This window comes from Salinicola sp. V024 (assembly GCF_052645315.1).
This window is the reverse complement of sequence record NZ_JBQXYB010000013.1, coordinates 1-57,671: the sequence shown is the minus strand read 5'-3', so window position 1 is coordinate 57,671 and position 57,671 is coordinate 1. Positions and strand designations below refer to the sequence as shown.

Below are 57,671 nucleotides of genomic sequence, written 5' to 3'. Positions count from 1 at the left end.
CGACAATCACGCCCGGGGATACTCGCGTCGGGCTCAGGTTCCGCATGGTCGCTCTCGATGCGCCGGCGGTCGTGGCGGCGTGGGAGTCTAAACACGGCTGTTGAAAGATGATCCATAACGCCGTATTTTAATTGAACGCTCAATCAATAAAAAATTGCGCCATCGGTAGTTTCGTCGATACCGATTGGCGTCGACGCGATAGTGCGTCGAAACCGCTTGCCGAACCAGAGGCGTGTCGAGCGTGTGACGTCGATGATCATGGCGTCGGCAGCACGGGTTCGACCGGCATCAAATAGCGCTCGCTTTTGCGTAACAATGGACCATAGTTCAAGCGTTGGGCCGCTGCAGGTTTGGCCCGCAGCGGGTGTTCGAGGGGGCGGCAAGCTTAAGGCTCTCTTCTGAAATTGCTTGGCACGGCATCACGAGGTGTCGGAGAAGAGAGAAGGATCGAGGCTTCCGTTGAAGGCAAGACTGTATTCAACGGCCGAAGTCGATTTAACTCGATCAGAGGTCTCGCGACCTCGCGGCGGGAACACGGAAACGAGTGAAGAGCCATTATCGCTCAGCGACCCCTGGCGGCAGCATTGTCGATCAGGGCGCTCTGCTCACTCGTCAACGAAAACTATCTACGATTGATGGGAGCCGCATGAGTACAAGCCCCGATAATAATTCCAGTACCCAAGATAGACTGAATCCGGTCGTCTTCTATGGGTCGGTCATTGGCATCGTCGCCTTTTCGCTATGGGCGATGATCGCTACCGAGCAGGCAAACGGCATCATCAACGCGCTGCTGGGCTGGATCGCCAACACCTTCGGTTGGTACTACTTTCTGACCGTCGTCATCTATCTCGCATTCGTGCTGTTCGTGGGTTTTTCCCGCTTCGGCAAGATTCGCCTCGGACCCGAGCATTCGAGGCCTGATTTCAATATCTTTTCCTGGTCGGCGATGCTGTTTTCCGCCGGTATCGGGATCGGGGTCATCTTCTTCGCCCTGGCCGAACCGCTGACCCAGTTCTACAACGCGCCCAACGCGCCCGAGGATCAGGTCGCGGCCGCGCGTTATGCGATGCAGCTGACCTTCCTGCACTGGGGCCTGTCGGGTTGGGGGATCTATACCTTGGTCGGGATGTCGCTGGCCTTCTTCAGCTATCGCCACAACCTGCCGCTGACCATTAGTAGTGCGCTTTACCCGATTTTCGGCAAGAAGATCTACGGGCCCATCGGTCACGTCGTCGACATCGCCGCAGTGCTGGGCACGGTGTTCGGGATCGCGGCCAGCCTGGGTATCGGCGTCATCCAGCTCAACTACGGTCTGAACTTCATGTTCGGGATCGCGGAGAGTGCCTGGACCCAGACCATTCTGGTGCTGATGATCGTTCTCTTCGCCACGATTTCCGCAGTGACGGGCGTCGAGAAGGGCATCCGTCGCCTTTCCGAGTTCAACATTCTGCTGGCGATCGCGCTGCTGCTGTTCGTGCTGTTTGCCGGCAAGACGGTGTTCCTGCTCAACGCGCTGGTTATGAACATCGGGGATTATCTGTCCAGCTTCATCTCGATGTCGTTCAATACCTACGCCTTCGATCGCCCGACCGAGTGGCTGAACGGCTGGACTCTGTTCTTCTGGGCGTGGTGGATCGCCTGGGGCCCGTTCGTCGGTCTGTTCCTGGCGCGTATTTCCCGCGGTCGCACCATTCGTACTTTCGTTGCCGGCACGCTGACGCTGCCCATCGCCTTCATGATGATCTGGATGTCGATTCTGGGTAACAGTGCCCTCGACATGGCGATGAACGGTGCGACGGACTTCGGCCAGCAGGTCATGGATACGCCGCCGGCAGGGATCTACCTGTTCCTGCAGCAGTATCCGTTCCCGGTGTTCTCGACCATTGCCGTCAGCATCCTGGCGATCGTGTTCTTCGTCACCTCCGGTGACTCCGGCGCGCTGGTACTGTCGAACTTCACTTCCAAGCTCAAGGACGTCAACAGCGATGCGCCTATCTGGATGCGAATCCTGTGGTCGGCGGTCATCGGCATTCTGACTCTGTCGCTGCTGCTTGCTGGCGGCCTGTCGACGCTGCAGAGCGCCGTGGTGATCACCGGTCTGCCGTTCTCGGTCGTGCTGTTCTTCATGATTGCCGGGCTCTACAAGGCGCTGAAGGTCGAGGCGTTCAAGGAAGACAGCCATCGCCTGAGTCTTGCCGGTTCGCTTTCGGGTCGCATGTCCTCAGGTAATCGCGACAGCAATCATGATTGGAAGACACGTCTCAAGCGTGCCATGTCGTTCCCTAATCGTCAGCAGGCGCAGCAGTTCCTGGAGGATACGGGCCGACCGGCGATGGAAGCGGTGCGCGAGGAGCTGTTGAAGCAGGGTGTTCAGGTCGATATCAACGACGGCACACAGAACGACGACAACTATCTGTCGCTCTACGTCGACCTTGGCAGCGAGCAGAATTTCGCTTACCAGATATGGACCCACCCGTTCTCCACGCCGGCCTTCGCCATGCGCACGCCGCGTAGCAGCAGCCGCTACTATCGGCTGGAGGTGTATCTGCTGGAGGGGAGTCAGGGTTACGACCTGATGGGTTATACCCGTGAACAGGTCATCGACGACATTCTCGACCAGTACGAGCGTCATCTACAGTTCCTGCATCTCAATCGTGAGGAACCGGGCAGCATCAATATGCCCGATAGTCCGGAACAGCCGCCAGGCTGATCTGACGCCAGACTCATTTTACTTGCTCTACCTTGCCCCGGCCTCTGGCCGGGGTTTTTCGTTTTGGCACGCCAAAAGCTCGCTCAGAGGCATCCCGGGGACGACGTGCTACGCTCAATTTTGTCGATAACAAAAAAGAGAGGGCACGGATGTGGGAGCTTTCACGTGGTGGGACACCGCTGTTCTGATCGTCTACGTCGTGGGGATTGCCTGGGTGGGCGCCCGTTTCGGCAAGGATCAGGAGAACACGCAGGACTACTTTCTGGGCGGTCGCAAGATCCCTGGCTGGGCCATCGGTCTTTCGGTCATGGCGACCCAGGCCAGTGCGATCACCTTCATCGGCGCGCCCGGCTGGGGGTTCGAGGGCGGCCTGGAACGCCTGGCGACCTTTATCAACGTGCCGCTAGCGATGGCGGTGCTGATCGTGGTGCTGGTGCCGATCTTTCATCGCGCCGGTATCTACAGCATCTACGAGCTGCTCGAACGCCGCTTCGGCGCACTGACCCGATCGCTGGCGGCGCTGCTGTTCCTGGTTGCTCGCGGTCTTGCCACCGGGGTCGTGCTCTATGCGCCTGCACTGGTGCTGTCCGTGGTCACCGGCTGGGACGTCAACCTGACCATCGTGCTGATGGCGGTGATCGCGGTGAGTTATACCGTCCTCGGCGGCATCAGTGCGGTGATCTGGACCGATGTGATCCAGATGTTCGTGCTGTGGCTAGGCGCGATCCTGAGCATGGTGCTGATGGTCTCGAGCCTGCCCGGCGGCTGGGGCGACGTGTTCGCCTACGGCGCCGCCAACGGCATGTTCGATACCATCGATCTGTCGCTCGACCCGACCGTGACCTACTCGCTGTGGGCCGGGTTGATCGGCGGCATGGTGATGCATGTCGCCTACTTCGGTACCGATCAAAGCCAGATCCAGCGGGTGCTGACCAGCCCGTCGATCGCCGAGGGCCAGCGCTCGCTGCTGATCGGCGGCTATCTGCTGGTGCCACAGATGCTGCTGTTCCTGTTCATCGGCGTGATGCTGGCGGCCTACTATCAGCAGCACGGCCTGACCGCGCCGGAGAACCTCAACGAGCTGTTCCCGCGCTACGTGGTCAATGCGTTCCCGGTTGGCGTCACCGGGCTGGTGATCGCCGGGGTCTTCGCGGCCGCGATGTCGAGCCTGGATTCGGCGCTCAACTCGCTATCCGCGGTGACGGTACGCGATTTCTACGCCCGTTACGTCAAGCCCGAGGCCGACGAAAAGCACTACCTGAAGGCGTCGCGCTGGGCGACCATCTTCTGGGGTCTCTACGCCACGGCGTTCGCGTTTTTCGCGGGCAATCTCGGGCCGGTCATCGAGGCGGTCAATCGTATCGGCTCCTGGTTCTACGGCGCACTGCTGGGCACGTTCCTGCTGGCAGTTCTCAGCCACCGTAGCAACGGCCGCGGGGCCGTCGCCGGTATCGTGCTCGGCATGGCGGCGGTGTGGGCCGTGTCGCAGACCGATGTCTCCTGGCTCTATCAGAACTTCGTGGGGCTGGTGGTTTCGGTGGTCGTCGGCTACGTGGTGAGTCTGACGGCGCCTGCGCCAACCCCCGAGCAGCTGTCGGACGTGGTGATCGACGAGACGGCGCCCGACATGCAGGCGATCCTCAAGGGGCGCAGTGGCAATGCCACCGAGATCGGCCGCGATGCCCGGCTGACGCGGCGTCGCTGTCTCGGCCTGATCCTCTGGTTCTTTGTTTCGCTCGCCGCGCTGGCGCTGCTGCAAGGATGGGCTAATGGCTGAGCGACAGGAGAGGTGTGGGCCGGGAGCCGAGGTTACATCCGAGGATGACGCGCTGGCATCGATATCTTGGCTGCCGCGGCGGCTGGATGCTGACGCCGCCGAACCCAAGCTGCGTCGGTTCGGCGCCGAGCGCTTCGAACCGGCGTGGCTGTCGCTGTGGGCCATGGCGATCGGGCGTGACCCGGGAAGGCCGCTGGCCTGGCTGTTGGCTGCCGATCATCTGCCGCGGGCACTGCTGATAGCGGGGGCGCTGGATCCCCGACCGAGGCAGGATGATGACGCCCTCGTGCTCGACGGCGGACGTCAGCCAACGCAGGCGCAGTTCGAGCGCTGGTGGCTGTGGGAACGGCTGGCACGGCCCAAACGCTGGTCGCTACGCGTACAGCCAGCGACGTTGCGGGCCGTCGCACTGCCACTGTGGCTGGGATATTCGCGGGGACGCTCGGGCGCGGGTCAGGAGCGCAAGACACGGCTCATCGTACTCAGCGGGCTCTCTGGCGAGGCGCTGGGGGCGTTGAAACCGGCGGTGCTGACGGGATTTCGCGAGCGGACGAATGCGCAAACGGATGCCATTCGTTCAGGGGTACCCGAGGGAACCCCTGAACCGGGTTAGATCGCCTTGCCGTCGGGTTTAAATCGGGTCACCGCTGCGCTCCATGGCGACCAGCTGTTCCCGACTGGGCAGGCCTTCCATGTCGCCGATCACCTGGACCTGGCGGGCGCCGATCAGATTGCCGCGGTGCAGCGCCGCCGGCCAGTCCAGGCCGTCCAGATAGGCGCTGACGATGCCCACCGCGAAGCCGTCGCCGGCGCCCACGGTATCGATGACCTGCTTGACGGGCGAGCCATTGACGGTGCCTTCACGGTCGGCGGTGCGGAAGTAGCTGCCTTCCGGCCCGAGCTTGATCACCACGGCCCTGGCGCCGCGGTCGAGATAGTCACCGGCGATATCGTAGGCCGTTTCGCGACCGGTCAGCAGGCGGCCTTCGCTCAGACCGGGCATCACGATATCGGCCTCGGCGGCCAGCGCATTGAGGGTCTCGATCATCACCGCTTCGCTCGGCCACAGGCCGGGGCGCAGGTTAGGGTCGAACGAGATCGACAGACCGGCACCACGAGCTCCGCGCAGCAGGTGAAACGACAGCTCGCGCGCCGAGTCGGAAATGGCCGGCGGGATGCCGGTGGCGTGCAGGTGGCGAGCGGACTCCAGTTCGACATCTCCGGCATCGGCGACGCTCAGCTGGCTGGCGGCGCTGCCCCGGCGGACGTACTCGACGTGGGGGTCGGCACCGTCGACGGCACGCTCCTTGAATACCAGCCCGGTGGCGTGGGTGTCGTCGCGCTGCACGTGGCGGCAGTCGAGGCCCTCGGCTTCCAGCGCTCGCTGCAGGAAGTTGCCGTTATGATCCGCCCCCACGCGGCTCAGCCAGCGAACGTCGAAACCCAGTCGGGACAGCCCGATCGCCACGTTGGTATCGGCACCGGCGGTACGACGATGGAATCGCGCGACCTGATCCAGCGGGCCTTGATCGTCGGCGACGAACAGCGCCATCGCTTCGCCGAAGGTGAGAACATCGTAAGCGTAACGGGAGTCGGAACGGGGCATGGCGGGTCCTGGGGCGTGTGAAGTTGATGGGGTGATGACTGACATCGGGCGATCGTCGTCAGGAATCCGATGGCAACATCGGATGCCGGTGGGGCAACTCAGCGGATCGGCGGCTTGCTCTCCAGACGCTGATAGCGCGCGTTCAGCGTATCGACCAGGTGCTGGCGCTGGGTGTCATCGATGACCTCCTCCTGGGCACCACCCAGCTGCGTGGCAAGATCGATGCCGTCGACCACGCGGACATCGCGACTATCGCCGAGATGCGCGGTTTCGTCATCGATGACCCAGCCCGGCAGCACCAGAATGCCGCTCACCGGCACGCTCAGGTTGGCATGCCGGCTCAGCCAGTGGCGTAGCCATACCGTCGAGAGACGTACTTTGCGCAACACCGTCCGCTCGCTCCAGCCGCGAAAGCGCAGACGTTCGCTCTCTACCGATACGGTGTTGAGGGCGCGGCCTTCGAGATCGAGCGGGAATTCGCGCGCCACGGTCTGAATCACGAAAACGCCCTGCGGCGTCACCAGCACGTTGTCGATGCTATAGGAGTCGGCGGGAAAGTCATGGAAGACGAAATAGGGCTTGGCCAGCGGACGAATCAGATGATCCAGCGCCTGGCCCACCGCCAGCTCGCAGGCGAGACTGCGGGTCAGCCGGCGCACGCGCTGCACATCGCGCAGAATCAGAAAGCAGAACAGCATCGCCAGCAGGGTGCTGACGACGCCATACAGCGACCACTCCAGCCAGCTCTGCTCCTCGGCGAAGAGCATCCGGCCCATGCCGTAGACGATCGGCATCAGGGTCAGGGTCGGTGCCAGCGTGGCATCGAGAAAGAACACCATGCGCGCCTTTTCCAGGCGGTCGCGATGGGCCTGGGCGATCTCGCGGATCGGCTCGCCGTCATGCGGGGAGCGCAGCCCCACGGTCTGCACGTCACGCAGAGTGATCGCCACCATGGCAGCGGCACCCAGCGGGGCGAGAAAGATCAGCGGCAGCACATACTCCAACCAGGCCATGAGCGATTGTCCTTGCAGTGGCGTGGGCGGGAAGACGACCATTCTAGCCGAGGTGCGGCCTCGTCTGCGATGTCGATGCGTCGTGGATGCAGATTCGATTTCGCCCGGCGTGCTTTGCTGCATAAAGCGCCTGGTCCGCGCGCAGCAGCCATTGCTCGTGATTCATCATCAATGGATCTTTGGCGGCCAGACCGATACTGCAGGTGGGCATTCTGTAAAGAGGGAAGGGTGGCGCATGGTTCCGCAGCCGTTGCTGGAACTGATGGATCGCGACGGTCGCCTGGTCCAGCGTGGTCGATGGCATCAGTAGACCAAACTCTTCGCCGCCGTAACGCCCGAGCAAGACATCATCGCCAAATGACTGGCGAAGCAGTGAAGCCAGCTTGCGCAGGGTCTGGTCGCCGACACCGTGACCATGCTCATCGTTGATGCGCTTGAAATGATCGAGATCGAGCAGCGCGATCGTTGCCGAGGGACCGCTCAGAAGATTGGAAGCTACCTGAGCTTCCCAGAACCGTCTGTTGAACAGCCCGGTGAGCCCATCGGAACGGCTCAACTCCATCAATGTCTTCTTCTGGCGATTGAGTCGGCGAGCCTGAAGATACGTGATGTAGCCCACCGCCAGCGGGTAGACGACGATCATCGGTAAGCTGCCAAGCAGGACCGAGGCCGACGGCACTATGTCGGGCACGCCGGGAACGATCAGCCACATGCCGATCAGCGCTCCCGCGGCCAGCAGGCCCAGGCCGCGTAGTGCCATGGATTTCCCGCCCACCGCGATGTTGTCGAGGCTGATCATCGTCAATACCACGACGGTCGGGAGGACGTTGAAATGCATGGCCGCCATCCAGAAGCCGCCCAGCAGACTATCGGCGCCGAGATTCTGGCGTTCGGCATGGTAGGGTGAAACGTGATATCTCGCCCGCCAGTAGGCGAGATGGGACCAGAATAGAATCTGAACTGCCCATAGCGCCCAGACCCAGGTCGGGGTCGGCAACTCATGGAGCGCGCTCCCGATACATAACCCGCCGACCAGGAGTCCCAGTGTTCGAGGTACGTAGATGCGTCTGGCCAGACGAATGCCTCTCAGACGTTTTTCGACCACGGGATCCAGCGGCGTATCGGGCATGTCGGCAATCATCCGGCGTCGAGGCGTCCTGTTGTGTCAACGTACTGTATCTTTATTATCTAACATCGATCGGCGGAAAATAGTATGACCAGCGAGTCAATTCCGGACGTCGAGGCACTGGTCGATTTCGTCGTCCGTCATCCGCGCCTGTTCGTGCTGACCGGCGCATGCGTGAGTACCGACTGCGGCATTCCCGATTATCGAGATGCCCGCGGTGACTGGAAGCGCCCGCCGCCGGTCAGCCATCAGGCCTTCATGGGGAGTCATGGCGTGCGCCAGCGCTACTGGGCGCGCAGCCTGATCGGCTTCCGGGCGCTGGCGGCCGCCCATCCAGGCCAGGCGCACAAGGCGCTGGCGATACTCGAGCGGCAGTCGCGAATCACGTCACTGGTGACACAGAACGTCGACGGTCTGCATCAGCGAGCCGGCTCCCGGCGGGTCATCGACCTGCATGGCCAGGCCGATTTGGTGAAGTGTATGAGCTGTGGCGCGAGCCTGATGCGTCACGCGCTGCATGACGAGCTGGCGCGACGCAATCCCCGCTGGCTGTCATTGAGCGCCGAGGTGGGGCCGGACGGTGACGCCGATCTCGACGGTTACGACTTCTCGACGTTCGAAGTGCCGAACTGCCATCGCTGTCGCATCGGCATTCTCAAGCCGGACGTGGTGTTCTTCGGCGACAACGTGCCCAGGCCCCGCGTCGAACAGGCCTTTCAGGCGCTGGAGGAGGCCTCGGGGATGCTGGTGGTCGGCTCGTCGCTGATGGTCTATTCGGGGTTTCGCTTCGCCCGCCAGGCAGCCAAACGCGGCAAGCCGATTGCCTGCGTCAATCTCGGCAAGACGCGGGCGGACGAGCTGTTCGATCTCAAGATCAGCGCGCCGATCGGCCCGACCCTGACGGTACTGGTCGACGCGCTGGAACTGCCGCAACGCCAGGCACGCTGAGACGACAGAACCCGGCCGAGGCCGGGTTCCAGATTGGCGATGAATCACTTCACGGTCACTTGCGCGTCGGCGGTGCCATGAATTCGGGGCCGACCGGATCCTTGATGTGCCGGGACAGAATCGCATCGATATCGACCATGTCCTCGTCGCTCAGCTTCCAGCCGGTGATGTCGCCCAGCGGTTCGACCTGCTCGGGCTTGCGGGCGCCCCACAGCGCGACGATGTTGGGGGAGCGATCGAGAATCCAGCGCACGGCCAGCGCCAGCACGCTCTTGTCGTGACGGGTGCGGGCCAGCTCGGCCAGCGCGTCGACGGCGGCCAGATACTGGGCGAATCGCGGCGACTGGAACTTGGGATCGCTGTTGCGCAGATCGTCGCCATTGAAGGTATAGCCTTCGTGCATCTTGCCGGTAAGCAGGCCGCGGCACAGCGCGCCGTAGGTCAACAACGTCAGGTCGTTGTTCTCGGCGTAGGGCAGGATCTCGCTGTCGATGTCGCGCTCGAACAGGTTGTAGGGCGGCTGAAGGGTATGCAGCGGCGCCGTCTGGCGGAAGGTGTCGCACTGCTCGGGGGAGAAGTTGCTGACGCCGATCGCCCGGATCTTGCCGGCACGATGGAAGCGCGCCATCGCCTCGGCGGTCTCCTGGATGTCGACCAGCGGGTCCGGCCAGTGGATCTGGTAGAGATCGATATGGTCGGTGTTCAGCCGACGCAGCGAGTCGTCGAGCTCCTTCTCCAGCCGCTTCGCCGTGGCGTTGCGGGCCACGCTTGCGTCGTCGTACCACTCCAGACCCGCCTTGGTCGCCAGCACCAGCTTGTCACGCTGGCCGGCCTGGGCGACGGCCTTGCCGACGACCTCTTCCGAGTGGCCGAAGCCGTAGGCCGGAGCGGTATCGATCAGGTTGACGCCCTGGTCGATGGCGGCATGAATGGTGCGGATGGCGTTGGCGTCGTCGGTGCCGCCCCACTGGCGGCCACCCATGGCCCAGGTGCCGAGGCCGATGCGCGATGTGACGATATCCGTACCCGGTAATGTCAGTGTTTCCATCTTTCCCTCCTTGGTTAGGATCGAATCCTTACAGCGTGAAGCGCTAGTCTGACTTCGGCAAGCTGGTCCTTTGGAGTGTCGTGTCTTCAGTGACTCGTATCGGCGCCGGTAGTCGTTACCGGGATGTCCGGTTCGGTGGGGTCGCCATCGGCGAAGACCGATACCGGCTCCGGATTCAGGTAGAGGATGCGGTCGTCGTCGCGAATCTGAGCGCTGAGACGGTAGAGATCGTCGGGGTCGATCACCTCGGCGGCATACTGCAGCGTGATGGGAATCGGAAGTTGGCCCAGCCGTTCGTAGCGGCTGCTGGCCAGCACGTCGCCCGTGGAGATGTCCTTCAACTGGACCTCCAGCGTGGCGGAGTCGGGCAGCGTGATCGGCTTTTCGGAGACCACGCGGGCGGCCAGCGTGTCGAACTGGGGCCCGCCGGCGCAGCCCGCCAGCACGACGAGCGCGGACAGGATGGTGACGAGACGCAAAGGTCGCGGAACCCTGGGCAAAAGCATCGGAACCCCTCGAGGTGGAACGGTGGAACTTGGGAAAGTCTGGCATCGAAGCGTGCGGCACGACGACCGTGCGGCTATGACAAGCCAGCGCGTTGGAAATTCCCGCTGGCCGGAACAGCGACGAGTGTCGATCAGCCGCCGGCGAGCTTGACCTTGAAACCGCGCGACTCCAGCTCGCGCTTGAGCACGTCGCGATGATCGCCCTGGATCTCGATCACGCCATCCTTGACCGCGCCACCGGTGCCGCAGCGCTTCTTCAGCGTCTTGGCCAGGGTTTTCAGCTCGTCGCTGCCCAGCGGGACGCCCTGGATCGTCGTGACGCCCTTGCCCTTGCGGCCGCTGGTTTCTCGTCGAATGCGCACGATACCGTCGAGGGCGGCGATGCGTTCGGCTTCCTCGCGATCGCGACATTCGCACTGGGCCACGGGTTGGCGGCAGTCGGGGCAGGTCTCGCCGTGTTCGGTCGAGTAGACCAGGCCGCGCAGCTGATCCTGTAACGAAGGCATGGGAACTCCGAATCGAGACATGAAAGCCATATGATAACGCGGCGATCCGCCTGCGAACGACCACTCGAAGCGACCGAACCGATATCGACTGGGCCTAAACGACCGTGCCAAAAACGATCGCGGCCCGAGCGTTTGGCTCGGGCCGCGATCATCGTTCTGCCATTGGGACTGGTCGGCGTCGGTTCTGAACCGAGCCGATTAGAGATTGCTCACCGCCAGGGCGGGCATCAGCTTGTCGATCACGGCCGGCAGCTCGCGCATGTCGCGAATGCCGATAGCGCCTGCCGGGGTGGGTTCGAGATCGGCAAAGCGGTTGATATGGACGACCCGCATGCCGGCTGCCAGTGCGGCACGTACACCGACCTGGGCGTCATCGATCACGATGCATTCGCCCGGCTCGAAGCCCATGTCGCGGCCGGCGTGAAGGAAGAGTCCCGGCGCCGGCTTCCAGCTGCCTACGGTGTAGGCGCTGTAGATGTTGTCGCCGAAGAAGCCGCGCAATCCGGTGCTGTCCAGCGCGCGTCGGATCTTGGTCTCGGGGCCGTTGGAGGCGACGCAGCGCGGCAGCGAACCCAGTGCGTCGAGCGCTTCCCGCACCCCGGCGATTGGCTCGAGCTCGTTCGCCATGCGCTCGTGCATCTCCTGGCGCATCGCCGTCTCTATCCGCTGGCGAACGGCGTCGTCGAGACTCCCGTGCACCCGCTCCAGATGGGAAACGATGCTGGCGAATCGCGCGCCGCGAAAATCCGTCATGTAATCATGGGGCTGGAAGGGCAGGCCGGCCTGATTCAGATACTTCGCCATGACTTCGGCGAGAAGCGGTTCGCTGTCGACCAGGGTGCCGTCGCAATCGAAAAGCAAGCAGAGGGGATCGGGCATGATGGGTCGCCTCGAGGGCGCTGTCAGTGAATAAGGTACGCAGGTCGTCTATGAATCGGCCTGCCGATGACTGGCTCCAGTTCTGTCGTTTCCAGTTCCGTTGTTCCAGTTCTACCGTTATCGGCATTGCAATCCGGAAATGCAGGATTATGGAACACTGTTTTTAATCTATCTTGCAACTTTAGTCGCCCCGGCTGTCATTGACAAGCCGGAGCGAATGACTCCCCAGAAATTGCACACTTCGATGATGGACCGGTTCAGCCTGCATCCGGCCCGAAAGTCTGAGGCAAGTAGAGAATCAGGTCGGGGAAGGCGATCAGCAGGCCGATCACCACCAGCATCACCAGCAGGTAGATCATCGTCGTGCCCAGCGCCTTGAGCAGGGGGATGCCGCCGATCTTGGCCGAGATCATCAGGCAGAGCCCGTAAGGCGGCGTGATCAGCCCGAGGCCGAGTGCCATGACGCTGATGACGCCGAACTGCAGCGGGTCGACGCCGGCCTGGGCGGCCAGGGGCTGGAAGATTGGCGCCAGGATCGCCATCGCCGGCAGCGAATCCATGAAGGTGCCCACCAGCAGCATGACGATGGTCGCGATGATCAAAAGCGTGGTCGGATCGGTGATCTCGACACCCGCCATCAGCGACGGCGGAATGCGGTAAAAGCTGATCAGATAGCCGAAGATCGCCGCGCCGACCAGGCTGAACAGCGATAGCGAGCAGAGCCGCACGGTATCGGTGGAGGCATCCAGCACGCTCCTGAAGGTCAGTTCGCGATAGACCACGAAACCCAGAATCAGCGCGTAGAGCACGGCCATCACCGCAGCCTCGGTGGGCGTGACGATACCCAGCGTGATGCCGCCGATGATCAGTACCGGAATGCCGGCGGCGAGCAGGCCATCCTTGCCCGAACTTGCCAGTTGCCTGAGCGTGGCGCGCTTTCGTGTCGGCACGTCATAGCGGCGCACGTAGCCGAGGTTGAGCAGCAACTGCGCGGCGGCGATCAGAATCCCCGGCACGATGCCGCCGAGAAACAGCCCGGCGATCGAGGTGCTGGTGAGCGCGCCCCACACGATCATGTTGATCGACGGCGGAATGATGATCCCCATCACCGAAGAGGCGGCCGTCACCGCGACGCTGAAGTGGGTCGGGTAACCTTCCTTTTTCATGGCCGGGATCAATACCGTACCGATACCCGCACTGTCGGCCGTCGACGACCCCGAAACGCCGGCGAACAGCATGCTGACCAGCACGTTGACGTGGGCCAGTGCCCCTTTGACATGCCCGACCAGATTGAGGCACAGCGTGATCAGGCGGTCGGTGATGCGGGCGGCATTCATCAGATTGCCGGCGAGCAGGAACAGCGGCACCGCCAGCAGCACGAAGGAGTCCATGCCGTAGTACATGCGCTGGAACAGAATCCACGGCGTCAGGCGCGGATCGAGCACGATGATGCCAAACGAGGTGAGCACCAGCGACATCGCGATCGGCACGCCCAGCACGATGAGGACGCCGAGCAGCGCGAACAGCAGCCACGGCAGCAGGTAGAGCCAGTCGGCAGGCATCATCGCGGGGTCTCCTTCTCGTGTGACGAGGGCAAATCGAAGTCTTGCGTGGGCGGGGCGCTCGGATGGGCCGGATCGATGAGCTCGTCGATCTCGGAAGGCGTGTCGAGCTCGCTCTCCATGGCATCGACGCCCTGGCTGGCGGTCACCAGCAGGCGCTGCAGGCTGAACAGCACGATCAGCACGCCGCTGACGAGAAAGGTCGAGTAGGTCACGACCATCGGCAGCTGCGAGGCGCTGGCAATCCGGTTGAAGCCGGAAAGAGCGAAGGCCTGGCCGAAGACGACGAAGATCAGCCCGACGATCAGACAGGCGACATCGCGGATCACTCGGGTCACCCGGTCGGGGCGGGAACCGCGGGGGAAGGCCTCGAGCACGAAGTGATCGGCATGCAGCACGCCGATCGCGGTGCCCAGCATGATCATCCACTGGAAGGCGAAACGGCTCATCTCCTCGGTCCAGTAGAGCCTCGGCAGGAAGCCCAGATTGCGGCTGACGATCTGGTAGACGATCAGCACGATGAAACTGGCAAGCAAGAACAGCAACACCCCGTGAAGGAGGCGTTCCAGCTGGCGGTTGACGCGGCCCAGGGCCGTTGCGAATGCCATGACACGACTCCTTTACTGGGTGTTGATGATGAGTTCGTAGAGATCGCGCAGCCCCATGTCGTCGATCACCTGGCCCAGCGGGCCGGCGACGATCTGCTGCATGCGCTTGCGATCCATCGGGTAGAAGGTGGCACCTTCGGCCTCGAGCTTGTCGCGGGACTCCTTGTCGAGGCGGATCTGCAGGTTCCGCGCGTACTGCTCGCTCTCGTCGGCAGCGGCCTGTACCGCCTGCTGCTCGGGCGGCGTGAGCGACTCCCAGGTCGCGTCGGAAATGGTCAGCAAGCGCACGGTGATGTCGTGTTCGGAAAGCCCGATATGGGGCGCGACTTCATGGAAGCGCATGCGGTAGATCCACTCCGCCTCGTTGAGCAGGCCATCGATGGCGCCGAGCTGCAGCCCGGTGTAGATCTCCTTGTAGGCCATGACCGTGGGCTGGGTGCCCAGCGCTGCCCAGGCCGTGATCACCGGCCGGGTCGGATTGGTGCGCAGCTTCATGCCTTCGAGATCGTCGAGCGTTTCCAGCGGGCGGGTACTGACGATCTGGCGGGTGCTGCCGCCGTAGTAGGCGAGCACCTTGACGCCGGTTTCCGCCTCGATGCGCTGGGCGATCTCCTGGCCGGCCTCGCCATCCAGCACGTGCCGCCAATGATCGAGATCGCGATAGAGAAACGGGATCGAGAAGATGCTGGCGGTATGCGAGAACTCCGAGATCAAGCCGGGATTGATGATCGAGAAATCCAGCGCACCGGCGGTCTGCTGCTCGAACATCTCGGTTTCATGACCGAGCACCGAGTTGCTGTAGAGATTTACCGTCAGCTCGCCATCGGTTTTCTCTTCCAGCAACTGTTTGAAGCGCTCCCCGCTCAGATGGTAGGCGGTATCCTCCGTGGCGCCGTGGCCGAAGATCAGCTCGCGAGCTTCGACCGGCGTGGCGAGCGCGGCGAAAAGAAGGCCCGTGGCGATGATGAGCCGCCCGCCGGACAGATAGCGTGGAACCTCGTGAAATCTCATGGTGACTCCTGGGGGCGATCGAGCGAGGGTTGGGAGCTGGCGCGAACCATCAAGGGCGCCTCGAGGACGATGCGTTCGCGTTCGCCGTCGGGCGTCCGTATCCGCTTCAGGGCCAGTTCGGCGGCGCGGCGGCCGATCGACCGCGGGTGGGTCGCGATACTGCTCAATGCGGGGTCGGTGAGGGCGGCTTCATCGATGTCGTCGACGCCGACCACCGCGCAGTCCTGCCCCGCGCGCAGGCCAAGATGGGAAAGCGCCAGCAGCGCTCCCAGCGCGACCAGGTCGTTGTGGCAGATCAGGGCCGTGGGCGCGTCGTCGCCACGCATCAGCTCGAGGGTGATTTCGCGCCCTGCGCAACGGGTCAGCGGGCCGCGAACGATGCGCGACAGGTCATCGAGTCCGGCCTCGTGCATGGCCTGTCGGTAGCCCGCGAGACGTTCGCGGTCGGCGGAATGATCGGCGGTTCCCGCGAGCAGGGTGATACGACGATGCCTCAGGGCGACCAGATGACGAACGGCGTTGGCGACGCCGGCCCGAAGGTCCGCGCCGACATAGTCGCCGAGCGGTGACGGGCCGACGTGCCGCATGACCTCGATGCAGGGCATGCCCCAGTCGGCGATCGTTTCGATCAACGACGCAGGCGTCTCCTCTGCGGGGCACAACAGCAGCGCATCGACCCGATGTTCCCGCATGCGTGCCAGAAAACGCGCCTGGCGGGCGAGGCTGTCGCCGCTGCTGGCCAGAAAGGGAACGTAATCGGCGTCCTGCAGTGTCTCGTCGATGCCCGCCATCAGGGCACCGAAGAACGGGTTGGCGATATCGTGGACGACGACGCCGAGCGTTGCCGTGCGAGCGCTTCTCAAGGTCGCCGCGCCGCGATTGTAGACATAGCCCAGTTCCGTCATCGCCTCCCGAACCCGAGCGCGAGTCGATTCGGCAACCAGCTCGCTACCTTGCATCACCAGCGACACGGTCGAGCGGGAGACGCCGGCATGGGCCGCGATATCCCTCAGCGTGACGCGAGGGCGGGATGAGTTCCTGACGTTTTCGGGCATGCTGCATTCCGTTTTGGATCGATCCAAAAAGCTGTCAGCAGGTTAGTCGCGCCATAGGAATGCGCCTATTCGCCTTTAGTGGAAAACGATGTCGGTGAACTACAGAAGTGTCCGAGCGGGGATTTTCGTCACGAGAGACAGGCAAGTGCGCCATGGGCTTCACCTGTCACGCCATGTCTCGATGGCATGAGGGCGAGGCGTGGGCGGCGAGCTGTCGCCCACGCAATTTGCATGCTTGCTACTTCTTGCATGCTTGTTACTTCGTCTGACACTCCGCTTCGGCCTTGGCCGAATTGGCACAGTCATCCGTTTCTCCCCAATGGGAGATCAAGTAGATACAGCCAATCAAACTCAGCACCAAAACCACGATGGCTATTTTCATGGTGTCCCTTTGTCACTATCGGATGTGGCTATCGGAAAGACCCAATCATCGTAGTTGAAGTCCGATAGAAATCTCCGGCATCTTGCCCATTCGTAAGCGCGATTCCCGAGTCATGAAGGCCGCGTTTTACCTTGATCAATGGCCAAGTGCCGCTTTCCATAAAGGGAATGGTGTCTCAGTTCAGCCTGTCGCCCCAGGCTTCCTCATTGAACGGGCTGATCGGGCGTTTGCCGTCCAGCGCGAGCATGATGTTGTCGACCGCGCGCTGGGCCATGGCGGTGCGGGTTTCGTGAGTGGCGGAGCCGATGTGCGGCAGCGCGACCACGTTGGGCATCCTGGGCAGCGGAGAATCCGCCTGCAGCGGTTCCTGCTCGAACACGTCGAGGCCAGCGCCGCGGATCTGGCCGCTTTCGAGGGCCTGGATCATGGCCTGTTCGTCGACCACCTGCCCGCGGGAGATGTTGATGAAGATGGCGCTCTCCTTCATCAGCTCGAACTCGCGGGCACCGATCAACTGGCGGGTTTCCGGGGTCAGCGGCACGATGGCGCAGACGAAGTCGGACTGCTGCAGCAGCTCGTCCAGCTCGCAGCGGCGCGCGCCCAGCTCCGCTTCCAGATCCGGTTTGGGCGAGGCGTTGGAGTAGAGAATCTTCATGCCGAAACCGAGAGCGCCGCGGCGGGCCACCGCCTGGCCGATGCGTCCGAAGCCGACCATGCCCAGCGTCTTGCCATGGACGTCGCTGCCGAACTGTTCGGGGCCGATGCTGGACTTCCAGTCACCGCGCTTGACGTACTCGGCCAGTTCCACCACCCGGCGGGCACTCGCCATGATCAGCGAGAAGCCGGTATCGGCGGTGGTTTCGGTGAGCACGTCCGGCGTGTTGCAGAGCAGGATGCCGCGCCGGGTCAGTTCCTCGACCGGATAGTTGTCCACACCCACCGAGATACTGGCGATCGCTTCCAGATTGGGCGCGGCATCGAGCAGTTCCGGGGTCATGTTGACCCCCGCGCCGATCAGCCCGTGAGCTTGTCCCAGCGCCTCGCGGAATGCCGGATCGTCGGCCGATTCGAGCTTGCCGAAGTAGTCGACGTGAAAGCGTTCGCGTAGCTGGTCGAGTTGCTGGTCGTTGAGGCGACGGTACGCCAGGATGCGCTTGCTCATGAAAGACTCTCCGGCTGAAAAATCGAAATATCCGCAGGCGACGACATCGCCGCCTGCGAGGTGAGGGACGCACGAGCTTACCGACAAACCCGGCCCCCTGAGGCAGTGCTTCGACGAAAGTCTAGCGGGAAGGACGCGGTCGGAGACAAGTCCGAACGAAGGAATCTTGGTGTTTGTCACCGGTCACGCGCCCAGCAGGCGCTCGACGCGTTATACGGAGGCCCGCCCGGGCCGCTTGATCAATTGGCGGAATTTCGGCAGCTGCCGGGCGATGGGCGGAATGCGCAGAATCATCAACAGGGCGCCAACGGCGGCATAGAGGCTCCACTGCTCCAGGTCGGCACGGACCACCCAGAGAAAGTGCAGCAGCCCCAGACCCAGCACCAGGTAGACGATCTTGTGCAGCGTCTTCCAGCGCTTGCCCAGCTTGCGCATGGACCACTTGTTGGAGGTCACGCCCATCGCGATCAGCCCGACGAGAGCGAGCATGCCGACGATGATGTAGGGGCGTCGGACGATCTCGCTGCCGAGCCGGGAGAGATCCAGCCCCAGAATGAAAACGGCGTAGCAGAACAGGTGCAGCAGCGCATAGGTCAAGGTCCACAGGCCGAGCTGGCGGCGGATCAGGGTGAAGCCTTTCCAGCGGGTCAGCTTGGTCAGCGGGGTCAGGCTGAGAGTGGAAAACAGCATCCACAGTATGCCCTGGCCGATGTTGAGCAGCAGGTAGCGGCCGGGTTCCGGGCCGGCGGCGTTGATCGCGACCTGGGAGCTCCACCAGGCCAGCGGCACCAGCGCGGCGATGAACACCGCGATGCGCCAGAGCGTCAGCGTGTAGCGGGGCGTCGGCATCAGAAATGCTTCCTCAGATCCATGCCCTGATAGAGACTCGCGACCTCCTCGGCGTAGCCATTGAACATCCGCGTATCGATGATGTTGGGATTGAACAGGCTGTTGGGTAGCCGGCGCTCGGTGGCCTGGCTCCAGCGTGGGTGATCGACCTCGGGATTGACGTTGGCATAGAAGCCGTACTCGTCCGGGGCGATCGCCTGCCAGGAGTTGACCGGCTGTTCCTCGACCAGCGAGATCCGCACGATCGACTTGATGCTCTTGAAGCCGTACTTCCACGGCACGACCAGCCGGAAGGGCGCGCCGTTCTGGTTGGGCAGTTCGCGCCCGTACATGCCGAGCCCGAGAATCGCCAGCGGATGCATCGCCTCGTCCATGCGCAGGCCCTCGGTGTAGGGCCAGTCGATCAGCGCGAACGACGAGTCCTGGCCCGGCATCTGTTCCGGTGCGACCAGTGTCTCGAACTTGACGTACTTGGCCTTCGACGTGGGCTCGGCGCGTTTGATGACGTCACCCAGCGGAATCCCCAGCCACGGAATGACCATCGACCAGGCCTCGACGCAGCGCAGCCGGTAGATGCGCTCCTGCAGGCGGGAAGGCTTGGCCAGATCCTCGAGATCGAAGCGCCCGCCGTTATTGACCTCGCCGTCGATCACCACGCTCCAGGGCTGGGTCTTCAGCGCGTCGGCGTTGCGGGCGGGGTCGCCCTTGCCGGTGCCGAATTCGTAGAAGTTGTTGTAGTGGGTGGCGTCGTCGAAAGGCGTGAGTTTGTCCAACTGGCGATCGGCAGGCACCACGCTTTCCCATTCGGCGTTGGCCAGCTTGGGCTCGAGCCAGCCTGGCGGATTGCCGGCCGGTACGTCCTGATAGTCGGAGGCGGCCGCCAGAGCGCGTCCCGACAGTGCCAATCCTGCTCCTGCACTCAGGCCCAGGCCAGCCAGCCCGCCCATGAAGCGGCGACGCGAGAGGTAAACCGATTCCGGGGTGACGTCCGATTCGCGCAGGTCGCCGGGTTTGGCAATCTTGATCAACATGATGAGTCTCCAACCGCCGATGATGGCATAGGGTGGATACGCTGGCGGTGCGCGCCTGGATGCGTGTACCGAGACGCCGGCGTACGCCGTGACACCGCATGAGGCTCAGTTTAGGTGATCCATGCCCCGTCCTGCCGGAAAACGCCGGTCGCGTTCAGATCACGCCCAGCCAGCGCCACCAGATGAAATCGAGCGGCCACAACAGCAGGATCGTGACCACCGCCAGCGGCAGCGTGATGCGCATGGCCTGACGGATGCTCACGCCGGAAGTGAGCAGGCCGATGATCAGCGGCGGCGACTGATAGGGGAACACCACGGTCGAGAATCCGATCACCTGAGACATCACCACGGCCGACGGCGACCAGCCGGTGACATCGGCCAGTTGCGGCGCCAGCGGCGTCATCACCGCGGGAACACCGGGCAGCGTGACCAGCATGCCCAGGATCGTGGCGATCACCGAGAGCCAGGCGAAGTTGCCGGCAGTCGATTCCGGCGAGAGCGGCAACACGTCGAGAAGCTGGCCGGCGATCGCCTCGCCCAGCCCGCTGTCGTGCGCCAGAGCTCCCAGGCTGACGATCCCGGCGACGTAGATGAACGGTTCGAGGTTCATCTGCTGCAACGGTCTGGCCGGCAGCAGCCCGCTGCCCGGGAACAGGCAGACCAGCGCCACCAGCATGCCGATCCAGGCCGGCGAGATGCCGTGCCAGGCATCGGTCATCCACATCACCACGGCGAAGGCCAGCAGCACGCTCATCAGATTGCCGCTGCCTCCCAGCCTGGACGGCGGCTCGGCCGTAAAGGGCGACGGCGCCACGGCGCGGAACTGCCACAGGATCAACCCCATGATCAGCACCCATTTGAGCAACCCCAGCACGGGAAAGTGCAGCAGCAGATATTCGCCATAGCTGGGCGAGAAGCCGAGCACCGCTTCGCTGGCCCCCATCAACACATTGTTGGGCACGTTGGCCGGCAGAATCGTGAAGGTGGGCAGAAAGCTCGACATGATGCCGCTGAGCAGGACGCCGGTACGACCGGGGTTGCCGGGGTCATAGCCGAATCGGTCGGTCAGGGTCAGAAGGATCGGCACCAGCAGCACGATCCGGCCCATCGCCGACGGCATGAAGAAGGAGGCAATCAGCCCCAGCAGCCCCACGCCGACGACCGCCTGTGGATAACCTGAGGCGAGATGAGGTCCGATTCGGGCGGCGACGCGTTCGCCCAGGCCGGTGTGATTGATCGCGGCGCCGATCACCATGCCCGAGAACACCAGCCAGGTCGCGGCCGACTCGAAACCGGCGAACGCCGTCGAGGCCGGCGCGACCTCCGCCACGGTACAGAGGGTGAAGAAGATCAGCGCCGTCAGCCACTGCGGCAGCCAGCCGGTGGCCCACAGGCCGATGCACAGCACCACGACGATGCCGGCCTGCAGCACCGAGCCGTCGGCGCTGCCCAGCAACAGCCAGCCGAACGCGCCCAGCAGAGCCAGCAGTGATATTCCCTGACGCCAGGGCAGAACGGTAATCGAAGAGGACATCACGACAGATCCGAAGGCGAGCGAGGCGGCAGTATACCAGCGTGAAAAGCGACCATCGGTCGAATCGGGGGCTGGATCAGCGCTGCAGACTCAGCAGCGTAATGGTGACCAGAATGATCGCCATGCCGAAAAGTTGCAGCGGGGCGAGAGTCTGTCCCAGCACGACGAATCCGAACAGCGAGGCCGTGACCGGCTCCACCATGGCGATCATGGAGGCCGCCGAGGGGGACGTCCGTCTCAGCCCGGGCAGATAGAGATAGAAGGAGATGCCTGCGCCGAACAGGCCGAGCAGCAGAAACCCGTAGGCGTCGCCGGTGAATGGCACTTGCTGCATCTGCCCGATGTCGACGAATGCGAACAGCAGCAGCGTCAGGGTCAGGAAGGCGATCGTCAGGACCGCCTGCGCCGGCCCCTGGGCTCTGGCGTAGCGAAAGCCGAAGATGAACAGGGCGTAGGACAAGCCGGACAACAGGCCGCAAGCGATACCCCAGACCGAAACCTGGCCCGTGCCGCTGCGCAGGATGTCGGTCAGCAGCACGATACCCACCATCACCGCCGTGATCGACGCCCATTTGCCTAGCGTAGGCTTCTCCAGACCGCATGCGAACGACACCAGAAAGACGAACAGCGGCGCGGTGTACATCAGCGTGGCGGCGATCGCCACGTTGGCGTTCGAGATGCTCAGGAAATAGAAGGTGAAGTTGCCGGCCACACCAACGCCAGCCACGACCGACCAGGCGATGAGCCGCCAGTCGAACCGCAGGTTGCGCAACGGATGGAGGACGAACCAGGCCAGCATGCAGACCAGGCCGATCGCGCCGCGGTAGAACGAGATGACGTAAGGGGCCCAGCCCTCGTCCATCAGCAGGCTCGCAAGGCCGCCCGACAGACCCCAGAACATGGCTGCAAGCGTGATGTAGACGGTGCCCTTCACCGAACTCGACATGGTTTGATGCCCTCCTTGGCAGATGTTGTCTGTCGCCAACGCTCCAGGTTGTGCCTGCTCGGGCGCGCGCCCCCGCCGTCAGCGTAGATGACGAATCGGATTCGCGAACCTGTGGCGTCGAGACGGTTTCCTTCTAGGCTGAAGATCCAGACGAGCCAGATTGGTGGCTCCTGCCAGCCAGGAGAGAACGCGTGAAGCAGGTAACGACAACCGCGATGGCGACGCTCTGTCTGAGCGGAGAATTGACGAACAAGCTGGAGGCGATCGCGCGGGCCGGATTCGACGGCGTGGAGATTTTCGCCGATGACCTGCAGTCGAGCGGTCTGGCGCCGCGAACCGTGGGGGAGCGTTGTCGGGAACTTGGACTGACGGTCGTCGCGCTACAGCCGTTCCGCGATGCCGAGGCGCTGCCGCCGGCATTGCATCGTCAGATGCTGGAGGAGGCCAGGCGCCAACTCGATACGCTGGCCGATCTCGGCGGTGACTTCCTGCTTGCCTGCAGCAATACCCGCCAAGAAGCCGAGAACGACCGGGGCCGAGCCGCCGACACACTGCGTGACCTGGCCGAGCTGGCGGCCGAACGGGAGATGGGCGTGGGCTTCGAGGCGCTGGCCTGGGGGCGGCATGTCTTGGACTATCGCGAGGCGTGGCGGATCGTGGAGCGGGCGGATCATCCGGCGCTTTCCCTCGTGCTGGACAGCTACCACGTTCTGGCTCGCGAGCTCCAACTGGAAACCCTCGCCTCGATCCCCGGCGACAGGATCGGCCTGGTGCAGCTGGCCGACTCGCCATGGCCGCGCGGGCAGGATCTGCAATCGCTGAGCCGTCATCGACGGGCGTTTCCCGGCGACGGCGAATTACCCATCGAACGCTTCATGGAGGCATTGGGCAGGACAGGGTACGCCGGGCCGCTGTCGCTGGAGGTCTTCAGCGATGCGCTAGCGGTCATGCCGACGGGGATGGCGGCGCTTCAGGGCAAGCACGCGCTGGATTCGCTACTGGCCTCGCAGCCGTAACAACGCCTCGTTCGGCGGCTATATCAGCCACAGATGGCTCAGCCAGATTCCCAATGCCAGTGTCAGCGCCGACAGCACCGTCGCCATTACCATCGCCGCCGTGCCCAGCTCGCCGAACCCGTAGCGCTGACCCAGCAGCGGATACATCGAGAGCATCGGGGCGCAGGCAAAGATGATGGCCGCGGTGGCGAATACCGGATCGAGCCCCGGGATCAGCAGTACCATCAGCAGTATGCAGAGCGGGTGCAGAGAGAGCTTGGCGAGCGCGATCCGAGTCACACGCTTGACCATGCCACGCACGCGCAGGCCGCATAGCGTGCCACCGATCACGAACAGCGCCACCGGCGAGGACGAGGCGGCGAGCATCTCGAGCACTCGGGCAATCGGGGCCGGCGGATGCAGGTTCAGCGCGGCGAGCAGCGTGCCCACGGCGATGGCGATGATCAACGGATGTCGCAGAATGCGCACGGCCACCGGTTTCGCCGTCTTCCATACGCCGCCCTGGGCCTGGCGGCCGAGTTCGGCGAGTACCAGCGCCGTAGGAATCACCAGCAGATTCTCGATCAGCATGTTGAGCGCCAGGGCAATGCCTGCCGTGGGGCCGACCACCAGCACCGCCACCGGATAGCCGATGAAGCCGCTGTTGGAGGCCGACGTGCCCAGGGCATACATCGCCCGGCGCTCCAGCGGCGCATTGCCGCGCAGCGTTACCATGGCGAAGGTGATGGCGAAGGCGAGCCCGGAACCCAGTCCGTAGACCAGCAGGTAGGGCACGTTGAAGACCTCGCCCAGCGGTCGCTGGAGCAGCGCCTGGATTACCAGTGCGGGCAGGGCGATATTGATCACGTATCGACCCATGCCTTGGATATGGGCCTTGTCGACGATGCGCTTGAGCACCGCGAGATAACCGATGCCCAGCAGGATGAAGATGGGAATGATGGCGCCGAGGATGGTGTTCACGAAACGTTGATCGCTGCCAATTAGACTTATGCCTAATAGCATGAGCCCATGACGGGCTACCGGCAAGTGGATTCACTCGCACGGCGCCCGCCAGCAGGACTCTCGTTCAGCGTTGCCAGCCGATGACCTCCAGGGCGCGCTGGCGATGCGCCTCCGTGATCTGGCCGACTGCCCGCCGCGAGTTTTCAGTTGACCTGCTGGGCTATCAGTTTCGCCTTCTCGCGAAGCAGGGGCAGAAAGTCTTTCGTTAACGTCTGTATGTCAATCCGCGCCGCGTTGGTGCTGATATTGATGGCGCCCAACAGTTCGCCATTGGCGTCGAAGGCCGGGATTGCCAGAGAGCGGAGCCCCGAATCCAGCTCCTGATCCACAATACAGTAACCCTGCTCGCGAATCTCGATGAAGAGCGCCGCCAGTGTCGCCTTGTCAGTAATGCTGTGTTCGGTGTGCCGCGAGAGCGTGACCCGCTCGAGATAGGCGGCGCGCTCTGCGTCCGGTAACTGCGCCAGCAGAATCCGACCCATGGAGGTATAGGCTGCCGGAAGGCGGGTGCCGATCGACAGTGAAATGGACATCAAGCGGTGATGAGCCGCCGATCGCGCCACATAGGTGACGTCGTCGCCATCGAGTACGCCCATCGACGAGGACTCGCCGGTAACATCGGTGATGTCCTCGAGGTGTTGTTGAATGACGCTGCGATAACCATTGGAAGAGAGAAAGGCATAACCCAGCTGTAGCGCCTTGGGCGCCAACTCGAACGAACGATGTTGTTTACGCACGTAGCCCAGCGCGTGCAGCGTTAGCAGAAATCGACGGGCACGCGCACGATTCATTCCCGTCTTGGCAGCGACCTCACTCAACGTCATCCGTGGTGACTGCTGATCGAACGCGAGTATCACCTCGAGTCCGCTGGCCAGTGCGGTGACGAAGTCGCGATCATCAGGGGTGAGCATTTCATCCTTGCTGGGCATGCCTGAAATTCCTTGCCGTCTGTCGAATCGATGGTTACGAGCTTAAGGGGTAAAAGAAAAGTTCGAAAGCCGAACATCTGTTCTAACATGATTCGCTGCTGAAGCGGGGAGATCATCGCTGGCAAGAAGAGGTCTAGAAGGGATGTCGCCAGTCGATTACCACGGACTTCCGATACAGATGAGACCAAAGTCGTGGTTCGGCCTCAAGTCGCGCAGTTGCTGTGTTCTACCCGAATTTCAATGAGCGACGATAGCGGATTGCCGGGTGGAACTTGACACCCGTCGACAGTGAAAGTTCATAATACGAACATATAGACGCTATTCGAACAGTCGGGCGCCGAGCGTATCTGTCGAGTCGGCATGCCTGTCCCGACTGTCAGCGATTATTGCCAACAGTGAGGTCATGGAGGTCATCATGCGAGCCATTGCCACCGTCTGTCTGAGTGGGGATCTGCACAGCAAATTGGAAGCCATTGCGCGAGCCGGCTTCGATGACTCTACAACGAGGTCTTTCGTGCAGTGCCTACTGATGGCCACCCTAGACGGCCTGTATTCAAAATTGTCGTGCCGACACGCGGGCTCGTGACCATGCGTATGCCGTGTTGCCCATCTATCACTATCGGCAAACGCTTCGCTTGATAAGCCGTGTATTCGCTAGGCTGATAGCCATATTATGTCAGGTGCCAAAAAGCGCCGGATAGGAACTCCACATGTTCGATCACTTCTTTCGCCATCCCTTCATGAGTCGCACGGGAATTGTTGCCCTGCGTGCCGAATGCGTCGTCGCCGCCCTGTGCAGGGTAGAGCTGGCGCTGGCCCAGGCCGAGGAAACCGCGGGAGTTCTGCCCGCAGGCACCACCGAGGCAATGACCGACGCGCTACGGCCCGAAGCGTTTGATCTCGAGGCGCTGGCGGATGATGTCGGCAAGGGTGGCAATGTCGCCATTCCTTTCGTCAAACAGGCCAAGGCGATGTTGCCGGAGAGGCTCAAACCGGCCTTTCATCACGGCGCCACCAGTCAGGACATCGTCGATACCGCACTGATGCTGCTGATAAAGCCACGCTTGCAAGCTTGCCTGTCGCATCTGGCGAAGCTGCGGCAGGCGCAGGGCGAGCTGATGCGACGTCATCGGGATACGCCGATGATCGGGCGGACCCTGATGCAGCAGGCGCTGCCGATCACCTTCGGCGCCAAAGTCGCTCAGTGGGCTTGGGGGCTGGCTCAGGCGGAACGGCGATTGCAGACAGTGGCCGACACGGGGCTCTACGTGCAGTTCGGCGGCGCCGTGGGAGTTCATTCCGGACTGAACGCGAGCGGGATGACGATCATGGCCGATCTCGCGCGAATCCTGGCGCTGGCCGAACCTGTATTGCCCTGGCATACCGACCGCCAACCGATTCTGGAACTGATCGGCGCCGTGGATGCCGTGGCGGTCGCGGCGGAGAAGACGGCGCTGGACATTGCGCTGCTGTGCCAGAGCGAGGTTGGCGAGCTCAGCGAGCCTGCCGCGCCGGGAGTGGGCGGTTCCTCGTCGATGCCGCATAAACGCAATCCGGTCGCCTGCGCCCGCATCCGTGCCGCCGCGCGCCAGATTCACGGTCATCACGGCGTGATCCTCAACGCCGGGGCGCAGCCGCTGGAACGGGGCTTGGGGGAGTGGCACGCTGAATGGGCGCCGCTGCTGGATGCCGTGATCAGCCTGGAAGGGGCGCTGGAATCGATGATGCCGCTGATAGAAGGACTGGAAGTCCACGAAGAAGCGATGACCCGCAATCTGCGTCTTAGTGGCGGGGCGATCATGGCCGAGCCGGCGACGTGTCTGTTGTCGCGCATCATGGATTTCGACGAAGCGCGGGATCTGGCGCAACGAGCCGGTGACAAGGCACGTCACGAACGTCGCGATTACGCTGAAGTGCTGCTCGAAGAACCTGACGTTGTCGGCCGTCTCGATGCCGATGGCGTGCGCGCGGCATTGGCCATCGACCTATACATTGGTAGTAGTGGAACCCAGGTGGATCGCCTGCTTTCTTGTCTCTCATATTAATAGCTTTTCAATTCAAAATAATAAAAGCCGTTATGACTAAAGGGTCCGTTGCGAAGTTGTACGAAAAACACCGTCCTAGGTTGGCAAGAAAGCCGTGGATTCGCCGGAGATGGTTGAGCTGGGCCTCGGTAAGATCTAGGCGGATACCGTTAGCCAAAAGCCTTTGCCATCCGGCGATTTGCGCAGCTCTATATTTTGCCTATCCGAATAAAGGTAGGTCCTTATCCTCATTTAGCATGATACGGTGGCCTAGATTCGATTACTCAAGCTAACCAACCGGCTGGTCACTCTCATGGGTTGACCGACCGTAGTCCAAGTTTTGGATGGCCAACTATGAACGATTTTCCTCTCACCGAAGCCAATGTCTTGCCGGGTAACCTTCTCAGACGTTGTCACCAGATCAGTGTGGCGATTTTTCTTAGGAAATGCGAAGCCTTTAGATTAACACAATTACAGTACGTGATTCTTTCCGCCTTGGAGGAAATGGGGGCGCTAGATCAAATCACGCTTGGCGGCTTCACGGCGCTAGATCGCAACACGGTGGCCGTGGTGGTGCGCAAGCTTGAGGAGCGAGGTCTGGTCACACGACGCCGCAACCCGGAGGACCGACGCTCGATGCTGGTCACTCTCTCCGATGTTGGACGCAGCCTGCGCCATGATGCCGAAACAGCCGTCAGAGAGACCCAAAAGGACATTCTTGCACCACTCGACGACGATGAGCGGGAAATTTTGAGCAAACTTCTACGAAAGATGGCGGATACCAACAATGAGCTTAGTCGGGTGCCGATAAAGGATGCTGGTTAATAGAAAATAGCGTCTTTAAGCCGGAAGGCGCTGCTATTGAGGCCAACAATACCGCTGCTACTAAGAATAGCCAGCGGAGCGCTCAATAAGCTGAGCGAGAGCCGATGCGCTCTCTGCCCAGAGATTACCATGAACCGAGTCAGCCCTTGGGCCAAGACGCATATGTCAGTCTGCATCGAGCATAAAGCCAGCGAAGAATGCCGCTAGTTCTTCATGAGCATCGAGTGGTAAGACATGGGCAATGTGCTGATCCGGCCTCACGATCACCATGCACCCTTTTTCCCGTTCAATGGCCCGCATATCAAAGATATCTTGGCCACTCTTCAGGTCTGGGCAAAATACCTTCTCGTAGTCATGTAGACCATAGCGTCCTTTCCTAGGCCATAGCATGGCCGGGAAGACATCGAGAGAGAGCTTCCTAAAACTCTGCTGGCAAATAGCGCGCACGTCGATCACCGAATCAATATCTGCACCTGATGGTGTATAACGTCTGATAGGCGAGTCCGATGATTCGCAGAGGAACTTACACAGAAGATAAATAGCCGAATCTATCTTGGTGGGATCACCTGACCCCGCGAAGAGGAAAAGCCGCCAGCGACCATCTGCCTTTACCGTATGGCCCAGATGAATAGGCTTGGCATCCGCCAAGCGGATGACCGGTGCAGAATGAAAGCGTTTACCGATTTCAAGACCTTTTGCGAGATGCTGATAGGTCGGTTCGACGGAGATAAGCGAAGGGTAATACTGGATTGCTGTCCCCGCTGTAAAACGCCCCTGCTGTACGAAGTATTTCTGAAATTCCGCCGGATCAATGCCGTTGCCCTTGTCTTCGGGCGATCCCTTGGGTGGGGCGCTGAACATCTTGGCAAACTCTCGATCGAAATCGATCAACTCCTTCGCCACGGTCTGACGTTCCGTTGTATAGGTATGCAGGATCTGCGGAGAGCACCGTCCCAGGAGTACTGAAGCCAGTTTCCATCCTAAATTGAATGTATCCCGCATCGAGATATTCATGCCCTGGCCCGCTTTCGGGCTATGAGTGTGGCAAGCGTCCCCGGCGATAAATACATGAGGCAAGCGATCGTTAACTGCTTCTGCCGGGACATCATCGAATTTTTCACACAGACGCTGCCCAATCTCGTATACCGACCACCAAGCAATCTCTTTCACGTCTAAAGTATAGGGATGCAGGATGCGCCGCGCCGCGGCCACCAGTTGATCGGAAGTAATGTTGCGGTTAGCGACTCGTTCGTCCTCTTTGAGCTTGTCGAGCTCGATATACAGCCGCACCAAGTAACCACCTTCCCGAGGAATAACCAGGATATTGCCTTCATTGGCGGAGTGAATCGCCGCCTTCATGCGGATATCTGGAAAATCCGTCACTGCCAGTACATCCATAACTCCCCAGGCCTGATTGGCGGAATCGCCATGTAGAGAGCGTCCCAGCGAATTCCGAACTGCACTACGTGCCCCGTCGCAACCCACCACATAGCGAGCACGTACGGTTTCCCTTTCTCCTTCATTAGCCAGGTCAGTGCGTTCAAGGACCGCCTTTACTGGATAGTCGACCGCACCGAGCGTTACAGCCGCAGACTTGTCTGGGTCGATTTCAAGGTCCACTAACCGACGGGAGTAGTGGGGCCTCAGTCGGGAGGGAGAATGGCGCATTACATCCAGATAGAAGTCATGAACCCGTGCCTGGTTGAGTACTACATGAGGAAACTCGGAAAGCCCGTCTTCGGTGTCCTGGATTCGGCCGCTGCGAACAATGTTTTGCCGGTTAGTCTCATCCGGCTTCCAGAATACTGTCTCGCTGATCCAACAGGCCTCCTTCAGCACCCGCTCGCTGAAGCCGAAGGCCTCAAACATTTCCATGGTTCGGCAGGCGATGCCATCTGCCTGGCCAAGCTTCAGAGGGCCATCCTTCTGCTCAACGATAAGCGTCTTGATTTCTGGGAAAGCTGACAGCTGTGCCGCCAAGGTCAGGCCTGCCGGACCGCTTCCGACTATCAGGACATCAACTTCCTTGGATAGCCGATCAGTGTCAGCGGACTCACCGTTAGCTTCATGAATGGCGGGGTCACCGGTTTGAAGGCCGTTGAGATGAAATTGCATGGGATACCTCTACAGGAACATGTCGATGGGCTGTTCTAAGAATATTGATCACTATTGTGATTAATCGTGGTGCATGCAATTAGACGTTTTGCCAATCAAACGACGATGTCACAACGATAGTTGAGATTCCATTGATTGAGCGACTCAACGCTCGGGCTTGTCTGAAGGTGCGTATCACCTGCCAAGCCCCTAATGTTCAACATGCTGCAGAGAGCAGATAGTGCTGGGCGAGATTGATCTGTTTGCGGGCTCGGGACGGCGTACACCAAACAGGAATTTTTCACCTGCTGCATCAGGAGTGACCTGCCACTGAACTTTCATCCGGCAGCTATTGGAGTCCGATCAGCGTTCGTGCCAATAGGCACGCTTGTGAGAGCCTGCGCATAAGCTGCTGGCGTTTCATAGCCCCTGGCGTTTCATAGCCCAGCGCCGAGTGCGACGTTCCGTATTGTAGTCATTCGCCCAGGCAGCGATCACGACTCGCGCATGAGCCAGGTTCCCGAACAGGGTCTCGTTGAGAAGTTCGTCCCACATCTGGCCGTTGAAGCTCTCCAAGAAGCTGTTCTGCATCGGCTTGCCCGGTGCGATGTGGCGCCATTCGATTCGGTGCTCGGTGCACCAACACAGGATTGCATGGGAAGTCAGCTCCGTGCCGTTATCCGAGACGATCATTCAAGACTTTCCGTGGCGCTCGATCAAGGCTGTTAATTCACGAGCGACTCGCCGCCCTGAGGTCGAGGTGTCCGGGATAGCGGCAAGGCACTCACGGGTGACGTCATCGACCACATTGAGCACTTGGAAGCGCTGGCCATGGGTAAATTGGTCGTGGACATCCAGTGACCACCGCGCGTTGGCGCGCGGCTCGACCAGGATTGGCGCCCGTGTCCCGACGGCTTTACGTCGGGCCTTTCGTTGGCGCACCGTTAGCCCTTCCTCGCGATAGAGCCGATAAATTCGGTTGATGCCAGAAAGTTCACCCTCGCGACGCAGCAGGACGAAGAGGCGCCGATAGCCGAACCTACGGCGCTCGTGGGCCAGCTCTCGCAGCCGATCACGCAGCGTTGTATCCGAGGCGCGGCGAGAGACGTAGCGAATCATCCTGCAATCCGCTCCGGCTAGCCGACAGGCCCGGCGCTCGGAGAGTCCAAGCGATAGCCTCAGATGCGAGACGGCTTCCCGCTTCGCGACGGGCGTCACCACTTTTTTGAGCGCAGCTCCTTCATCGCTGCCAGGTCGAGCATCTGCTCGCCGAGTAGCTTCTTCAGCTTGGCATTCTCGTCCTCGAGCGCTTCAGCCGTTTGGCTTCTGGCACGGTCATGCCGCCGAACTTGGATTTCCAGTTGTAGAAGGTGTCTTCTGACATGCCGTACTTGCGGCACAGGTCCGCGCATTTCGCACCGGCTTGGTGCTCCGACGGGATGCGGGATGCCGATGATCTGCTCTTCCGTGAATCTCGTTCGCTTCATTGTCCGTCCTTAGTTAGGTCGGACTCTAATCGACGAGGAAAATCCCGTGGCAGGTCAGGTCAGCGCAGGAAGCTCAGCAGGGTATTAGCTTCTATCTGATGAAACGTTACAACTGGCTGCGTCCTCATCAGTACAACGGTGACATGCCGCCCGCTTGTGCGGAAGAAAAACCAATCCACTGCCCGGGACCAGTTGAACACTACAACCGGTCCTATTACCAAGGAAAGGGCGGTATGCACCTGCGCCAAGGCTGGTATCGCCTCTGGTTGGCCATATCCGAGTAGCGACAGAGGTCGTCGATGGGCTCAAAAACCCCATCGCACGTTATACATTAGTCGTAATCACATAGTGCGAAGTCCTATGAGATGACTGTTAAGTAATGGCTAAGTAATTGATTAATTAGTCATTATTGCTTTCAGAGAATCTTTGACGGTGAGGTGTTTCGCTTTTGCCTCGTTTGACCGCAGAGTATCGAAGCGATAGCTTTGTTCGTATCACAAACCTGTGTTCGTTTAGCGAACATTACTGAGAGTCGAACGCACATGGCTGAATTTCTCTCTCTGCGCGACGCTGTTGCGCGTTACGTCGAGGATGGCGCGACCCTTGCCATGGAAGGGTTTACCCATCTGATTCCCTTTGCCGCCGGTCATGAAGTGATCCGTCAGCGCAAACGTGATCTCACGCTGATCCGGATGACGCCGGATCTGCTCTACGACCAGATGATCGGCGCCGGTTGCGCCAAGCGGCTGATCTTTTCCTGGGGCGGCAATCCTGGCGTCGGCTCGCTGCATCGGCTGCGCGATGCGGTCGAGAAGGGCTATCCCCATCCGGTCGAGATCTTCGAACACAGCCATGCGGCCATGGCCTGTGCGTTCGAAGCCGGCGCCGCCGGGCTACCGCTGGCGGTACTGCGCGGCTATGTCGGCAGCGATCTGCCTAAGGTCAATCCCCAGATCCAGTTCATTGAATGTCCGTTCAGTGGCGAACGCCTGGCGGCGGTGCCGTCGGTTCGTCCGGACGTGGGCATCGTTCACGCGCAACGGGCCGACCGCCAGGGCAACGTACTGGTCGAGGGCATCATTGGCGTGCAGAAGGAAGTCGTGCTGGCGGCCGGGCGCAGTATCGTCACGGTCGAGGAGATCGTCGACGATCTCGCCGCCGGCCCCAACGCTTGCGTGATCCCGGGCTGGGCGATCGATGCCATCGTGGTGGCAAAACACGGTGCCTACCCTTCCTACGCCCACGGCTATTACCCCCGGGATAACGCCTTCTACAAGGCCTGGGATGCCATCGCCCGCGATCGCGAAACCTTCGATACGTGGCTTCAGGACCATGTCTTCAGTCAGGGAGACGACGCATGAGCGATACGACTGTCACTCGACCTTATACCGCCGCCGAAATGATGACCGTGACCGCCTCCCGGGCGCTGAGCAACGGCTCTACCTGCTTCGTAGGCATTGGCCTGCCCAGCGAGGCGTCCAATCTCGCGCGCCTGACGCACGCTCCGGAGGTGGTGTTGATCTACGAATCCGGCACCTTGCAGACCCGGCCCAACGTGCTGCCGCTGTCGATCGGTGATGGCGAGCTATGCGAGACCGCGCTGACCACGGTCTCGGTGCCCGAAATGTTTCGCTACTGGCTGCAGGGCGGCCACGTCGACGTCGGCTTTTTGGGCACCGCGCAGATCGATCGCTACTGCAATCTCAATACCACCCTGATCGGCGATTACCGCGAGCCCAAGGTGCGCCTGCCGGGCGGCGGCGGGGCGCCGGAGATCGCGACCAATGCCCGGGAAGTGTTCATTACGGTCAAGCACTCCAAACGCACCTTCGTCGAAGCGGTGGATTTCGTCACCACGGTCGGCTTCGGCCGCGACGGGACCGCGCGTGACGGTCTGCCCAACATCGGCCGCGGGCCGACCCGCGTCATCAGCGATCTATGCGTGATGAAGCCGGACCCCGAGACCAAGGAACTGGTAGTGGTCTCGTTGCATCCCGGCGTCACTCGCGAGCAGGTGCAGGAGGCGACCGGCTGGGAGATTCGCTTCGCCGACACGCTCGAGTCGACGCCGGAACCTGATGAGACTGAACTGACGATTCTGCGCGAGCTCAAGGCGCGCACCGATCGCCACCATGCGGGCGATCAAGCAGACAAAGGGGCCAAGGCATGAACGACGTCTATCTGTGCCACCCGCGTCGTACCGCCGTCGGCAAGTTCGGCGGTGCGCTGTCATCGCTCCGACCCGACGACATGGCGGCGCGCATCTTCGAAGCCGTGTTGCGGCAGGCGCCGGATCTCGATCCCGCCGCTATCGACGACGTCATCATGGGCTGCGCCAATCAGGCCGGCGAAGACAACCGCAACGTCGCGCGCATGTCATTGTTGCTGGCCGGGCTGCCCACCAACGTGCCGGGATCGACCATCAACCGCCTGTGCGGTTCGAGCATGGATGCGATCGGCACCGCAGCGCGGGCGATTCGCGCCGGCGAAGCCGAGCTGATGCTGGCCGGCGGGGTCGAGTCGATGTCGCGGGCGCCGTTCGTTGTCGGCAAGGCCGAGACCGCCTTCTCGCGCACCCAGGTCATGGAAGACACCACCATCGGCTGGCGCTTCATCAACCCACTGCTGAAAGCGCAGTACGGCGTCGACTCGATGCCGGAAACGGCGGAAAACGTCGCCGAGCAGTTCAAGATCTCGCGGGAGGATCAGGATCAGTTCGCTTTTGATTCGCAGCGCAAGACCAAGCTCGCTCAGGACAGTGGCCGCCTGGCGCTGGAGATCGAGCCGCTCGAGATCCCGCGCCGTAAGCAAGAGCCGCTGATCTTCGATACCGATGAACACCCGCGCGAGACCAGCCTGGAGAAGCTCGCCAAGCTGCCCACACCGTTCCGTGCCGCTGGTTCCAGCGTTGCCGGCACCGTTACCGCCGGCAACGCCTCCGGTGTCAACGACGGCGCGGTGGCAATGATCGTCGCCAGCGAGGCGGCGGTGAAGCGTTACAACCTGGTGCCAATGGCGCGCATTCACGGCATGGCTACTGCTGGCGTCGAGCCGCGCATCATGGGTATCGGTCCGGTGCCCGCTTCGCAGAAGTTGCTCAAGCGCTTGGGCATGACGCTGGATCAGCTCGATCACATCGAACTGAATGAAGCCTTTGCCTCCCAGTCGCTGGCGTGTCTGCGCGAACTCGGTCTCGACGACAACGATCCGCGCGTCAACCCCAACGGCGGCGCGATTGCGCTAGGCCACCCGCTTGGCATGTCGGGCGGACGCATCATCACCAGCGCCATGCACGAACTGCAGCAGAAAGGTGGTCGCTTCGCGTTGTGCACCATGTGTATCGGCGTTGGGCAGGGGATCGCCACCGTCATAGAGCGGATGTGATCGGCGTCGATAGATCGATTTTGGGGAAAAGGTTTCAATGGAAGCAGTTACGCGATTTTCGGTGCGTATCGTTCAGCGTTATCTGCCCAGTGCGTTCGTACTGGCGGTGATTCTGACCGCTATTGTCTTTGTTCTCGGCGTGACGCTGGGGGGCCAATCGCCGATAGCAATGGCCGGTTACTGGGGCGACGGCTTTTCGTCGCTGTTCAAGTTCGGCATGCAGATGGTGCTGGTGCTGTTGACCGGCTATGTGCTGGCGCTGACGCCAGTGATGCAGCAGCTGTTGAGCGGGCTAACGCGGCAGGCCAGTACGCCTCGCCAGGCGCTGGTGCTGACGATCGTGGTCAGTTTTGTCTGCTACTACCTCAACTGGGGCTTCGGTATGGTCGCGGGGGCGATTCTGGCCCGCGAGATGGGGCGCCGGGTCGCGATTCACTTCCCGTTGCTGGTTGCCGCCGCCTATGGTGGCGAGCTGGTGCGTGGTCCGTCCTCCTCGATTCCGCTGGTCATCGCCACGCCGGGGCACTTCATGGAGGATGCCATCGGCATCGTGCCGGTCTCCGAGACGCTCTATTCGAGCTGGAACATCCTTCTCACTCTGGCGCTGCTGGTATTGCTGGTGCTGTTTTTCCTGCTGCAGAAACAGCCCGACAAGGTCGTGCGTCTGGAAACGTCAGATGCCGACGACAAAGAGACTGAGTCGGATGCTCGCCATGATGGCAGTTTTTCCGATCGCATCGAGAATAGCCGTCTGCCGACGCTGTTCATGGGCCTGTTGGCGGCAGCCTATCTGATCGACCAAGTTATCGATCAGGGATTCAGTCTCAACCTCAATACCGTAATCCTGATCTTTCTGGCGCTGGGTCTGTTGCTGCATAAAAGTCCGGCTGCCTATCTCGGTGCCGTCGAGAAGGCGGTCGGCGCGGCGCGTGGCATCATCGTGCAGTTTCCGCTTTATGCCGGGATTGCCGGAATGATGACCAATGCTGGCCTTGTGACCCAGTTTTCGGAAATGATCATCTCATTGGCGACACCGGAAACTTTCCCGTTGTGGACGTTTCTTTCAGCTGGCGCGGTGAACTTCTTCATTCCCTCCGGCGGCGGTCAGTGGGCTATCCAGGGGCCGATCATGATGCAGGCCGCGGCCGCTATCGGTGCCGATCCCGCTCGCACGATCATGGCGTTCACTTGGGGTGACGGCTGGACCAACCAGATCCAACCCTTCTGGGCGCTGCCGCTACTGGGCGTCGCCGGGCTGTCAGCGCGTGACATCATGGGCTACTTGTTGATCTGGCTGGTGATATCCGGCGTGGCGATTGCCGGCACTTTCGTGGCGCTGGCGACCTTCGCCTGACAGGAAATACTGACTTCTCGAGGAGCGCGACATGCCTTTTGCCAACGTTGAAGAGCGTACCGTTGCCTACCGACTGCTGGGTGCCGAGGCCAACCCGCTGGTGGTTCTGGCCCATCCACTCGGAATGACTCAGGCGGTGTGGGACGACCTGTTGCCACAACTGCTGCCGCGCTATCGCGTGCTGACCTGGGATCTGCCGGGGCACGGTGCCAGTCAGGCCTGGCCGGCGGACGGCGGAGCAATAACACCGGCGCTGCTGGTCTCCGAAGCACTGGCGCTGGTGAAGCTCGCTGGCGTGGAGCGCTTCCACTTCGTCGGCACCTCGATCGGTGGCGTCATCGGTCAACAGTTGATCGCTGCGCATGGAGAGCGCCTGCTGACGGCCACCCTGACCAATACCGGCGCGGTGATCGGCAGTGCTGAGCTGTGGAACACCCGAGCCGGACGCGTACGTGTCGAAGGGCTGGCAGCGATGGCCGGTGAGATCGTGCCGCGATGGTTCGCGCCGGCACGCCTCGAGGCCGATCCGGCGCTCAAGGACGGATGGTGCGTTCAGATGGGGCGCGGCGACGCCGAGTCCTACGCCCGGCTGTGCGAGATGCTGGGGCGAGATACGTTCACCGGGCGCCTGCAGGGCAAGCGGGTGTCGATCCGTTTGCTGGGTGGCCGCGAAGATGCGGCGACCCCGCCGACGACGCTCGAAGCATTGGCTGCGGAGTGCGACGGCGCACCGCTGGAGATCTTAGAAGGTGTCGGGCACGCGCCCTCGGTGGAAGCGCCAGAACGGTTCGCGGCTTTACTGCTGGCGACATTGGCGGTGGAGCTTGGCGATGTCGGCGAGCGCGGCGTCGATTACTCGACCGGTCTGGAGACTCGCAAGCAGGTGCTCGGCGAAGAACATGTCGCCCGTTCGACGGAGAATGCCACCAGCCTGGACGCGCCCTTCCAGCAGATGATTACACGGCTGGCCTGGGGCGAGTTGTGGAGTAACAACGACCTGACCCGGCGGGAACGCAGTATGATCACTACCGGCATCTTGGCTGCGCTGGGGCGGGAGGAACTGGTGCTGCATCTCAAGACCGCCAAGCGCATCGGTCTGAGTGAAACCGAGCTTCGCCAAGTACTGATGCACGTGGCCATCTACGCCGGCGTTCCGGCAGCCAATCACGCATTCTCGCTGGCCAAGCAGCTGGGTTGGGGAGAGGGGAGCTAGCGAAGGCATTCGGCCTTCATGGAATTCGCCAAGCGAACTAACGTTCGTCTAATAGACGAAGTGTGGCTGAGCCGCAAAGGTGTAAGTCGAATATCGAAAGCCGCCGAATAACAGGGAACTCAACCATGAACCGCATCTTTGCTCGCACCATTCTTGCGCTCTCGGTAGCCGGAGCGGCCGCTGCCGCCCACGCCGACACCACGCTGCGCATGTCGCATTTCTGGCCAAGTGGTTCCGCCATCAACCAGCAAATCTTCGAAAAGTGGGCCAAGGCCGTCGAAGAGGAGTCGGGCGGCTCGCTCAAGGTTCAGAACTTCCCCTCGCAGACCTTGAGCCAGGCCGACGAGACCTACGATGCCGCTGTCAACGGCATTGCCGACATTGGCATCACCGCCCAAGGTTATACCAACGGGCGCTTTCCGCTCAGCCAGGTCGTCGAGCTGCCGGGCGTTGCCGAATCGGCTCCGCAGGGTGCCTGCGTGCTGCAGACGCTTTACGACGATGGCCGGCTGAGCGATGAGTACGACGATTCCCACGTGCTGTTCATGTTCACCACCGGGCCGGGCTACCTGCACACGAAGGACACCGACATACAGAAGCCCAGCGATCTCGAGGGGCTGCGCATGCGGCGTCCCACCGCGGTGGCCGGCGATATCATGAAGAACATGGGCGCACAGCCGGTGGGTATGCCCGCGCCGGATATCTATACCTCGCTGCAGCGTGGGGTGATCGATGGGTTGAGCATTCCCTGGGAGGGCGTCAAGAGCTTCCAGTTGGGCGAACAGCTCAACTATCACACCCAGGTACCGTTCTATACGCTGATTTTCGTCGCCACCATGAACAAGAACACCTACGAATCGTTGTCGCCGGAGCAGAAGAAGGCGATCGACGATAACTCGGGCATGAAGTGGGCCGAGAACGCCGGCCAGGTATTCGCTGCCGAGGACGAAGCGGGCCGCAAGAATGCCGTGGAGAAAGGTGACACCATCAATGTGATCGACAATCCACTGGAAAATCCGGACTGGCAGAAGCCGCTCAAGGATGGCATAGAAATCTATCTGAGCGATCTCGAATCGCGAGGCCTCGATCAGGCGCGTGACGTCTACCAGGCTGCGATGGATGCAGCCCAGTCCTGCAAGCAATAGCCGGAGCCGGTCCATGTATGCGCTTTTGCGACTCAGCCGTTGGCTGGAAGTCTTCTCGCGACTCATCGCCGGCATTGCCTTGGTTAGCCTGCTGGGGGTGACGGTCGTCGATGTGGCGCTGCGCTTTCTCTACCGCTTGAGCGACGGGGCCCTCTCGCTGAGCGTGGTGGGTAGCGTGGAGCTTGTCAGCTACCTGATGCTGTTCGCGTTGTTGGCGGCGATGGCCGCCAACGTCGAGAAAAGTCAGGTGGTGGTAGAGGCTTTCAGCCACGGCTTGCGTGATTCGCTCAAGGCGCGCATCGCCGGAGTCTATCTGCTGGGCTTCGTGGTACTGGGGCTGGTCCTGGCGTTTGGTCTATGGGATGCAGCGGCCAGCGCCGCGGCCCACGGCGAAACCACTCAGGATCTGCGCCTGCCGATGGCCCCGATCTATTACATCGCCTCGGGATTGTGCGTGCTGCTCGGCATACGCTGCCTGGTGCACGCCGTGCTCGGTGCGCTGTTCGCCCATCAAGTGGAGAGCGTCGAATGAGTAGCGAAATGATCGGCGCGCTGGGCCTGGGGCTGTTGCTGGTGCTGATGGTGCTGCGCGTGCCGGTGGCATTGTGCATGTTGATCGTCGGCGTCGGCGGCTTCGCCCAGGTGATCTCCTGGAGCGCGGCCATGTCGATGGTCAAATCGGTGCCGGTCGAAGTGCTGTCGAATTACAGCTTCAGCGCGATCCCCATGTTCATTCTGATGGGCGTATTGGCTGCGCATTCCGGCATGGCCGGCAAGCTGTTCAACTCCGTGCGGGTGATCTGCGGCGGCTGGAAGGGTGGCCTGGCGATCGCTGCGGTGGGCTCGTGCGGGATCTTCTCGGCAATCTCCGGTTCGTCGCTGGCCACCGCCAGCACCATGACCCGCGTCGCGCTGCCGGAAATGGAGCGTCATGGCTACAACCGCGGTCTGGCAACCGGGGCGCTGGCCGCAGGCGGTACGCTGGGGATCATGATCCCGCCGAGTATTGCACTTCTGATCTATGCCATCCTTACCGAGCAGTCGGTGGGCGACATGTTCATGGCCGGGCTAATTCCCGGCCTGATGGGGCTTTTATTCTATGCCCTGACGGTGACCGTGGTGGTGCACCTTCGGCCCTCGCTGGCGGCGTCGGGCGAGCGCACCTCGTGGCTCGAGAAGTTCGCCTCGCTGGCCGGGCTGCTGCCGTTTTTCGGCGTGTTCCTGGTGATCATCCTGGGCATCTATTTCGGGTTGTTCACGCCCACCGAGGGGGCCAGCGTGGGGGCCTTCGTCACTCTGCTCTATGCGCTCTTCAAGGGACTGCGCGGCAGAGAGCTGTGGGCCGCGGTACAGGAAACCCTGGCGCTGTCGACGGTGGTGTTCTTCATGCTGGTGGGCGCCGATACGCTGGGCTATTTCATCTCGGTGTCACGCATCTCGTTCTCGATCAGCGATTTCATTTTCGGTCTGTCGTTGTCGCCGATAGCGGTGCTGCTGTGCATTTTGCTGCTGTATTTCGTGCTGGGAATGTTCATGGATTCGATCGCCATGCTGGTGATCACTGTGCCGGTGGTCTACCCGATCGTCCAGGCGCTGGGCATTGACCCGGTCTGGTTCGGCATCGTCACCGTGCTCACCGTAGAGCTGGGTCTGATTACCCCGCCGGTGGGCATGAATGTGTTTGTGATAAAGGCGATGGCCCCGCACGTCGGGCTTGGCGAAATCTTCAAGGGCGTGGCGCCGTTCATTGTCTCGGACTTCGTGCGGCTGACGCTGCTGATCGTCTTTCCGTCGTTGAGTCTCTATCTGCTGACGCTGTAGAGACCGCTATTACCGGAAAGCCCGGAACGAGATCGATTGACGCGCTCTCGTGGCTGGGCTTTCATCGGTTCCAGTTGTCATCCGGGCCGCACTTTGGCCCGTCCGAGTTCATGCTTCAGGAACATCGCCATGCTCAATGCCCGCGTCAAGCTGCGTCATCTCATGGCGTTTCAGGAAGTGGCGCGGTTGCAAAGCCTGGCCAAGGCCGCGCAGGCGCTTTCCATTACCCAGCCGGCAATGTCCAAGACGATTCGCGAGCTGGAAGAGATTCTCGAGACGACGCTCTTCGAGCGCAGCCCGCATGGCGCGACTTTGACCGCCGCCGGCTTGACCCTGTTGCGTCACGCCGGCCCGGCGCTGCGCAGCCTGGGCGAAGGGTTTCAGGCGGTACGGGACGCCGCCCAGCAGGAAGCGGTGTTGCGTCTGGGCGCGCTGTCGACCGTCGAGGAAGGCCTGCTTCCTCGGGCGCTGCATCGCCTGCATGCTCAGGCACCGCAGTGGTGCGTTCATGTAGTGACGGGGCCCAGTGCGTACCTGCTCTCGCGTCTGCGAATGGGAGAACTGGATGCGGTGGCCGGACGCATGAGCGAGGCCCGCGAAATTCGCGGATTGCAGTTCGAGCACTTGTATTACGAGCCGCTGGTGCTGGTGGTGCGCGCCGGGCATCCGCTGTTGGCGCACGACACACTGGAAGGCGCAGCGATGACCGTCCATGCATGGATCGTTCCGCCGACGTCGACCACCCTGCGCGATCAAGTCGAGCGCTTCTGGGTCGAGCAAGGCGCCGAGCCGCCGCGTATCGCGCTGGAAACCCTATCGCTCTCGCTGAGCCGACGTTACGCCCTGGCCAGCGACGCGCTTTGGGTCGCGCCTCTCGATGCGGTACGCGAGGATCTCCGCGATGGCCGCCTGGCACGCTTGCCCGTGCGTCTGGAATCACGGGGCGGCTCCGTAGGGGTATGCACCAACATCGCCCTGCCGCACAACCCCGGTGTCGACGCCTTGAGCGCGTGTCTGCGCGATATCGTCGCCGAGATGGCAGTGCCTTCGGTGTGACGGCGCTCGGTCGAATGCTTATTCCTTAGTCGCATAGACTTTTGGCCGATATATCCTATGGGTTATGGCGGTGGTCGGCCATTTCAATTGGCAGGCGGCGCTAGGCCCGGACAATGAGGCATGATATCGCGGCATTCGCTCGTGCCGCGGTCCTTTCGATCAGGAGATTCGCATGCCTCGCAACGATAACAAGCGCTTCGTCGAGCGCGACCGTAACTGGCATCCCCCGGCCTATGCGCCGGGCTACAAGACCTCGGTGGCGCGCTCCCCCAGCCAGGCCTACGTCAGCATGCAGGCGCCCAGTGTCTCGGAACTCGGCGGCCCCGACTTCTCCCGACTGCGCATGGGGCCGCACGACAATGACCTGCTGCTCAACTATCGTGAAGCTCCCGCGCTCGCCGGACTGCCTATCGGCGAGCGTATCATCATGTTCGGTCGCGTCGTCGACCAGTTCGGCAAGCCGGTGCCCAATACGCTGGTGGAAATGTGGCAGGCCAATGCCGGTGGGCGCTACCGCCACAAGAAGGACGGCTACCTGGCACCGCTCGACCCCAATTTCGGCGGCGTGGGGCGCTGCCTGAGCGACGACGAGGGCTGGTATCGCTTTCGCACCATCAAGCCCGGCCCTTATCCCTGGCCCAATGACGTCAATAGCTGGCGGCCGGCGCACATTCACGTTTCGGTGATGGGACCGTCGATTTCCACACGGCTGATCACGCAGATGTATTTCGAGGGTGACCCGCTGATTCCGCTGTGCCCCATCGTGCATACCCTGCGCGATCCCGAGGCCGTGGAGACGATGATCGGTCGTCTCGACATGGCGCGTAGCCGCTCGATGGATTGCCTGGCCTACCGCTTCGACCTGGTGATCCGCGGTGAACTGCAAACCTATTTCGAGAATCAGGGGTAAACCATGCAACAGCCGAACTCACAGCCCTGCGCTGCAACCCTGCTGCGTGAAACCGCGTCACAGACGGCCGGCCCTTACGTGCATATCGGCCTGGCCCTGGATATCGCCGGCTTGCCGCCGCGCGAGGAAGAAATCTGGAATCGGCTCGCCTCTCCGGAGGCCGACGGTGAGGCCATCGAACTCGTGGGTCGCGTCATCGACGGCAATGGCGACCTGGTGCGCGACGCCTTGCTGGAAGCCTGGCAGGCGGACGCTCATGGCGACTACCAGTGCGAATTCGATCTACGTGCGCCTTTCAACAGCTTCGGACGCACCGCGACCACGGTGGAAAACGACGGCGAATGGTGCTTTCACACCATTAAACCGGGCCAGGTCGCGCGCCGCGATGGCCGCCTGATGGCGCCGCACGTCACGCTCGCGGTGTTCGCCCGTGGTATCAACATCCAGTTGCATACGCGTCTGTACTTCGAGGACGAAGCCGAGGCCAACGCGGCCTGCCCGGTACTCAACGCGGTCGAATCGCCCACGCGGCGCCAGACACTAATCGCCAAGCGCGAAGAGGGCGAGGGTAAGCCCCGCTATCGCTTTGATATTCGCCTCCAGGGCGAGGGCGAGACGGTGTTCTTCGATTTCTGAACCCGGATAGGATCTGAGCGAGCTGCCGTTGGCTTCAGATCCCAGACGCAGCGCTGGCGGAGGACCTTCGGGAAAGGCTTGCCGCTGCGCATGAAAAGGCGGGAGCCGTCGTTGGGCTAGGAGAAATCCGGCCTTTCGCTGATATGAGCGATGCGCCGGTTAGATGTCGAGTTGTCGCTTGGTCTCGAGCAGTAGGCTAGGTAGGCGAGCCCCTGTTGCAGCGCACTGTGACCGGTCAGGCTGCGGTATAAAGCCGGATTACGCCTTGGCCCGAGCAAGGGCCAGAACGATGACACCCGCAATGGCCAGCAGCGATGCGATGACAAAGCCGCGTCCCGGCCGTGGTTCGGTCTTGACGACGTAAGCGGCCAGCCAGACGGAAAGAAACACCTCGATCGTGCCGATGATGGCCACGACGGTCACGCTAGTAAATTTCAAGGCGACGAACTGTGAGGTCTGTCCGATCGAAATCGAACAGGCCGCCACCGTTTGCCATATCGCCGGTTTCCGGAACAGATCCTTGAGGTAACCGCGGTATTCCTCGCTGAACAGAGCGGCGAGACAGAACCACATCAATCCCGTCACGGCGCCGATGAAGGCTCCTGCCAGTGGGTCGGGCAGCCATTGCATGCCGAATTTCCGAGTCACGTAGGATCCACCATAGCTGGCCGCCGAGGTCACGGCGAAGGCCCGGCCGGTCGTTCGCTGCCTGCGCGCCCGTGCTGCGACTCCGGCATCCGTCCCGCGCCGAGGGGAGGCGGGGAAAACCGCGATGGCGACACCGAAAAACACCAGTACGAAGGCCAGCCCGATCCAGATCGTGATCCGTTCGCCCAGCAGGACAACCGCCAGAGCCGACGCGAAGACCGGAATCAGTCGGCGCATCAGCCCGGTTTCGATCGCCCCGACGAGTTCGACGGATCGGAAGAAGAAAAGCCGCCCCAGAACCGTCGACAGAATGCCTGCAAGGGCGAAATAGCCCACGCCCTTCAACAGGCTGAAGCCATCTCCAGACAAAGGCGGGCCCATAAACAGCCACAGCACGCCGGAGATTACAGCGGTCAACACGACCGACAGCAGCACGGCATTGCCGCTCCCGCCGTTATCGCGCGCGTTCTTGGCAATCGCGACCGATCCGAACGAATAGCAAAAAGCCGCGAAAACCGCGAAGAGCTCGCCGATCAGAGGCATCACTTGCCCTTTTTCCGCAAAGAACCGATCTCCATCAGGCGTCCGACAGCAGTTCTTCGAGGAAGCGGGTGGAGGACATGACCTCGCGCAGTGGCAGGGTTTTCTGCGCCTCGTCCAGTTCGGTGGCATAGGTCAGACCCCGACCATCCCAAAACCACCAGTAGACTATCTCGCCCTGCTTGTCGCGGATCGGCATCCGAAAGGTAGGAAAATTCCGCTCTTCCTGCGGCAGTGCGAGATGCCCGGCCTTCTCGTGCGCGAGGCCCAGCCTCTCCAATGCGCTGTCGAGCGGAATCATCGCGATGGATCGCACGTTTCCTTTGGCCAGTTTCTCGAGGTCGTCCGGGCGTGTTCGGTGGACTCCCTTCAGCAGGCGGACGACCGGCGGGTAGCTGGAGTGGTCGTGGGTCAGGTGGACGTAGGCGAGACCCCGATTTGTCTTGATCTCGACGATGTCGCCGGAACGGTAATTGGTCATTTCGGATCCTCGCTCACAGGCTGTAGGCTTCGAGGGTGGAGGGATGGAAGAGCTCCTCGATCTGCACCCTGCGTGGGGACAGCCCCTGCGCGGCGTGATAGTCCAGGAAGCGGTCGAGGACATGGGCATTGGCGCCCAGGCCGTAGCTCCAGGGATCGTCGCCCATCAGCGCGTGGACCCGGTTCAGCGTGTCCTCGACGAAGGGCATGGTGACCTTCGTCGCCGAGGTGTCCGACAAGGCTTCCTCGGCCAGACGCTTGGATTCGTTGAACGCCTTGAACAAGGCCGCCGGCAGGAACGGATACTGCTCGGCAAGGCTGCGGCGTAGGCCGAGGACGTGCATGATCGGGAAAATTCGTGTGCGACGGAAATAGTCCTCGGCCGCGCCGATGCTGTCAGAAAACAGCCGCCCGACATGGGGGTGTCCCTCGGCGAAGCAACGGGGCCAGCGTGGGCCGATGAAACCATCGATCTCGCCCGCGGCGAGCATGCCGTTGAGCGTCGCTCCTTGCGGCGCTTCCTCGACCGTGAGGTCGTCGGGTAACTGCACCTTGATCTTCTCGGGTCGGCCGGGTGTGTCCATTCCGCCACGGACCCAAGTCACGTCGGCGGGTTTGACGCCGTGGTTCTCTTCCAGGATGCCGCGAACCCAGACATTGGCCGAAAGCTGATACTCGGCGATGCCGATCCGGCGGCCTTTCAGATCCTCCGGTTTCTCGATGCCACGATCGGTTCGGATATAGACAGAGGTGTGTCGGAATGCCCGGCTGAGGAAGACCGGGATGGCGACATAATGCGGCTCGCCGCGCGCGACCGAGATCGAATAGGAGGAGAGTGAGAGTTCCGATATATCGAAGGCCTGGTGCCGAAAAGCGCGGAAGAACATCTCCTCCGGCGACAGCAGCATGGGCACGGGATCGACGCCATCGATTTTGACTCTTCCATCGACGATGGCCCGAGTCCGGTCGTAATTCCCCATAGCGAGGGACAGCTTTAGATCGGTCAACTTATGTCTCCTTGTTTATGCGATACCGCATTGACGCTTGAGCTTGCTGGCGCGGCCGAGCCCGGCGAGGCCCAGACGAACGGGAATTACAGGTCGAGAACCAGTCTTTCCGACTTGGCCCGCGAGACGCAGATCATGATGAAATCGTCTTTTTCCTCGCCCATCAGCACCATGTCACGGTGGTCGGGATTACCTTCCAGAAGGCGGGTCTTGCAAGTGCCGCAGGTGCCGCTTTCGCAGGAACTGACGGTCGCGAAGCCCGCATCCCGCAGTGTCTCCAAAATCGACCTGTCGTCGGGAATGGTCACGGTCTTGCCGCTTTTCTTGAGCTCGACCTCGAAAGGCGTATCGTCCTCGCGCACGACCTCGACCGGCTTGAAGTCCTCGAAATGCACGCGGCCTTCGGGCCAGTGTCCTGAAATCGCGTCGATTTCCTCCATCAGCGGTGCCGGCCCGCAGCAATAGACGTGCATCGGCTGTGGCTCGGCGAAGTGATCCCAGAAGTCATACACTTGCTCGGGGTCGCCGTCGTCGTGATGGACCGTGATCCTGTCGCCGAACTCGCTCGACAACTCGTCGAGATAGGCGGTTTCCTCTTCGCTCCGGGTGCAGTAGATGATCCGGAAATTCTTGCCCTGGCGCTCCAGATCGCTGGCCATCGCATAGATCGGCGTAATACCGATGCCGCCCGCGATGAGCAGGTATTCCTGTGCATCCGACGACATCGGAAAGTCGTTCTCGGGCGGCTCGATATTCAGTTCAGCCCCTTCGGCCGCTTCGTCATGCATAGAGGCCGAGCCGCCGCGCGATTTGAACTCGCGCTTGACGGCAATGACGTATTCCTTTGGCTCCGAACCGTCATTGACGAGCGAATAGCGCCGCATCGCGCCGGAGGGCGTCTCGACGGTGATATGGGCACCAGACATGAAAGCGGGAAGTTCAACGTCTTCGATAGGCTTCAACGTGAATTCGGTCACGCTCGGGGTCAACTCGCGCCGGCGTTCAACGCGCATTTTGATAAATTCCATGCAGTTTCTCCAAAAAAACCGTCGTGCTACTTGATAACTTAGATGTCTAAGTATATGGTGTCAAGTGTCGCAAGATCGGCTAGCACAACCGACATAATTGGGTTGGAGGAGTGATCTCATGCTTACCCCCGAAGAAAATGAAGTTTTGACACGTGTCACTGGCGATGCGCCGATGGCCAGACTCATGCGTCAGCATTGGACCCCGGTCTGCCTGATCGAGGAAGTTGCCGAACCTGATGGCAAGCCACTGCGCGTGGAAGCGCTGGGCGAAAGCTATGTCGCTTTTCGCGATACCAAAGGGCGGCTCGGTTTGCTCGACGAGCGTTGCCCGCACCGGAAAGCCTCGCTGGTCTTCGGTCGCAACGAGGAATGCGGGCTGCGCTGCCTTTATCATGGTTGGAAGATGGATGTGGACGGCAACGTATTGGCTATGTCCTCGGAACCCGAGGGCAGCCCGTTGATGAATAAGGTGAAGGCGCGATCCTATCCGGTACGTGAGTGGGGGGGCTTCGTTTGGGCCTGGCTTGGCGACAAGGACGATATGCCCGAGTTTCAGCCGCCCGCCTTTGCCCCGGAGGAAGATACGCCGGTCTCGATCCTCAAGATCCGCGTGCCTGCCAACTGGGCGCAGATCCATGAAGGTCAGATCGACAGCGCGCACTCGTCATCGCTACATTCGTCCGACATGGTGCCGGCGAGGGTCGAGGGCGCCTCGGCCGATGACAAGTCCTGGTACCGGCCCTCCACCGACAAGTCGCCGCGGATGCAGACCGAGACCACCAGCTATGGTTTTCACTATGCCGCCATCCGCAAGCCGATCAAGAAAGCGGGCACGCACAACTACCTGCGTATCACCGAGTTCGTCGCGCCTTATTACTCACTGATCCCACCCAACAATAATTACAAGGTGGCCAGCGTGATCGTACCGATCAACGATGACGAGACCGCTTTCCACTTCATCGCCTTTGGTGGGCCGAATGTCCCCTCGACCGAGGAGTGGCGCAAGTTCGCTTACGCAGTCCCAGGTGTCGATGTGGATGATAAATGGCGTCCGATCAGGACGCTGGAAAATGACTTTCTTCAGGATCGCGAGGCCATGAAGGAAGGCAACTTCACCGGGGTACCGGGAATCCCGAATCAGGACATCGTGATGTGGGTTTCCATGGGTAGCCGGGTGCAGCGCCATACCGATGTGCTGGGCGCTTCGGACTTGGCCATAGTCGAGTTTCGCAGGCTGATGGTGGATGCGGCGCAGAAGGTTGCCGGAGGAGGACGAGCCATCGGCACCGACTCACCGATTCGGCAGGCTAACATCGCCTCGCACGAGGGTGTCCATCCCAAAGAGATCGACTGGCGGACACTGGTCAATGCGTCGGAAGTGCCTCAAGCGTCGGACACTGTCCAGGCACAGGACATGGCCCAGACGGCGGAATGAACCCGTCGACTTTCTCACGAAAAATGTCCGCGTCGCCTTGGCGATCACGCGGGCATTTTTGAGTCGGGCAAGGCTCCCTTCATTCACCGGCTTTCACGTCGCGCTTTCTACACTTCATATCTCCTAAGCGACCAGGCTCATCTAGTAGCGCACGTCGAATATGCTCCATCCGGCCTACCCAACCAATCGATTTACCCTTAACCGGTAAAGCGAGTGCAATGCCAGTTTATCGATCGATCTAAGGTATCTTGCGAACGTGTAAGGTATTTTTAATCAAAGATTTATCCGAACAGGATATGCCTCGGCTTCCAGCTGAAATCCGTCAAAATACCCTCTGGACGCACGTTTTCTCATCTGGCTTTCCTGATATTCCTGGCGAGGGTCGGGATATGTCATTCGAAAGTATTAGGCATACAGTCTTGACTTGATAGTAGCGCCAGGATATAAATTTAGATGTCTAATAAAGCTGGCGGTCGCCATGTCCATCTGTGAAGAAAAGCAGGACAGAAAACACGATTTCTACGACAGTGAGTGGCGCATGGTAAACGATCAAGAACGCCAAAACTCATAACCATATAGAGTCTCGGTATCTTGTTTGACCAACTCTGATTTTATTTTTCAGGCGTGGAGTTCATCATGACATCATCGACTAGAGGAGCCGTTATTGTTACAGGTTCCGGCCAAGGGCTTGGTCGCGCCTTCGCCCACCGCCTGGCTGCCGAAGGTTATGCTGTCGTCGTGGCGGATATCGCAAAAGACAAGGCCGAGGTTGTCGCTAGTGAACTAGAGCAAGCCGGCTACCGGGCGACTTCGCTCGAGGTCGATGTTACCGACGAGCGATCGGTCGGCAAGATGGTACAGACAGCGCTCGATAATTATGGCAGCGTCGATGGCCTCATAAACAACGCTTCGATCTTCTCCTCGCTCAAGATGCGGCCTTTCTTCGAGATTCCGCTTGACGAATGGCGAACTGTCGTCGATGTGAACATGACCGGCGCCTTCATCTGCTCCAAGGCTGCTGCGGCGCCCATGCAGCAGCGTGGCGGCGGGAGGATCATCAACATAGCTTCGGCTGTGGTGCCGATGGGGCGCCAAAACTACCTGCACTATGTCAGCTCCAAGGCCGGTATCGTAGGCATGACGCGTGCAATGGCCCGCGAGCTGGGCGATTGGAACATCACAGTCAACGCCATTCTGCCCGGCGCCACTGACACGGAGATCGAGCGTGAGACCGTTACCGCGGAGCAGCGCAAAGCGCTGATCGCGATGCGATCGATCAAACGTACTCAGGTGCCTGACGATCTGTCCGGTGTCGTATCGTTTCTGATGTCAAGCGACAGCAGCTTCATGACGGGTCAGAGTTTGATCGTCGATGGTGGTGCGGTTTTCTCCTGATGAAGTATTGAGGAGCGCCCGGACAATGAATGACAACACGGCAACTCGAAACATCCGCGTGGCGGTCACACCGTCGAAAGTTGCTCCCTTCGATATTCGGCCGGCTCGCATTCGCGAGCTCGCCGGCGGCTTCAATTACGCACTGGAAGCTACCGGGAGCCCCGAGGTACTGCAGCAAGGGATCGACAACCATTGCTACCCGGGGAAAGATCGGAATCATCGGCGCTCCGCCCCTGGGATGGACGCCGGATTCGACACAAGCGACCCGTTGATCGGTGGCAAGCACATCCGTGGCATCGTAGCAGGCGACAGCGTGTCTAAGATATTCATCACCCAATTGGTCTATCTATACCTGAAAGGGAACTTCCTCTTTTACAAGCTGCTCGCTTCTATGATTTCGACAACATTAATACTGCCGTCAAGATAGCGAAAGCGGCCTCACGTTCAAGTCGATTTTGAGGAATGGCGCATACTGAAACTTTTCATCGGACCAGAGACCCATGGTGACAGAATACATGTCATGGAGTCTTGTAATTCCGCATCTCTCGTCCAAGCATAATCTTTATATAAAGCTGTAATTTGGATAGACAGTCTATGTTCACCATCATGAATTTTACGGATTTACGCTAAGGATGTTCTCCATGGTTGGATATCAACGTGACTGAAAATATCAGGAATTTTGTCGTATTGTCGAAAGCACGCCGGGCAAGCTAACAATGAGAAAATTACAATGAAATTTCTGAAAATAACTGCAGTCGCGACCGCCGCTATGATGTTTGCTTTTTCGGGCTTAACTCAGGCGCAAAACCTTCGCCTTCTATCGAGCTGGGATTCGAGTTATGCAGCGGTGAGCGACGTGCTGATGCCGTTCATTAAGACATTAAAGGAAGAGACGACCGACGATATTGGCATTAGCGTGATGGGGCCTGAAACTGTGCCGCCGTTCGAACAGTTGGATCCCGTAGGACGTGGTCTGTTCGACATGCTCTTCACGAACGGTGCGTATCACTTCAACGAAATAGCCGTTGGTATGACGCTAGACGCCATGGGCGGGAACACCGAGGCACTCCGCGAGGCTGGCATCTGGGATGCGGTCGATGCCGATTACCAGGAGATCGGGCTGAAGCTGATCGCGGTTCTCTACGATCTCAACGGCTATCACATCATGCTGAAAGAGCCGGTGGGTGAGGAGGGTTTGGCCGGGCGCCGCATTCGGGGCACCCCGATCTATCATTCCGTGATCGAAGCCTTGGGCGGCTCTCCGGTGGTGTTGCCCGGCGGCGAAATTTATCCCGCGCTGGAACGTGGCGTGGTGGATGGTGCGGGCTGGCCTACCGTTGGTGCAGTGTCCTACAAATGGTACGAAGTCGCCGATTACATGATGCGCCCAACATTCGGACAAGTGGGGCACATGGTCCTGATGAACCTCGACACATGGAACAGCCTGGACGAGACATCGCGCGCCGAGATCGAGGCGGCGGCGCGGAGTTTCGAGCTTGAAGCAAACGAGATTTTCGACCGTCTTACCACCGCGGAGCGCGAGACGCTCGAAGCGGAAGGCGTGCGTGCGACAGAGCTGAACGAGGAGATGGCTTCCAAGCTCAATTCGGCTTGGTTCGATGGGGCGCTCGACCTCGCGGCGACGAAGAACGCCGACGCCGTCGAAGAGATCCGAACCCTTGCCATTGACGCAGGCCTGAATGACTGATCCCTATCCTTTCAATGCCGGCTCACGAGCCAGGCCAATGGTCCGGTGTCGAGGAATACTCGAATATGAAGCTATTGCTGACAGTCCATGACGGAATCAGCCGGGCCGGTTTTATTCTCGGTTGCATGGCCTTAGGAGCGATCGTCTGCATCTACGCATTCGAGGTCATTTCGCGGTATGCCTTTGGAGCACCGACCATTTGGGCGAGCGATTTCGTTTCGTTCCTGTTGCTGATTTCGGTCTTCGCCACCGCGCCTTGGCTGACACGGGAAGGTGGACATGTTGCTGTGACCATCGTGCCCGATTTGCTGCCGGCGGTGCGGGATCTTGTTCTCCGGGTAGGTTTTTTGATGGCAGCTGGTGTCTGCCTCTGGGCGAGTTGGATCTGCTTTGAAGAGAACATCTACCTTTACAATAGAGGCACATCCACACTGACAACGGTGCGAATCCCGAAATGGATTCTCTCTGCGTTCATTACCTACGGGCTTCTGAACACCGGCCTGTATTTCCTACGCCTGACGTTCGGTGCGAGTCCAAAAGAGACACAAAATGGTTGAAGGTATTGCAGCGGTTCTTGTCGGGGTCAGCTTTCTGTTGGCACTCATGGCGATCGGCATGCCGGTTTTCGCGGCCTTTCTCTTTATCAATCTCGTGGCGGTGGCGCTTATCATGGGCCCAGTTGGCTATGGAATGTTCGTCAACAGCCTCTTCGAGACGACTACATCCCAGTCACTGGTCACGATCCCGCTCTTTATCCTGATGGGCGAGATCCTGTTTCGATCGAACTCGGTCGAGGTGCTGTTTGTGTCCATTGACACATTGGTGGGGCGCGTGCGGGGTCGCCAATATGTGCTGTCGATTCTGCTGGCCACGGTGTTCAGCACGCTTTCGGGGGCGGCGATGGGCGTGGCCGCCATGCTGGGCCGGTCGCTGCTGCCGGGTATGATCGGCCGCGGCTATGACGCGCGTCTTTCCGCCGGGACAATCCTGGCGGGGGCGAGCCTGGCGCCGCTGATCCCGCCCAGCGTCCTCGTGATCATCATCGGGACGCTTGCCGGCGTGTCCATCGCAGGCCTGCTGATCGCCGGCATCCTGCCGGGACTGATGTTCGCCGCGATCTTCCTGATCTACTGTTTCATTCGGACTTGGCGCGCGCCGTCGCTTGCCCCGCAGGAAACGGACAGTGGCCCTACTCCGTCAGTGCGTCAGAAGGGCTGGGCACTGCTGCGGATCGTCCCGTTCTCGATCATCATCCTGATGGTGATGGGGCTAATCCTGATGGGAATCGCGACGCCGACTGAGGCCGGCGCTATGGGGGTGATCGGCTCGCTTATCACTGCCGCTATCTACCGTAACTTGTCGCTGCGAATGATCATCGGGGCGCTGGCCTCCTCGGCCAAGGTATCAGCCATGATCCTGTTCATCATGGCCAGTTCTAAACTGTTCAGCCAACTTCTTGCCTTTACCGGCGGCGCGACCGCGATGACCGAGTGGGTGGTTGCGCTGGACGTCTCGCGTTGGACCATGCTCATCCTGCTGATGGCTCTGCCGTTCGTTCTTTGTATGTTCATCGATCAGATAGCGCTGATGCTAATCGTAATCCCGATCTATCTGCCCATCATCGAGCGTCTTTCATTCGATCCGATCTGGTTCTGGCTACTTTTCTTGGTGAACATAACTGTCGGCGGAATGACCCCGCCCTTCGGCTACACCCTTTTTGCTCTCAAGAGTGCTTGGCAGGAGGCGTCGCTAGGCACGGTGTTTTCCGCGGCTTGGCCGTTTGTGATGCTCTACGTGCTTGGGATGTTCATCCTCGCCATTTTTCCGGGGTTGACCACCATTCTTCCTTCATTGCTCTGACATGATGCTGCAGGAGATCCAGATGCACAGATCCATCAACTATCCCACCTACCCGCAAGGGGAACGATCGTGATGGCAGGTAGCGTGACCTTCGGGCAGGAGATCGGTTGGGGACAACGCCCCTTGCTGCTGGTGATCGACGTTACCCGTGCCTTCACGGAGCCGGATCGCCCCCTCGGTTCGGACGCGACGGCGTTGGTCGAAACCTTGAATCGGCTGATCGGTGCGACGCGCGAGGGCGGGTTGCCGGTCATGTTCACCCGAGTCGCCTACGACCAGCCCGACCTGTCGGACGCCGGGCTCTGGGCGCGCAAGATCGGCCGACTGGACGACCTCGTCGCGGATAGCGACGGGGTCGAGATGGATCCACGCCTCGATATCCATGCCGGCGATCCGATCCTGACCAAGAAATACGCTTCCTGCTTCTTCGGCACCGATCTCGCCAGTCGTTTGGTCTCAGCGGGGATCGACACGCTGATCATCGCCGGCCTCAGTACGAGCGGCTGCGTTCGTGCCACGACCGTCGATGCCATCCAGCAGGGCTTCCGTCCCATCGTCGTCGAGGATGCGGTTGGCGACCGTTGGCAGGACGCACACCGCCAGGCGCTCGCCGACATGAAAGCGAAATATGCCGATCTCGCCACGACCGACGCGGTGACCGAGCGACTTCGCCAGTGGCCGAGCAAGGAACAGGGACCGAAACAATGAACGAGAGGAGGAACGCATGACAGACAAATCAGTGGAAGCCGTCCTGCCGAAGAATCGCCAGCTCTATTACGGGGGCGCCTGGCACGCGCCTTCCGCCGACGGCTACGACGAGACCTTCAATCCGGCAACGGGCGAAACGCTCGCGACCGTGGCCACCGCCGGCGAGGCGGACGTTGCCGCGGCCGTGGCCGCCGCGCGTGCCGGGTTTCTCGAATGGCGCGATGTCGCTCCGCTCGAGCGGGCACGTATCCTCAAGGAGATCGCCGCGATCATCCGCAAGCATGGCGACGAGCTTGCCCTGATCGATTCCGCCAATTGCGGCAACCCCTATGGCGAGATGAAGGGCGACGCGCAGGTCGCCGCCATGCAGATGGAGTTCTTTGCCGGACTGGTGACCGAAATGAAGGGTGACACCATTCCGATGGGGCCGGACCGCGTGAACACGACCGTACGCGAGCCGTTGGGCGTGGTGGCGCGCATCCTCGCCTTCAATCACCCGCTGATGTTCTGCGGCGGCAAGATGGGCGCGCCGCTGGCCGCCGGCAATGCCGTCATCGTCAAGCCACCGGTGCAGGCGCCGTTGTCCGCCCTGCGTCTGGCCGAGTTGATCGAAGGACTGCTGCCCGCCGGCGTCTTCAACGTGCTGCCCGGCGGTACCGAGGCCGGTGCGACGCTGGCCAGCCATCCGGGCGTGGACAAGGTCACGCTGATCGGGTCGGTCGCGGCCGGCCGTGCCGTCATGAAAAGCGCCAGCGACACGCTGAAGCCGGTATTGCTGGAACTTGGCGGCAAGAACGCGCTGGTCGCCTATCCCGACAGCGACTCGGATAAGGTGGCCGATGCCATCGTCGCCGGGATGAATTTCAGTTGGTGCGGCCAGTCCTGTGGCTCGACCAGCCGCGCCTTCCTGCACGAGGATCTGCACGACGCGGTGGTCGAGAAGCTGAAAAAGGCCGCCGAACGTTTCAAGCCGGGCATTCCGACCGATCCGGCGACGACCATGGGCGCCCTGGTCAGCCGACAGCACTTCGAGCGGGTCATGGGTTACATCGAGTCGGGCAAGGCCGAAGGTGCCAGGGTGGTGAGCGGCGGCCATGCCGTCACTGACGGCCCACTGGCACATGGCTGTTTCGTCGCGCCCACGATCTTCTCGGAAGTCACGCCGCAGATGCGAGTCGCCCGCGAGGAGATCTTCGGCCCCGTTCTCGTTGTGCGGCGCTGGTCGGACGAGAAGGAGATGCTGAACGAGGTGAACGGCCTCGATGTCGGGCTGACCTGTTCGATCTGGACCCGCGATCTGGTCACCGCACACCGGACCGCCTCGCGCGTCGAGGCAGGCTTCGTCTGGATCAACGAGGTCGGCCGGCATTTCCTCGGCGCCCCCTTCGGCGGGTACAAGCAGTCGGGGCTCGGGCGCGAAGAGGGCATCGGCGAACTGATCTCCTTCACGCAAGAAAAGAATGTCCACATCCATCTGGCAGGGCAGTAGATCGAGCCATAACTCCCGACATTTGGCATGGATCGGCCGGTCCTTTTGTCCGGTCGTTCCGTCGCATGTCAGCCAGACAATCACCCTCGCTCAGTTTCTTTCCAACTCCCGGGATGCCAAGTCGCGTGATGCGCATGCATCGATTTTCGGCGAAGAGATGATGTCGTGTGCTGGGATCAAGAATCGGTGCCGTTGCTAACCAGGCCCACTGCATCATCTCTCTGACTCGCTCGGGAGTGGTTTTACGCCTTTCAACTGACGATAAATAAATGACCCGATCGATAGATCGGGTCGGGTTCGTTTCGCCGCGGGCAATGCCCTACGAATCACGGGTCAGGTCAAATTGCATCGATCATGAAACGCGCGAAGAACGCTGCCAGTTCGTCGTGGGCGTCCAGGGGCTGTACCTGGGCAACATGCTGATCCGGGCGCACCACGACCAGGCAACCTCGTTCCCGTTCGATGTCTCGCAGTTCGAAGATGTCCTGGTCATGGGTGCCATCTGCGCAGAAGACCTTTTCGTAATCACGCAGGCCATAGTGTCCCTTGCTGGGCCAGAGTAGTGTCGGGAAGGCATCGAGGGAAAGCTCTCGGAAGCCTTGCTGACAGATGACTCGCAGGTCGAACACGGCATCGATATCGGCATCGGCCGGCGTATAGCGTCGTATCGGGCTCTGCGGCGATTCGGCAAGGAAGTCGCAAAGCGCCCGCAGCCTTGAGTCGGTCGCGGTGGGATTGCCGGCCCCGGCGAAGGCGAACAGCCGCCAGCGACCGTCGGCATCGATCACATGCCCAAGGTGCATCGGTTTGGCATCGGCCAGGCGCACGACGGGCGCGGAGTGAAAGCGCATGCCGATCTCGAATCCCCTGGCCAGTCGCTGATGGGTGAGTTCGGCCGAAATCAACGAGGGGTAATACTGGATCGCCGTGCCGGCGGTAAAGCGGCCCTGCTGGACAAAGTAGCGCTGAAACTCGGCCGGGTCGACGCCGTCGCCCTGATCGTCGGGAGAGCGCTTGGGCGGAGCGCTGAACATCCTGGCGAACTGTCGGTCAAAATCGATTAACTCCTTGGCCACGGTCTGGCGTTCCGTGGTGTAGGTATGCAGGAGCGCCGGTTGGCAGCGGCCCTGCAATACGGCGGCCAGCTTCCAGCCCAGATTGAAGGCGTCTCGCATGGAGACATTCATGCCTTGGCCAGCCTTCGGGCTATGGGTATGACAGGCATCCCCGGCGATGAAGACATGCGGCAGGCGCTGCTCCACTGCCTCCAGCGGCACGTCATCGAACTTGTCGCACAAGCGCTGGCCGATCTCGTATACCGACCACCAGACGATCTCCTTCACCTCCAGGGTATAGGGATGGAGGATGCGCTGGGCGGCGGTAACCAATTGATCGGCAGTGATGTTGCGGTTGGCGACGCGTTCGTCCGCCTTGAGCTTGTCGAGTTCGATGTAGAGTCGCACCAGGTAACCCCCCTCGCGCGGGATTACCAGGATATTGCCTTCGTTGGCGGAGTGGATCGCCGTCTTCATCCGGATATCCGGGAAGTCGGTAACCGCCAGCACGTCCATGACGCCCCACGCCTGGTTGGCGGAATCGCCGTGAAGGAAACGCCCCAGCGACTTGCGCACTGCACTGCGCGCTCCATCGCAACCCACCACATAGCGCGCGCAGCGTCTCCGTCTCGTCCTGATGGGCATTGTCGGTGCGTTCGAGCGTGACCGTCACCGGATAATCCGTGTCGCTCGAACCGACGGCAGCGGATTTGAGCGGATCGACCGTCAGTTCCACCAGTCGACGAGAGTAGTCGGGAACCAGTCGCGACGGGGAGTTCCGCATGACTTCCAGATAGAAATCGTGGACCCGGGCCTGGTTGAGCACGGTATGGGGAAACTCGGAGAGATCGTCCTCCGTGTCCTGGATGCGACCGTGACGCACGATCTGCCTGCGATGCGTTTCGTCGGGCTTCCAGAATACCGTTTCGTTGATCCAGCAGGCTTGGCGGTCTCAATGACCAAGTGCAACACGTGAGCCATCAGGTACGGTGTTGCCATGACTTACTGCTATCGCCATCTCTCTGCTGAAGACCGAGCCGCCATCATGATGATGCGAGCCACGCATTCGATCCGGGCCATTGCCACTCACCTGGGTCGTGCGCCGAGCACCGTGTCGCGTGAAATTGCTCGCCATACGGTTGACCCTATCAAGGGCTACGATG

General features: G+C 61.2%; 51 protein-coding genes and 1 pseudogene. 27 read left to right on the top strand and 25 right to left on the bottom strand.

Translation table 11 applies throughout. From position 1 onward, the window contains the following. The first annotated feature begins 646 nt into the window (after positions 1 to 646). The 3 genes from betT (at position 647) to ACUN9V_RS16305 (ending at position 5,100) form a co-directional block, all read left to right on the top strand. Positions 647 to 2,710: a choline BCCT transporter BetT gene (gene betT, locus ACUN9V_RS16315; protein ID WP_445512168.1), complete on the top strand. Its 2,064-nt coding sequence runs from the start codon at positions 647 to 649 to the stop codon at positions 2,708 to 2,710. A 151-nt stretch (positions 2,711 to 2,861) separates the two neighbouring features. After that, entirely contained in the window at positions 2,862 to 4,487 is a 1,626-nt protein-coding gene (locus ACUN9V_RS16310) for a sodium:solute symporter (RefSeq protein WP_445512167.1), read from the top strand. Continuing rightward, entirely contained in the window at positions 4,480 to 5,100 is a 621-nt protein-coding gene (locus tag ACUN9V_RS16305; protein ID WP_445512166.1) for a hypothetical protein, read from the top strand. The genes ACUN9V_RS16310 and ACUN9V_RS16305 overlap by 8 nt, the downstream gene beginning before the upstream one ends. Before the next feature lie 18 nt (positions 5,101 to 5,118). Here the strand turns inward: ACUN9V_RS16305 and ACUN9V_RS16300 are convergent, their stop codons facing one another. The 3 genes from ACUN9V_RS16300 to ACUN9V_RS16290 form a co-directional block, all read right to left on the bottom strand. Beyond that, on the bottom strand, positions 5,119 to 6,093 hold the full coding sequence (locus ACUN9V_RS16300; RefSeq protein ID WP_439303170.1) for a sugar kinase: 975 nt from the start codon (positions 6,091 to 6,093) through the stop codon (positions 5,119 to 5,121). Between the two features lie 98 nt (positions 6,094 to 6,191). Further along, positions 6,192 to 7,106: a nuclease-related domain-containing protein gene (locus ACUN9V_RS16295; protein WP_439303171.1), complete on the bottom strand. Its 915-nt coding sequence runs from the start codon at positions 7,104 to 7,106 to the stop codon at positions 6,192 to 6,194. A 43-nt stretch (positions 7,107 to 7,149) separates the two neighbouring features. After that, the gene (locus ACUN9V_RS16290; protein ID WP_439303172.1) at positions 7,150 to 8,235 is read right to left on the bottom strand and encodes a diguanylate cyclase; all 1,086 of its coding nucleotides are present in this window, start codon (positions 8,233 to 8,235) and stop codon (positions 7,150 to 7,152) included. 84 nt (positions 8,236 to 8,319) lie between these two features. Between ACUN9V_RS16290 and ACUN9V_RS16285 the strand changes: the two genes are divergently transcribed. Continuing rightward, positions 8,320 to 9,180 (top strand): NAD-dependent protein deacetylase, encoded by an 861-nt coding sequence (locus tag ACUN9V_RS16285; protein WP_445512165.1) that lies wholly within the window; start codon positions 8,320 to 8,322, stop codon positions 9,178 to 9,180. A gap of 55 nt (positions 9,181 to 9,235) precedes the next feature. On the opposite strand, the gene ACUN9V_RS16280 is transcribed toward ACUN9V_RS16285, so the two are convergent. The 13 genes from ACUN9V_RS16280 to ACUN9V_RS16220 all read right to left on the bottom strand — a co-directional run bounded on the left by ACUN9V_RS16280 (position 9,236) and on the right by ACUN9V_RS16220 (position 22,259). Next, positions 9,236 to 10,228: an aldo/keto reductase gene (locus ACUN9V_RS16280; protein ID WP_445512164.1), complete on the bottom strand. Its 993-nt coding sequence runs from the start codon at positions 10,226 to 10,228 to the stop codon at positions 9,236 to 9,238. Between the two features lie 86 nt (positions 10,229 to 10,314). Then, on the bottom strand, positions 10,315 to 10,734 hold the full coding sequence (locus tag ACUN9V_RS16275) for a YbaY family lipoprotein (RefSeq protein WP_445512163.1): 420 nt from the start codon (positions 10,732 to 10,734) through the stop codon (positions 10,315 to 10,317). 131 nt (positions 10,735 to 10,865) lie between these two features. Beyond that, entirely contained in the window at positions 10,866 to 11,240 is a 375-nt protein-coding gene (locus ACUN9V_RS16270) for a translation initiation factor Sui1 (RefSeq protein ID WP_445512162.1), read from the bottom strand. Positions 11,241 to 11,438: 198 nt separating this feature from the next. After that, positions 11,439 to 12,119, bottom strand: a complete 681-nt coding sequence (locus ACUN9V_RS16265) for an HAD family hydrolase (RefSeq protein ID WP_445512161.1) — start codon at positions 12,117 to 12,119, stop codon at positions 11,439 to 11,441. Between the two features lie 257 nt (positions 12,120 to 12,376). Further along, entirely contained in the window at positions 12,377 to 13,684 is a 1,308-nt protein-coding gene (locus tag ACUN9V_RS16260; RefSeq protein ID WP_445512160.1) for a TRAP transporter large permease, read from the bottom strand. Then, complete coding sequence (locus ACUN9V_RS16255) at positions 13,681 to 14,289, bottom strand: TRAP transporter small permease (RefSeq protein WP_445512159.1); 609 nt, start codon at positions 14,287 to 14,289, stop codon at positions 13,681 to 13,683. The genes ACUN9V_RS16260 and ACUN9V_RS16255 overlap by 4 nt, the downstream gene beginning before the upstream one ends. A gap of 12 nt (positions 14,290 to 14,301) precedes the next feature. After that, positions 14,302 to 15,300, bottom strand: a complete 999-nt coding sequence (locus ACUN9V_RS16250) for a TRAP transporter substrate-binding protein (protein WP_445512158.1) — start codon at positions 15,298 to 15,300, stop codon at positions 14,302 to 14,304. Continuing rightward, complete coding sequence (locus tag ACUN9V_RS16245) at positions 15,297 to 16,355, bottom strand: LacI family DNA-binding transcriptional regulator (RefSeq protein WP_445512157.1); 1,059 nt, start codon at positions 16,353 to 16,355, stop codon at positions 15,297 to 15,299. Before ACUN9V_RS16245 ends, ACUN9V_RS16250 begins: the two co-directional genes overlap by 4 nt. A 557-nt stretch (positions 16,356 to 16,912) precedes the next feature. Further along, positions 16,913 to 17,899 carry a 2-hydroxyacid dehydrogenase gene (locus ACUN9V_RS16240; protein ID WP_445512156.1) on the bottom strand — a complete coding sequence of 329 codons (987 nt, stop codon included), beginning with the start codon at positions 17,897 to 17,899 and terminating at the stop codon, positions 16,913 to 16,915. Positions 17,900 to 18,109: 210 nt separating this feature from the next. Further along, a complete protein-coding gene (gene msrQ, locus ACUN9V_RS16235; RefSeq protein ID WP_087720075.1) occupies positions 18,110 to 18,748 on the bottom strand; it encodes a protein-methionine-sulfoxide reductase heme-binding subunit MsrQ in 639 nt (212 codons plus the stop codon). Continuing rightward, a complete protein-coding gene (gene msrP, locus ACUN9V_RS16230; protein ID WP_087720074.1) occupies positions 18,748 to 19,779 on the bottom strand; it encodes a protein-methionine-sulfoxide reductase catalytic subunit MsrP in 1,032 nt (343 codons plus the stop codon). Before msrP ends, msrQ begins: the two co-directional genes overlap by 1 nt. A 154-nt stretch (positions 19,780 to 19,933) precedes the next feature. Beyond that, the gene (locus ACUN9V_RS16225) at positions 19,934 to 21,313 is read right to left on the bottom strand and encodes an SLC13 family permease (RefSeq protein ID WP_445512155.1); all 1,380 of its coding nucleotides are present in this window, start codon (positions 21,311 to 21,313) and stop codon (positions 19,934 to 19,936) included. Between the two features lie 76 nt (positions 21,314 to 21,389). Beyond that, positions 21,390 to 22,259 (bottom strand): DMT family transporter, encoded by an 870-nt coding sequence (locus ACUN9V_RS16220; RefSeq protein ID WP_445512154.1) that lies wholly within the window; start codon positions 22,257 to 22,259, stop codon positions 21,390 to 21,392. A gap of 191 nt (positions 22,260 to 22,450) precedes the next feature. On the opposite strand from ACUN9V_RS16220, the gene ACUN9V_RS16215 reads away from it, so the two are divergent. Further along, entirely contained in the window at positions 22,451 to 23,275 is an 825-nt protein-coding gene (locus tag ACUN9V_RS16215; RefSeq protein WP_445512153.1) for a sugar phosphate isomerase/epimerase family protein, read from the top strand. 18 nt (positions 23,276 to 23,293) lie between these two features. Here the strand turns inward: ACUN9V_RS16215 and ACUN9V_RS16210 are convergent, their stop codons facing one another. Together ACUN9V_RS16210 and ACUN9V_RS16205 are read right to left on the bottom strand one after the other, a co-directional pair. After that, the gene (locus ACUN9V_RS16210) at positions 23,294 to 24,235 is read right to left on the bottom strand and encodes an AEC family transporter (protein WP_445512152.1); all 942 of its coding nucleotides are present in this window, start codon (positions 24,233 to 24,235) and stop codon (positions 23,294 to 23,296) included. Positions 24,236 to 24,420: 185 nt separating this feature from the next. After that, a complete protein-coding gene (locus ACUN9V_RS16205; protein ID WP_322528098.1) occupies positions 24,421 to 25,206 on the bottom strand; it encodes an IclR family transcriptional regulator domain-containing protein in 786 nt (261 codons plus the stop codon). A 710-nt stretch (positions 25,207 to 25,916) separates the two neighbouring features. Here ACUN9V_RS16205 and ACUN9V_RS16200 point away from each other — a divergent pair. Next, the gene (locus tag ACUN9V_RS16200; RefSeq protein WP_322528097.1) at positions 25,917 to 27,251 is read left to right on the top strand and encodes a class-II fumarase/aspartase family protein; all 1,335 of its coding nucleotides are present in this window, start codon (positions 25,917 to 25,919) and stop codon (positions 27,249 to 27,251) included. Between the two features lie 333 nt (positions 27,252 to 27,584). After that, positions 27,585 to 28,055, top strand: coding sequence for a MarR family winged helix-turn-helix transcriptional regulator (locus ACUN9V_RS16195; protein ID WP_445512151.1), 471 nt, complete (start codon positions 27,585 to 27,587; stop codon positions 28,053 to 28,055). Between the two features lie 165 nt (positions 28,056 to 28,220). Here the strand turns inward: ACUN9V_RS16195 and ACUN9V_RS16190 are convergent, their stop codons facing one another. Then, on the bottom strand, positions 28,221 to 30,170 hold the full coding sequence (locus tag ACUN9V_RS16190; RefSeq protein ID WP_445512150.1) for an FAD-binding monooxygenase: 1,950 nt from the start codon (positions 30,168 to 30,170) through the stop codon (positions 28,221 to 28,223). 409 nt (positions 30,171 to 30,579) lie between these two features. Beyond that, positions 30,580 to 31,636: pseudogene (locus ACUN9V_RS16185) on the bottom strand (IS3 family transposase); the annotation flags it as partial. Between the two features lie 542 nt (positions 31,637 to 32,178). Between ACUN9V_RS16185 and ACUN9V_RS16180 the strand changes: the two are divergent. From ACUN9V_RS16180 to pcaG, 11 genes are all read left to right on the top strand, one after another. Next, positions 32,179 to 32,997 carry a CoA transferase subunit A gene (locus ACUN9V_RS16180; protein WP_322528094.1) on the top strand — a complete coding sequence of 273 codons (819 nt, stop codon included), beginning with the start codon at positions 32,179 to 32,181 and terminating at the stop codon, positions 32,995 to 32,997. Continuing rightward, positions 32,994 to 33,806, top strand: a complete 813-nt coding sequence (locus ACUN9V_RS16175; protein ID WP_322528093.1) for a CoA-transferase subunit beta — start codon at positions 32,994 to 32,996, stop codon at positions 33,804 to 33,806. The genes ACUN9V_RS16180 and ACUN9V_RS16175 overlap by 4 nt, the downstream gene beginning before the upstream one ends. Beyond that, positions 33,803 to 35,020: a 3-oxoadipyl-CoA thiolase gene (gene pcaF, locus ACUN9V_RS16170; RefSeq protein ID WP_322528092.1), complete on the top strand. Its 1,218-nt coding sequence runs from the start codon at positions 33,803 to 33,805 to the stop codon at positions 35,018 to 35,020. Before ACUN9V_RS16175 ends, pcaF begins: the two co-directional genes overlap by 4 nt. 37 nt (positions 35,021 to 35,057) lie before the next feature. Beyond that, positions 35,058 to 36,374, top strand: coding sequence for a short-chain fatty acid transporter (locus tag ACUN9V_RS16165; RefSeq protein ID WP_445512149.1), 1,317 nt, complete (start codon positions 35,058 to 35,060; stop codon positions 36,372 to 36,374). Between the two features lie 31 nt (positions 36,375 to 36,405). Beyond that, positions 36,406 to 37,587: an alpha/beta fold hydrolase gene (locus tag ACUN9V_RS16160; protein ID WP_445512148.1), complete on the top strand. Its 1,182-nt coding sequence runs from the start codon at positions 36,406 to 36,408 to the stop codon at positions 37,585 to 37,587. Positions 37,588 to 37,712: 125 nt separating this feature from the next. After that, positions 37,713 to 38,732 carry a TRAP transporter substrate-binding protein gene (locus ACUN9V_RS16155; RefSeq protein WP_322528089.1) on the top strand — a complete coding sequence of 340 codons (1,020 nt, stop codon included), beginning with the start codon at positions 37,713 to 37,715 and terminating at the stop codon, positions 38,730 to 38,732. Between the two features lie 13 nt (positions 38,733 to 38,745). After that, positions 38,746 to 39,264, top strand: a complete 519-nt coding sequence (locus ACUN9V_RS16150; protein WP_322528088.1) for a TRAP transporter small permease — start codon at positions 38,746 to 38,748, stop codon at positions 39,262 to 39,264. Beyond that, positions 39,261 to 40,553 (top strand): TRAP transporter large permease, encoded by a 1,293-nt coding sequence (locus ACUN9V_RS16145; protein ID WP_322528087.1) that lies wholly within the window; start codon positions 39,261 to 39,263, stop codon positions 40,551 to 40,553. Before ACUN9V_RS16150 ends, ACUN9V_RS16145 begins: the two co-directional genes overlap by 4 nt. A gap of 129 nt (positions 40,554 to 40,682) precedes the next feature. Beyond that, the gene (gene pcaQ, locus ACUN9V_RS16140) at positions 40,683 to 41,609 is read left to right on the top strand and encodes a pca operon transcription factor PcaQ (RefSeq protein WP_322528086.1); all 927 of its coding nucleotides are present in this window, start codon (positions 40,683 to 40,685) and stop codon (positions 41,607 to 41,609) included. A gap of 172 nt (positions 41,610 to 41,781) precedes the next feature. Then, a complete protein-coding gene (gene pcaH, locus ACUN9V_RS16135) occupies positions 41,782 to 42,519 on the top strand; it encodes a protocatechuate 3,4-dioxygenase subunit beta (RefSeq protein WP_445512147.1) in 738 nt (245 codons plus the stop codon). 3 nt (positions 42,520 to 42,522) lie between these two features. Further along, entirely contained in the window at positions 42,523 to 43,155 is a 633-nt protein-coding gene (gene pcaG / locus ACUN9V_RS16130; RefSeq protein ID WP_322528084.1) for a protocatechuate 3,4-dioxygenase subunit alpha, read from the top strand. A gap of 258 nt (positions 43,156 to 43,413) precedes the next feature. Here the strand turns inward: pcaG and ACUN9V_RS16125 are convergent, their stop codons facing one another. The 4 genes from ACUN9V_RS16125 to ACUN9V_RS16110 all read right to left on the bottom strand — a co-directional run bounded on the left by ACUN9V_RS16125 (position 43,414) and on the right by ACUN9V_RS16110 (position 46,858). Beyond that, entirely contained in the window at positions 43,414 to 44,346 is a 933-nt protein-coding gene (locus ACUN9V_RS16125) for a DMT family transporter (protein ID WP_322528083.1), read from the bottom strand. 34 nt (positions 44,347 to 44,380) lie between these two features. Further along, positions 44,381 to 44,824: a hypothetical protein gene (locus ACUN9V_RS16120; protein WP_445512146.1), complete on the bottom strand. Its 444-nt coding sequence runs from the start codon at positions 44,822 to 44,824 to the stop codon at positions 44,381 to 44,383. A 13-nt stretch (positions 44,825 to 44,837) separates the two neighbouring features. Continuing rightward, complete coding sequence (locus ACUN9V_RS16115) at positions 44,838 to 45,830, bottom strand: ABC transporter substrate-binding protein (RefSeq protein WP_445512145.1); 993 nt, start codon at positions 45,828 to 45,830, stop codon at positions 44,838 to 44,840. A gap of 86 nt (positions 45,831 to 45,916) precedes the next feature. Next, complete coding sequence (locus ACUN9V_RS16110; RefSeq protein ID WP_445512144.1) at positions 45,917 to 46,858, bottom strand: PDR/VanB family oxidoreductase; 942 nt, start codon at positions 46,856 to 46,858, stop codon at positions 45,917 to 45,919. A gap of 118 nt (positions 46,859 to 46,976) precedes the next feature. On the opposite strand from ACUN9V_RS16110, the gene ACUN9V_RS16105 reads away from it, so the two are divergent. From ACUN9V_RS16105 to ACUN9V_RS16070, 8 genes are all read left to right on the top strand, one after another. Next, positions 46,977 to 48,293, top strand: coding sequence for a Rieske 2Fe-2S domain-containing protein (locus ACUN9V_RS16105; protein ID WP_445512143.1), 1,317 nt, complete (start codon positions 46,977 to 46,979; stop codon positions 48,291 to 48,293). A 636-nt stretch (positions 48,294 to 48,929) separates the two neighbouring features. Beyond that, entirely contained in the window at positions 48,930 to 49,688 is a 759-nt protein-coding gene (locus ACUN9V_RS16100) for an SDR family NAD(P)-dependent oxidoreductase (RefSeq protein WP_445512142.1), read from the top strand. A gap of 25 nt (positions 49,689 to 49,713) precedes the next feature. Next, positions 49,714 to 50,115, top strand: coding sequence for a hypothetical protein (locus tag ACUN9V_RS16095; RefSeq protein WP_445512141.1), 402 nt, complete (start codon positions 49,714 to 49,716; stop codon positions 50,113 to 50,115). A 303-nt stretch (positions 50,116 to 50,418) separates the two neighbouring features. Further along, complete coding sequence (gene dctP / locus ACUN9V_RS16090) at positions 50,419 to 51,396, top strand: TRAP transporter substrate-binding protein DctP (protein WP_445512140.1); 978 nt, start codon at positions 50,419 to 50,421, stop codon at positions 51,394 to 51,396. Positions 51,397 to 51,461: 65 nt separating this feature from the next. Beyond that, complete coding sequence (locus tag ACUN9V_RS16085; protein WP_445512139.1) at positions 51,462 to 51,953, top strand: TRAP transporter small permease; 492 nt, start codon at positions 51,462 to 51,464, stop codon at positions 51,951 to 51,953. Beyond that, the gene (locus ACUN9V_RS16080) at positions 51,946 to 53,256 is read left to right on the top strand and encodes a TRAP transporter large permease (RefSeq protein ID WP_445512138.1); all 1,311 of its coding nucleotides are present in this window, start codon (positions 51,946 to 51,948) and stop codon (positions 53,254 to 53,256) included. The genes ACUN9V_RS16085 and ACUN9V_RS16080 overlap by 8 nt, the downstream gene beginning before the upstream one ends. A gap of 72 nt (positions 53,257 to 53,328) precedes the next feature. After that, on the top strand, positions 53,329 to 53,964 hold the full coding sequence (locus ACUN9V_RS16075; RefSeq protein WP_445512209.1) for an isochorismatase family protein: 636 nt from the start codon (positions 53,329 to 53,331) through the stop codon (positions 53,962 to 53,964). A 16-nt stretch (positions 53,965 to 53,980) separates the two neighbouring features. Beyond that, a complete protein-coding gene (locus ACUN9V_RS16070; RefSeq protein ID WP_445512137.1) occupies positions 53,981 to 55,453 on the top strand; it encodes an aldehyde dehydrogenase family protein in 1,473 nt (490 codons plus the stop codon). A 338-nt stretch (positions 55,454 to 55,791) separates the two neighbouring features. On the opposite strand, the gene ACUN9V_RS16065 is transcribed toward ACUN9V_RS16070, so the two are convergent. Further along, a complete protein-coding gene (locus ACUN9V_RS16065) occupies positions 55,792 to 57,084 on the bottom strand; it encodes an FAD-dependent monooxygenase (protein WP_445512136.1) in 1,293 nt (430 codons plus the stop codon). Between the two features lie 421 nt (positions 57,085 to 57,505). Between ACUN9V_RS16065 and ACUN9V_RS16060 the strand changes: the two genes are divergently transcribed. Beyond that, positions 57,506 to 57,671 (top strand): helix-turn-helix domain-containing protein (locus ACUN9V_RS16060; protein WP_445512208.1); only part of this gene is annotated, 166 nt, incomplete at its 3' end.

Coding starts and splice junctions, on each gene's coding strand:
- betT (WP_445512168.1), top strand. CDS start 647: ATGAGTACAAGCCCCGATAATAATTCCAGTACCCAAGATAGACTGAAT.
- ACUN9V_RS16305 (WP_445512166.1), top strand. CDS start 4,480: ATGGCTGAGCGACAGGAGAGGTGTGGGCCGGGAGCCGAGGTTACATCC.
- ACUN9V_RS16300 (WP_439303170.1), bottom strand. CDS start 6,093: ATGCCCCGTTCCGACTCCCGTTACGCTTACGATGTTCTCACCTTCGGC.
- ACUN9V_RS16295 (WP_439303171.1), bottom strand. CDS start 7,106: ATGGCCTGGTTGGAGTATGTGCTGCCGCTGATCTTTCTCGCCCCGCTG.
- ACUN9V_RS16290 (WP_439303172.1), bottom strand. CDS start 8,235: ATGCCCGATACGCCGCTGGATCCCGTGGTCGAAAAACGTCTGAGAGGC.
- ACUN9V_RS16285 (WP_445512165.1), top strand. CDS start 8,320: ATGACCAGCGAGTCAATTCCGGACGTCGAGGCACTGGTCGATTTCGTC.
- ACUN9V_RS16280 (WP_445512164.1), bottom strand. CDS start 10,228: ATGGAAACACTGACATTACCGGGTACGGATATCGTCACATCGCGCATC.
- ACUN9V_RS16275 (WP_445512163.1), bottom strand. CDS start 10,734: ATGCTTTTGCCCAGGGTTCCGCGACCTTTGCGTCTCGTCACCATCCTG.
- ACUN9V_RS16270 (WP_445512162.1), bottom strand. CDS start 11,240: ATGCCTTCGTTACAGGATCAGCTGCGCGGCCTGGTCTACTCGACCGAA.
- ACUN9V_RS16265 (WP_445512161.1), bottom strand. CDS start 12,119: ATGCCCGATCCCCTCTGCTTGCTTTTCGATTGCGACGGCACCCTGGTC.
- ACUN9V_RS16260 (WP_445512160.1), bottom strand. CDS start 13,684: ATGATGCCTGCCGACTGGCTCTACCTGCTGCCGTGGCTGCTGTTCGCG.
- ACUN9V_RS16255 (WP_445512159.1), bottom strand. CDS start 14,289: ATGGCATTCGCAACGGCCCTGGGCCGCGTCAACCGCCAGCTGGAACGC.
- ACUN9V_RS16250 (WP_445512158.1), bottom strand. CDS start 15,300: ATGAGATTTCACGAGGTTCCACGCTATCTGTCCGGCGGGCGGCTCATC.
- ACUN9V_RS16245 (WP_445512157.1), bottom strand. CDS start 16,355: ATGCCCGAAAACGTCAGGAACTCATCCCGCCCTCGCGTCACGCTGAGG.
- ACUN9V_RS16240 (WP_445512156.1), bottom strand. CDS start 17,899: ATGAGCAAGCGCATCCTGGCGTACCGTCGCCTCAACGACCAGCAACTC.
- msrQ (WP_087720075.1), bottom strand. CDS start 18,748: ATGCCGACGCCCCGCTACACGCTGACGCTCTGGCGCATCGCGGTGTTC.
- msrP (WP_087720074.1), bottom strand. CDS start 19,779: ATGTTGATCAAGATTGCCAAACCCGGCGACCTGCGCGAATCGGACGTC.
- ACUN9V_RS16225 (WP_445512155.1), bottom strand. CDS start 21,313: ATGTCCTCTTCGATTACCGTTCTGCCCTGGCGTCAGGGAATATCACTG.
- ACUN9V_RS16220 (WP_445512154.1), bottom strand. CDS start 22,259: ATGTCGAGTTCGGTGAAGGGCACCGTCTACATCACGCTTGCAGCCATG.
- ACUN9V_RS16205 (WP_322528098.1), bottom strand. CDS start 25,206: ATGCCCAGCAAGGATGAAATGCTCACCCCTGATGATCGCGACTTCGTC.
- ACUN9V_RS16200 (WP_322528097.1), top strand. CDS start 25,917: ATGTTCGATCACTTCTTTCGCCATCCCTTCATGAGTCGCACGGGAATT.
- ACUN9V_RS16195 (WP_445512151.1), top strand. CDS start 27,585: ATGAACGATTTTCCTCTCACCGAAGCCAATGTCTTGCCGGGTAACCTT.
- ACUN9V_RS16190 (WP_445512150.1), bottom strand. CDS start 30,170: ATGCAATTTCATCTCAACGGCCTTCAAACCGGTGACCCCGCCATTCAT.
- ACUN9V_RS16180 (WP_322528094.1), top strand. CDS start 32,179: ATGGCTGAATTTCTCTCTCTGCGCGACGCTGTTGCGCGTTACGTCGAG.
- ACUN9V_RS16175 (WP_322528093.1), top strand. CDS start 32,994: ATGAGCGATACGACTGTCACTCGACCTTATACCGCCGCCGAAATGATG.
- pcaF (WP_322528092.1), top strand. CDS start 33,803: ATGAACGACGTCTATCTGTGCCACCCGCGTCGTACCGCCGTCGGCAAG.
- ACUN9V_RS16165 (WP_445512149.1), top strand. CDS start 35,058: ATGGAAGCAGTTACGCGATTTTCGGTGCGTATCGTTCAGCGTTATCTG.
- ACUN9V_RS16160 (WP_445512148.1), top strand. CDS start 36,406: ATGCCTTTTGCCAACGTTGAAGAGCGTACCGTTGCCTACCGACTGCTG.
- ACUN9V_RS16155 (WP_322528089.1), top strand. CDS start 37,713: ATGAACCGCATCTTTGCTCGCACCATTCTTGCGCTCTCGGTAGCCGGA.
- ACUN9V_RS16150 (WP_322528088.1), top strand. CDS start 38,746: ATGTATGCGCTTTTGCGACTCAGCCGTTGGCTGGAAGTCTTCTCGCGA.
- ACUN9V_RS16145 (WP_322528087.1), top strand. CDS start 39,261: ATGAGTAGCGAAATGATCGGCGCGCTGGGCCTGGGGCTGTTGCTGGTG.
- pcaQ (WP_322528086.1), top strand. CDS start 40,683: ATGCTCAATGCCCGCGTCAAGCTGCGTCATCTCATGGCGTTTCAGGAA.
- pcaH (WP_445512147.1), top strand. CDS start 41,782: ATGCCTCGCAACGATAACAAGCGCTTCGTCGAGCGCGACCGTAACTGG.
- pcaG (WP_322528084.1), top strand. CDS start 42,523: ATGCAACAGCCGAACTCACAGCCCTGCGCTGCAACCCTGCTGCGTGAA.
- ACUN9V_RS16125 (WP_322528083.1), bottom strand. CDS start 44,346: ATGCCTCTGATCGGCGAGCTCTTCGCGGTTTTCGCGGCTTTTTGCTAT.
- ACUN9V_RS16120 (WP_445512146.1), bottom strand. CDS start 44,824: ATGACCAATTACCGTTCCGGCGACATCGTCGAGATCAAGACAAATCGG.
- ACUN9V_RS16110 (WP_445512144.1), bottom strand. CDS start 46,858: ATGGAATTTATCAAAATGCGCGTTGAACGCCGGCGCGAGTTGACCCCG.
- ACUN9V_RS16105 (WP_445512143.1), top strand. CDS start 46,977: ATGCTTACCCCCGAAGAAAATGAAGTTTTGACACGTGTCACTGGCGAT.
- ACUN9V_RS16100 (WP_445512142.1), top strand. CDS start 48,930: ATGACATCATCGACTAGAGGAGCCGTTATTGTTACAGGTTCCGGCCAA.
- ACUN9V_RS16095 (WP_445512141.1), top strand. CDS start 49,714: ATGAATGACAACACGGCAACTCGAAACATCCGCGTGGCGGTCACACCG.
- dctP (WP_445512140.1), top strand. CDS start 50,419: ATGAAATTTCTGAAAATAACTGCAGTCGCGACCGCCGCTATGATGTTT.
- ACUN9V_RS16085 (WP_445512139.1), top strand. CDS start 51,462: ATGAAGCTATTGCTGACAGTCCATGACGGAATCAGCCGGGCCGGTTTT.
- ACUN9V_RS16080 (WP_445512138.1), top strand. CDS start 51,946: ATGGTTGAAGGTATTGCAGCGGTTCTTGTCGGGGTCAGCTTTCTGTTG.
- ACUN9V_RS16075 (WP_445512209.1), top strand. CDS start 53,329: ATGGCAGGTAGCGTGACCTTCGGGCAGGAGATCGGTTGGGGACAACGC.
- ACUN9V_RS16070 (WP_445512137.1), top strand. CDS start 53,981: ATGACAGACAAATCAGTGGAAGCCGTCCTGCCGAAGAATCGCCAGCTC.